At 72.6% G+C, this 47,535-nt stretch carries 49 protein-coding genes and 1 pseudogene (1 of these 50 only partly in view); 21 read left to right on the top strand and 29 right to left on the bottom strand.

The window, feature by feature from the left end; translation table 11 throughout:
* Together ACTIF1_RS10425 and ACTIF1_RS10420 are read right to left on the bottom strand one after the other, a co-directional pair.
* Positions 1 to 578: hypothetical protein (locus tag ACTIF1_RS10425; RefSeq protein WP_439596340.1), on the bottom strand; the 578-nt coding region annotated here is incomplete at its 3' end.
* A 4-nt stretch (positions 579 to 582) separates the two neighbouring features.
* Complete coding sequence (locus ACTIF1_RS10420) at positions 583 to 2,166, bottom strand: hypothetical protein (protein ID WP_439596339.1); 1,584 nt, start codon at positions 2,164 to 2,166, stop codon at positions 583 to 585.
* Between the two features lie 294 nt (positions 2,167 to 2,460).
* Here ACTIF1_RS10420 and ACTIF1_RS10415 point away from each other — a divergent pair, with 294 nt between their 5' ends.
* From ACTIF1_RS10415 to ACTIF1_RS10400, 4 genes are all read left to right on the top strand, one after another.
* Positions 2,461 to 4,689, top strand: coding sequence for a hypothetical protein (locus ACTIF1_RS10415; protein WP_439596338.1), 2,229 nt, complete (start codon positions 2,461 to 2,463; stop codon positions 4,687 to 4,689).
* Complete coding sequence (locus ACTIF1_RS10410) at positions 4,686 to 5,378, top strand: glutathione S-transferase family protein (protein ID WP_439596337.1); 693 nt, start codon at positions 4,686 to 4,688, stop codon at positions 5,376 to 5,378. The genes ACTIF1_RS10415 and ACTIF1_RS10410 overlap by 4 nt, the downstream gene beginning before the upstream one ends.
* Before the next feature lie 12 nt (positions 5,379 to 5,390).
* The gene (locus ACTIF1_RS10405; RefSeq protein WP_439596336.1) at positions 5,391 to 6,047 is read left to right on the top strand and encodes a DUF1028 domain-containing protein; all 657 of its coding nucleotides are present in this window, start codon (positions 5,391 to 5,393) and stop codon (positions 6,045 to 6,047) included.
* Positions 6,048 to 6,112: 65 nt separating this feature from the next.
* The gene (locus ACTIF1_RS10400) at positions 6,113 to 7,288 is read left to right on the top strand and encodes a M20 aminoacylase family protein (protein WP_439596335.1); all 1,176 of its coding nucleotides are present in this window, start codon (positions 6,113 to 6,115) and stop codon (positions 7,286 to 7,288) included.
* Positions 7,289 to 7,332: 44 nt separating this feature from the next.
* On the opposite strand, the gene ACTIF1_RS10395 is transcribed toward ACTIF1_RS10400, so the two are convergent.
* Genes ACTIF1_RS10395 through ACTIF1_RS10375 form a run of 5 tightly spaced genes read right to left on the bottom strand, consistent with a single transcriptional unit; the run spans position 7,333 to position 14,828 of the window.
* Entirely contained in the window at positions 7,333 to 9,246 is a 1,914-nt protein-coding gene (locus tag ACTIF1_RS10395; protein WP_439596334.1) for a DUF6212 domain-containing protein, read from the bottom strand.
* The gene (locus tag ACTIF1_RS10390; protein ID WP_439596333.1) at positions 9,243 to 11,852 is read right to left on the bottom strand and encodes a glycosyltransferase; all 2,610 of its coding nucleotides are present in this window, start codon (positions 11,850 to 11,852) and stop codon (positions 9,243 to 9,245) included. The genes ACTIF1_RS10395 and ACTIF1_RS10390 overlap by 4 nt, the downstream gene beginning before the upstream one ends.
* Before the next feature lie 55 nt (positions 11,853 to 11,907).
* The gene (locus ACTIF1_RS10385) at positions 11,908 to 12,618 is read right to left on the bottom strand and encodes an acylneuraminate cytidylyltransferase family protein (protein WP_439596332.1); all 711 of its coding nucleotides are present in this window, start codon (positions 12,616 to 12,618) and stop codon (positions 11,908 to 11,910) included.
* A gap of 40 nt (positions 12,619 to 12,658) precedes the next feature.
* Positions 12,659 to 14,188 (bottom strand): N-acetylneuraminate synthase family protein, encoded by a 1,530-nt coding sequence (locus tag ACTIF1_RS10380; protein WP_439596331.1) that lies wholly within the window; start codon positions 14,186 to 14,188, stop codon positions 12,659 to 12,661.
* A complete protein-coding gene (locus tag ACTIF1_RS10375; RefSeq protein ID WP_439596330.1) occupies positions 14,097 to 14,828 on the bottom strand; it encodes an inositol monophosphatase family protein in 732 nt (243 codons plus the stop codon). Before ACTIF1_RS10375 ends, ACTIF1_RS10380 begins: the two co-directional genes overlap by 92 nt.
* Positions 14,829 to 15,020: 192 nt before the next feature.
* Between ACTIF1_RS10375 and ACTIF1_RS10370 the strand changes: the two genes are divergently transcribed.
* Positions 15,021 to 15,920, top strand: a complete 900-nt coding sequence (locus ACTIF1_RS10370; protein WP_439596329.1) for a hypothetical protein — start codon at positions 15,021 to 15,023, stop codon at positions 15,918 to 15,920.
* A 4-nt stretch (positions 15,921 to 15,924) separates the two neighbouring features.
* Here ACTIF1_RS10370 and moaB read toward each other — a convergent pair whose 3' ends face one another.
* From moaB to ACTIF1_RS10355, 3 genes are all read right to left on the bottom strand, one after another.
* On the bottom strand, positions 15,925 to 16,464 hold the full coding sequence (gene moaB / locus ACTIF1_RS10365; protein WP_439596328.1) for a molybdenum cofactor biosynthesis protein B: 540 nt from the start codon (positions 16,462 to 16,464) through the stop codon (positions 15,925 to 15,927).
* A gap of 44 nt (positions 16,465 to 16,508) precedes the next feature.
* Positions 16,509 to 18,191: a transglycosylase SLT domain-containing protein gene (locus ACTIF1_RS10360; RefSeq protein WP_439596327.1), complete on the bottom strand. Its 1,683-nt coding sequence runs from the start codon at positions 18,189 to 18,191 to the stop codon at positions 16,509 to 16,511.
* A gap of 264 nt (positions 18,192 to 18,455) precedes the next feature.
* The gene (locus ACTIF1_RS10355; RefSeq protein WP_439596326.1) at positions 18,456 to 19,241 is read right to left on the bottom strand and encodes a uracil-DNA glycosylase; all 786 of its coding nucleotides are present in this window, start codon (positions 19,239 to 19,241) and stop codon (positions 18,456 to 18,458) included.
* Positions 19,242 to 19,408: 167 nt separating this feature from the next.
* Here ACTIF1_RS10355 and ACTIF1_RS10350 point away from each other — a divergent pair, with 167 nt between their 5' ends.
* From ACTIF1_RS10350 to ACTIF1_RS10335, 4 genes are all read left to right on the top strand, one after another.
* A complete protein-coding gene (locus tag ACTIF1_RS10350; protein WP_439596325.1) occupies positions 19,409 to 21,058 on the top strand; it encodes a 4Fe-4S dicluster domain-containing protein in 1,650 nt (549 codons plus the stop codon).
* A 9-nt stretch (positions 21,059 to 21,067) separates the two neighbouring features.
* The gene (locus ACTIF1_RS10345; RefSeq protein WP_439596324.1) at positions 21,068 to 22,588 is read left to right on the top strand and encodes a hypothetical protein; all 1,521 of its coding nucleotides are present in this window, start codon (positions 21,068 to 21,070) and stop codon (positions 22,586 to 22,588) included.
* 67 nt (positions 22,589 to 22,655) lie between these two features.
* A complete protein-coding gene (locus ACTIF1_RS10340) occupies positions 22,656 to 23,138 on the top strand; it encodes a GlcG/HbpS family heme-binding protein (protein WP_439596323.1) in 483 nt (160 codons plus the stop codon).
* Positions 23,139 to 23,198: 60 nt separating this feature from the next.
* Positions 23,199 to 23,807, top strand: coding sequence for a glutathione S-transferase family protein (locus tag ACTIF1_RS10335; RefSeq protein WP_439596322.1), 609 nt, complete (start codon positions 23,199 to 23,201; stop codon positions 23,805 to 23,807).
* A 3-nt stretch (positions 23,808 to 23,810) separates the two neighbouring features.
* On the opposite strand, the gene ACTIF1_RS10330 is transcribed toward ACTIF1_RS10335, so the two are convergent.
* On the bottom strand, positions 23,811 to 24,380 hold the full coding sequence (locus ACTIF1_RS10330) for a hypothetical protein (protein WP_439596321.1): 570 nt from the start codon (positions 24,378 to 24,380) through the stop codon (positions 23,811 to 23,813).
* Positions 24,381 to 24,601: 221 nt separating this feature from the next.
* Between ACTIF1_RS10330 and ispH the strand changes: the two genes are divergently transcribed.
* From ispH to ACTIF1_RS10310, 4 genes are all read left to right on the top strand, one after another.
* Positions 24,602 to 25,600 (top strand): 4-hydroxy-3-methylbut-2-enyl diphosphate reductase, encoded by a 999-nt coding sequence (gene ispH, locus ACTIF1_RS10325; protein WP_439596320.1) that lies wholly within the window; start codon positions 24,602 to 24,604, stop codon positions 25,598 to 25,600.
* 9 nt (positions 25,601 to 25,609) lie between these two features.
* A complete protein-coding gene (locus ACTIF1_RS10320) occupies positions 25,610 to 26,590 on the top strand; it encodes a homoserine kinase (RefSeq protein ID WP_439596319.1) in 981 nt (326 codons plus the stop codon).
* On the top strand, positions 26,574 to 27,044 hold the full coding sequence (gene rnhA / locus ACTIF1_RS10315) for a ribonuclease HI (RefSeq protein WP_439596318.1): 471 nt from the start codon (positions 26,574 to 26,576) through the stop codon (positions 27,042 to 27,044). The genes ACTIF1_RS10320 and rnhA overlap by 17 nt, the downstream gene beginning before the upstream one ends.
* Before the next feature lie 201 nt (positions 27,045 to 27,245).
* Positions 27,246 to 27,812: a DedA family protein gene (locus ACTIF1_RS10310; RefSeq protein ID WP_439596317.1), complete on the top strand. Its 567-nt coding sequence runs from the start codon at positions 27,246 to 27,248 to the stop codon at positions 27,810 to 27,812.
* A gap of 4 nt (positions 27,813 to 27,816) precedes the next feature.
* On the opposite strand, the gene ACTIF1_RS10305 is transcribed toward ACTIF1_RS10310, so the two are convergent.
* From ACTIF1_RS10305 to ftrA, 5 genes are all read right to left on the bottom strand, one after another.
* The gene (locus ACTIF1_RS10305) at positions 27,817 to 28,221 is read right to left on the bottom strand and encodes a DUF427 domain-containing protein (RefSeq protein ID WP_439596316.1); all 405 of its coding nucleotides are present in this window, start codon (positions 28,219 to 28,221) and stop codon (positions 27,817 to 27,819) included.
* A gap of 67 nt (positions 28,222 to 28,288) precedes the next feature.
* Positions 28,289 to 29,302 carry a cytochrome d ubiquinol oxidase subunit II gene (locus ACTIF1_RS10300; RefSeq protein ID WP_439596315.1) on the bottom strand — a complete coding sequence of 338 codons (1,014 nt, stop codon included), beginning with the start codon at positions 29,300 to 29,302 and terminating at the stop codon, positions 28,289 to 28,291.
* On the bottom strand, positions 29,299 to 30,681 hold the full coding sequence (locus ACTIF1_RS10295) for a cytochrome ubiquinol oxidase subunit I (protein ID WP_439596343.1): 1,383 nt from the start codon (positions 30,679 to 30,681) through the stop codon (positions 29,299 to 29,301). The genes ACTIF1_RS10300 and ACTIF1_RS10295 overlap by 4 nt, the downstream gene beginning before the upstream one ends.
* A 3-nt stretch (positions 30,682 to 30,684) precedes the next feature.
* The gene (locus tag ACTIF1_RS10290; protein ID WP_439596314.1) at positions 30,685 to 31,263 is read right to left on the bottom strand and encodes a GbsR/MarR family transcriptional regulator; all 579 of its coding nucleotides are present in this window, start codon (positions 31,261 to 31,263) and stop codon (positions 30,685 to 30,687) included.
* 82 nt (positions 31,264 to 31,345) lie between these two features.
* Complete coding sequence (gene ftrA, locus ACTIF1_RS10285; RefSeq protein WP_439596313.1) at positions 31,346 to 32,332, bottom strand: transcriptional regulator FtrA; 987 nt, start codon at positions 32,330 to 32,332, stop codon at positions 31,346 to 31,348.
* 85 nt (positions 32,333 to 32,417) lie between these two features.
* Here ftrA and ACTIF1_RS10280 point away from each other — a divergent pair, with 85 nt between their 5' ends.
* Together ACTIF1_RS10280 and ACTIF1_RS10275 are read left to right on the top strand one after the other, a co-directional pair.
* The gene (locus tag ACTIF1_RS10280) at positions 32,418 to 32,822 is read left to right on the top strand and encodes a rhodanese-like domain-containing protein (RefSeq protein WP_439596312.1); all 405 of its coding nucleotides are present in this window, start codon (positions 32,418 to 32,420) and stop codon (positions 32,820 to 32,822) included.
* The gene (locus tag ACTIF1_RS10275; RefSeq protein ID WP_439596311.1) at positions 32,819 to 33,274 is read left to right on the top strand and encodes a GNAT family N-acetyltransferase; all 456 of its coding nucleotides are present in this window, start codon (positions 32,819 to 32,821) and stop codon (positions 33,272 to 33,274) included. Before ACTIF1_RS10280 ends, ACTIF1_RS10275 begins: the two co-directional genes overlap by 4 nt.
* A gap of 42 nt (positions 33,275 to 33,316) precedes the next feature.
* Here ACTIF1_RS10275 and ACTIF1_RS10270 read toward each other — a convergent pair whose 3' ends face one another.
* The 3 genes from ACTIF1_RS10270 to ACTIF1_RS10260 all read right to left on the bottom strand — a co-directional run bounded on the left by ACTIF1_RS10270 (position 33,317) and on the right by ACTIF1_RS10260 (position 34,564).
* Positions 33,317 to 33,718: a hypothetical protein gene (locus ACTIF1_RS10270; protein ID WP_439596310.1), complete on the bottom strand. Its 402-nt coding sequence runs from the start codon at positions 33,716 to 33,718 to the stop codon at positions 33,317 to 33,319.
* Positions 33,719 to 33,815: 97 nt separating this feature from the next.
* Entirely contained in the window at positions 33,816 to 34,085 is a 270-nt protein-coding gene (locus ACTIF1_RS10265) for a hypothetical protein (protein WP_439596309.1), read from the bottom strand.
* Positions 34,082 to 34,564 carry a peroxiredoxin gene (locus tag ACTIF1_RS10260; RefSeq protein WP_439596308.1) on the bottom strand — a complete coding sequence of 161 codons (483 nt, stop codon included), beginning with the start codon at positions 34,562 to 34,564 and terminating at the stop codon, positions 34,082 to 34,084. Before ACTIF1_RS10260 ends, ACTIF1_RS10265 begins: the two co-directional genes overlap by 4 nt.
* Positions 34,565 to 34,667: 103 nt before the next feature.
* On the opposite strand from ACTIF1_RS10260, the gene ACTIF1_RS10255 reads away from it, so the two are divergent.
* The 5 genes from ACTIF1_RS10255 to ACTIF1_RS10235 all read left to right on the top strand — a co-directional run bounded on the left by ACTIF1_RS10255 (position 34,668) and on the right by ACTIF1_RS10235 (position 39,679).
* A complete protein-coding gene (locus tag ACTIF1_RS10255; protein WP_439596307.1) occupies positions 34,668 to 35,279 on the top strand; it encodes a YqgE/AlgH family protein in 612 nt (203 codons plus the stop codon).
* Positions 35,280 to 35,322: 43 nt separating this feature from the next.
* Positions 35,323 to 37,119: a DNA mismatch repair endonuclease MutL gene (mutL, locus tag ACTIF1_RS10250; RefSeq protein WP_439596306.1), complete on the top strand. Its 1,797-nt coding sequence runs from the start codon at positions 35,323 to 35,325 to the stop codon at positions 37,117 to 37,119.
* Between the two features lie 41 nt (positions 37,120 to 37,160).
* Positions 37,161 to 37,592: a BLUF domain-containing protein gene (locus ACTIF1_RS10245; protein WP_439596305.1), complete on the top strand. Its 432-nt coding sequence runs from the start codon at positions 37,161 to 37,163 to the stop codon at positions 37,590 to 37,592.
* A gap of 87 nt (positions 37,593 to 37,679) precedes the next feature.
* Positions 37,680 to 38,645 (top strand): Bug family tripartite tricarboxylate transporter substrate binding protein, encoded by a 966-nt coding sequence (locus ACTIF1_RS10240; protein ID WP_439596304.1) that lies wholly within the window; start codon positions 37,680 to 37,682, stop codon positions 38,643 to 38,645.
* Between the two features lie 17 nt (positions 38,646 to 38,662).
* Entirely contained in the window at positions 38,663 to 39,679 is a 1,017-nt protein-coding gene (locus ACTIF1_RS10235; RefSeq protein ID WP_439596303.1) for an NAD-dependent epimerase/dehydratase family protein, read from the top strand.
* A gap of 269 nt (positions 39,680 to 39,948) precedes the next feature.
* Here the strand turns inward: ACTIF1_RS10235 and ACTIF1_RS10230 are convergent.
* Positions 39,949 to 40,425 (bottom strand): annotated as a pseudogene (locus ACTIF1_RS10230) (SDR family NAD(P)-dependent oxidoreductase); the annotation flags it as partial.
* A gap of 90 nt (positions 40,426 to 40,515) precedes the next feature.
* Positions 40,516 to 41,283, bottom strand: coding sequence for an enoyl-CoA hydratase/isomerase family protein (locus ACTIF1_RS10225; RefSeq protein WP_439596302.1), 768 nt, complete (start codon positions 41,281 to 41,283; stop codon positions 40,516 to 40,518).
* Positions 41,284 to 41,405: 122 nt separating this feature from the next.
* Between ACTIF1_RS10225 and ACTIF1_RS10220 the strand changes: the two genes are divergently transcribed.
* Positions 41,406 to 42,320, top strand: coding sequence for a LysR family transcriptional regulator (locus tag ACTIF1_RS10220; protein WP_439596301.1), 915 nt, complete (start codon positions 41,406 to 41,408; stop codon positions 42,318 to 42,320).
* A gap of 24 nt (positions 42,321 to 42,344) precedes the next feature.
* Here the strand turns inward: ACTIF1_RS10220 and ACTIF1_RS10215 are convergent, their stop codons facing one another.
* The 8 genes from ACTIF1_RS10215 to ACTIF1_RS10180 form a co-directional block, all read right to left on the bottom strand.
* On the bottom strand, positions 42,345 to 43,055 hold the full coding sequence (locus ACTIF1_RS10215; protein WP_439596300.1) for an SDR family NAD(P)-dependent oxidoreductase: 711 nt from the start codon (positions 43,053 to 43,055) through the stop codon (positions 42,345 to 42,347).
* On the bottom strand, positions 43,048 to 43,251 hold the full coding sequence (locus ACTIF1_RS10210; RefSeq protein ID WP_439596299.1) for a hypothetical protein: 204 nt from the start codon (positions 43,249 to 43,251) through the stop codon (positions 43,048 to 43,050). Before ACTIF1_RS10210 ends, ACTIF1_RS10215 begins: the two co-directional genes overlap by 8 nt.
* Positions 43,248 to 45,059 (bottom strand): Rieske 2Fe-2S domain-containing protein, encoded by a 1,812-nt coding sequence (locus tag ACTIF1_RS10205; protein ID WP_439596298.1) that lies wholly within the window; start codon positions 45,057 to 45,059, stop codon positions 43,248 to 43,250. The genes ACTIF1_RS10210 and ACTIF1_RS10205 overlap by 4 nt, the downstream gene beginning before the upstream one ends.
* Positions 45,056 to 45,208 carry a hypothetical protein gene (locus tag ACTIF1_RS10200; protein ID WP_439596297.1) on the bottom strand — a complete coding sequence of 51 codons (153 nt, stop codon included), beginning with the start codon at positions 45,206 to 45,208 and terminating at the stop codon, positions 45,056 to 45,058. Before ACTIF1_RS10200 ends, ACTIF1_RS10205 begins: the two co-directional genes overlap by 4 nt.
* A gap of 4 nt (positions 45,209 to 45,212) precedes the next feature.
* Complete coding sequence (locus ACTIF1_RS10195; RefSeq protein WP_439596296.1) at positions 45,213 to 45,437, bottom strand: hypothetical protein; 225 nt, start codon at positions 45,435 to 45,437, stop codon at positions 45,213 to 45,215.
* Between the two features lie 66 nt (positions 45,438 to 45,503).
* Complete coding sequence (locus ACTIF1_RS10190; protein WP_439596295.1) at positions 45,504 to 45,944, bottom strand: type II 3-dehydroquinate dehydratase; 441 nt, start codon at positions 45,942 to 45,944, stop codon at positions 45,504 to 45,506.
* 26 nt (positions 45,945 to 45,970) lie between these two features.
* Positions 45,971 to 47,263, bottom strand: a complete 1,293-nt coding sequence (locus tag ACTIF1_RS10185; protein ID WP_439596294.1) for a TRAP transporter large permease — start codon at positions 47,261 to 47,263, stop codon at positions 45,971 to 45,973.
* Positions 47,260 to 47,535 carry the 3' portion of a TRAP transporter small permease gene (locus ACTIF1_RS10180; protein ID WP_439596293.1) on the bottom strand. 204 nt of this gene lie beyond the right edge of the window, so 276 of the gene's 480 nt are visible here — the last part of the coding sequence; its start codon lies beyond the right edge, outside the window; the stop codon is at positions 47,260 to 47,262. The genes ACTIF1_RS10185 and ACTIF1_RS10180 overlap by 4 nt, the downstream gene beginning before the upstream one ends.

Here is a 47,535-nt window from a genome sequence, read left to right as displayed (position 1 = left end):
CGCTGCTCCACCACCGGGCGCAGCGCCTCCGCCCGCGCCCGCACGGCCGGGTCGGGGTCGCTCTGCGCCAGCCGCAGCAGGGCGGCGCCGCCGGGGCGGGCGGGTTCGGCCGCCAGGTCCAGCGCCCGCGCCTTCTGCCGCGCATGGCCCCAGCGCAGCACATCCCCGAGCGATTCCAGCAGCAGCCCATCCGGCAGGCCGGCGCCCGGCGCGGCGCCGGCGATGGCATCCAGCCGGGCATCCAGCGGATCCTCCGGCAGCGGCGGCGCCACCTGGCGCAGCGGCCGCGGCAGGCCCAGCGCCAGCGCGGCCAGCGCACCCAACATCGCCAGCGGGCCGAGCGCGGGCAGCGTCACCACCAGCAGCCGCAGCACCGCGCCGGGCCAGCCGGGCGGCCGCTGCCGCAGCAGGCTCGGCAGGCCCAGGCAGCACAGCAGATGCAGGACCAGCGCCAGCGCCCACCAGCCGCCCGCCATGGCGACTGCCACCAGGGCCTGGGCCAGGCCGAGGCCGGCGAAGGCGACCCGGCCGTCGCCCTCGCTGCCCGGCAAAAGCCCGCGCGACGGGCCCTCGCTCACCGCGCTAGCCGCCATGCGCCTCGGCCACCTGCCAGCCGCCGCCGGCCATGCCATGCAGCAGCGCGACACTCACCACCACCTGCGCCGTGGCCGCCGGGGCACGCTGGGCCAGCAGGGCGCGCAGCCGGGCGGCGGCGATCTCCGCCCCCGCCACCGCGGCGCCGGGCAGCAGGATGGACAGGCGCCGCTCCTCCAGCCGCGCCTCCAGCAACAGGTCGGAGCCCCGGAAGGCCTCGGCCATCGCCGCCCGCGTCGCCTCCAGCGCCGCCGCGCCGCGCGGCCCGGCCGGGATCTCGGCCGAGAGCAGCGCCAGTTCGAAGCCGAGCCGGCGCGCCAGCCCAGTCATCACGGATATGGCGCGGGAGGCCTCCTCCCCCGGCACCATCAGCCCGCCGAGGCCGGCAATGCCGCCCAGCGCGCCGCCGCCGGCCGCCGATTCCGCGGCCTCCCGCGCCCGGGCCTCGGCCAGGGCGGCGCCGATCCAGCCGGCCGCGGCCTCCAGCGCCGCGATGGTCTCGAGCCCCAGCTCGTCGAAGCCGATATCCTCGATCTTCACCATGCCGAGCAGGAAGCCGTCCCAGGGCGAGAGCACCGGGGCGGCCAGCAGCCCCTCCCCGCCCAGGGCCAGGCGATCCGCCTGCCGCGTCGCCACCAGGGCGCCACGGCCGCGGCTGATCGCCTCCGTCAGCGGCCCCGGCAGCAGGATCTGGGAGAGGCTGCCGCCGCCCTCGGCCGGCCAGCCCTCGGCCGCCACCAGGTGCAGCGTGCGGTCCTCGGCCAGCCAGAAGGAACAGGCGGTGCAGCCGGTGGCGGCGCGCAGCAGGCCAGTGGCGCCGCGGATCACGCCTTCCGTCCCATGGCCCAGGATGCGCGCGGCCTCGAAGACCGCGGTGGTCGCCTGCAGCCGGGCGCCGAGGCGGGCATCCAGCTCCAGCGCCCGCTCGGCCAGGCGCTGGTTGGCCTCCGCCAGGGCGTCGCGATCCGCGAGCGCCGCCGCCGCGGCGGCCTGGGCCTGGCGCATGCGATGGCGCGCCAGGTCGCTGAAGGCGCCCACCATCAGCGCCACCGGCGGCCAGGCCAGCGGCAGCGCCCAGGCGCCGCTGCTCCAGACATCGGTGGAGACGGCGAGGCCGAGGCGCAGCACGCCCGCCACCACGGCCAGGGCGCAGCCCGCCACCATGCCGTAGCGGGCGGCGACATAGAGCACCGGCAGCACCAGGGGGGAGGCCGGCCAATGCGCGAAGCCATTGCCGCCGGTCACCACGGCGTCCAGCAGCACCAGCAGCAGCAGCCCGGCCAGGCCCTCCGCCATCGGGCGCATCGGCAGGCTGAAGGGGGAGAGATTCGGAAAGGGCAGCGCCTCCGGCAGCGGTGGCGGCGCGGCGGGGGGCGCCTCGACAGGCGCCGCGGCCGGCGGCGGGGGTTCGGGCTCGGCCAGGTCGCGCAACCGCGCGGCGGCGGCCTCCGCGGGGCGGGGGCGGCGCAGCCAGGACCAGGCGCGGCGCGGCCGGGCGGGCCTGGGCGCCGGCGCGGCCGCCCAGGGCTCGACCCAGGGATCGGGCGCGGGGGCGGGGTCCGGGGGCGCCACCTCGGGCCCCGGGCGATTCGTTGCGGGGTCCGCTTCGCCGGCCAGCGGGGCGCCAGGCGCCAAAGGCGCGGCTGCGCGCCGCCGCGCCGCGGCCGACGGCATCTTCAAGCGAGCATCCCCGAACCTGCCATTGTCCCCACCCGCGCCCCGCATCAGCAATATCGGTGAAGCCGGCGCCGCGCCAGGGCCGCGCGGGAGTTCCGCTCGCCCGATGCGCGAGGCCGCGGAAGCACCAGCGCGCGAAGTCGCAAAAGCCCTGGCGGCCCGTGGCGGGCCCCGCTACCTGTTGCGCAGATGTCCTCCAGCGTCCTGCCCGGCCTGCTGCCTCCGCCCCTGGGTCCGCTCCGCCCCCTGGCGGGGCTTTCCGCGGCGCGGCGCTTCGGCCTGGCGCTGAGCGCGGCGGCGCTGGCCGCCCTGGCCACGGCCAGCCTGCTGCCGCCGCCCGCCGCGCCGCCGCCGATCCGGCTCGTCGCGCCCCGCCACCCGGCGGAGGATCGCGCCATCGCCAGCCTGGAACGGGCCGTCGCCGCGCAGCCGGATGCCCCCTTCCCGCTGCGCCGCCTGGCCGCCCAGCTGCGTGCCAGCCATCGCCCGGTGCCGCTGGCCGAGGTGCTGGAACGGCTGCATGCCCTGACCGGCGAGCCCGCCCCCTTGCGGGAGGCGATGCAGCTGCGCCGGGACCTGGGCGATGCGGAGGCCGCGCGCGCCGCGCTGGAGCGCCTCTCGGCCATCGGCGCGACGACGGAGGCGGAGGCCCGGCAGCTCGCCGCGCTGCGCATCGAGGCCGGCGACGCCGCCGGCGCCTTCGCCGGGCTGCATGCCGCGATCGCCCGCAACCCGACGCCGGAGCTCGCGCTGCGGGCGATGCAGGCGGCGGCCAAGCTGCCCGACCCGGCGATGGCGATGCGGCCGCTCGGCGCGCTGCTGGCGGAGGTGGCGCCGGACCTGATGGAGGCGCTGCGCCGCGTGCTGATGAAGGACGGCCGCCCCGACCTGGCGCTCTATCTGCTGGAGGGCCTGCCGGCCGAGCTGCTGGCCCAGCCCGCCATGGCGCTGACGGTGGCGCAGGCCGAGGCCCGCGCCGGCTGGGGCGGCGCCGCGCTGGCCCGGCTGATGGCGCTGCGGGCGACCGAGGGCCTGCCGCCCGGCGGCGGCGCCCTGCTGATCGACCTCGCCCTGGCCGAGGGCCAGCTGGAGGAGGCCTTCGCGGTCGCCGCGCTGCTGCCGGCGGAGGCCTGGCCCGCCGCCCTGCCGCTGCGGCTGCAGGAGGCCGCCCGCGCGGCGCGCGACCCGTCGCTGTTCCGCCGGCTGGACCCGGCCCGGCTGGCGGCGCGCCCGGAGGCCGCCGCGGCCGTGGCGCTGGGCCGTGGCGACCGGACCGAGGCGCGGCGCCTGGCCCTGCTGGCCCTGGAACACCCCCCCGCCAGCACCGAAGGCGCGCGCGGCCTGGCCGCCCTGCTGCGCGAGCTCGGCCTGGACCAGGCGGCGCATGAGCGGCTGCGGCGCGAGGTGCAGGCGACGCCGGAGCCGCAGGCGATCCGCCTTTTCGCCGAGCTCGCCGCCCTGCCCGGCCGCCGCGCCGCCGCGCTGGTGCTGCTGGAACGGCTGCGCGGGGAAGGACCGGTGGCTGGCGAGGCCTGGCTGCGCCTGGCCCTGGCCGAGGGGCGGCTGGAGGATGCGGCGCGCTTCCTGCGCGGCGGCGGCACCGCCCCCGCGCCAGTCCTGGCGGAGACGCTGACCCTGGCCGCGACACGCCGCGCGCCCGCCCTGGCGGAGGCCGCCGCCGCGGCGCTGCGGGCGCTGCCGGACCTGCCGGAGGGCTGGACGGCGGAGGAGGTGGCGGTGACCGCCGCGCTGGCACGACCGCTGAACCCGCAGAACCTGGCCGGCGCGCTGAACCTGCTCGACTGGGCCGCGGATGTCGCCGCGCGGGACCGGGTGGTGGCGCTGCTGGCCGCGGCGCCGGAGGTGGCGGGCGCCGGCCTGCTCGGCGCCGCGCAGCACCCGGCGCTGCCCCGCCTGCTGCGTGGCGCGCAGGCGCGCGACGCAGGCGGCCTGGCCCGGCTGGCACTGGTGGCCGTTCTGGCCCCGGCCGAGGCCGTGCCGCTGCTGGCGCAGCGCGCGGCGGAGGACCCGGCCCGTTTCGGCCCCACCCTGGTGCTGGCGCAGCTGCGCGGCCAGGGCGCCGGGCCGGGGCTGGAGACGCTGCGCGCGCTGCTGCCGCAACTGGACCCGGCGCAGCGGGAGGCGGCGCTGTTCCTGGTGCTGGCCGCCGCGCCGCAGGATTCGCAGGCGGCGCTGCGCCAGCTGGCGGAGGCGGCGCTCGGCGCCGGCTGGCCCGCGCGCTACGAGGCCGCGCTGGATCGCCAGGGCCGCCGCGCCGAGCTGCTGGCCGCGCTGCGCATGCGCGCCACCCTGGCCAGCCCGGCGGAAAGGCAGGAGATCGCGGCCCGGCTCGCCGCGCTCGGCGATGCCGAGGGCGCGCGGGCCGTGGCGCAGGGGACCATCGAGGAGCTGCCATGACGCTGCGGATGTACGACCTGGCCGGCGCCGATCCGGCCCGGCGCTTCAGCCCCTATTGCTGGCGCGTGAAGCTGGCGCTCGCCGCCAAGGGGCTGGCGGTGGAAACCATTCCCTGGCGCTTCGTGCAGAAGGACCTGCTGGCGCCGCATGGCGGCGACAAGGTGCCCCTGCTGCTCGATGGCGACCGCGCGGTCTCCGACAGCTGGGCGATCGCCGAATACCTGGAGCAGGCCTATCCGGACCGGCCCAGCCTGTTCGGCGGCGCGGCGGGCCAGGCCAGCGCACGCTTCGTCAATGCCTGGGCAGATGCGGTGGTGATTGCCGGCCTGGTGCGGCTGGTGGTGGCGGATATCGCGAAGGTGCTCGATGCCGGCGACCTCGACTATTTCCGCAGCAGCCGCGAGGCGCGCTTCGGCATGAGCCTGGAGGCGGTGCAGGCGGATCGCGACCGCCAGGTGGAGGTCTTCCGCAAGGATCTGCATCCGTTGCGCATGACGCTGCGGGCGCAGCCCTTCCTGGGCGGCGCGGCGCCGATGCATGTCGATTCCATCGTCTTCGGCGGCTTCCAATGGGCGCGCTGCGTCAGCCCCTTCCGGCTGCTGGCGGCGGATGATCCGGTGGAGGCCTGGCGGCAGCGGATGCTGGACCTGCATGGCGGGCTGGCGCGCCACGTACCGGCCTTCGACTGAACGGCGCAGCGCATGACCTTTTCCCTGATCGCCCGCTGCGCCCGCACCGGGCAATTCGGCGCGGCCGCCACCACCTCCTCCCTCGCCGTGGGTGCGCGGGTGCATGCGGTGGCGCCGGGCATCGGCGCGGTGCTGACGCAGCACCGCACGGATCCGCGCCTCGGCCCGCGCGGCATCGGCCTGCTGCGCTCCAGCTGCTCCGCCAGCGAGACCATCGCGGCCCTCGTCGCCTCCACGCCCGATCACGGCTGGCGGCAGCTCGCGGCGATCGATGCCGCGGGACGCACGGCGCATTTCCACGGCGCGCGGGTGAAGCCGGAGCATGGCGCCGCGCATGGAACGGACGTCGTCGCCATCGGCAATATTCTCTCCAATGCCCAGGTGCCGGATGCGATGGTCGCCGGCTTCCTGGCCGATCCCGATCTGCCGCTGGCGGAGCGGCTGGTGCGGGGGCTGGAAGCGGGCGAGGCGGCGGGAGGCGAGCATGGCGAGGTGCGCTCCGCCAGCCTGCTGGTCTACGGCGGGCATGATTTCGCGCTGGTCGATCTGCGCGCCGATGGCCATGCGCGACCCATCCCCGCGCTGCGCGCGCTGTGGGAGGAATATGCGCCGCTGGTGGATGCCTATGTGGTGCGCGTGCTGAACCCTGACGAGGCCATCGCCCTGTGATCTGGCAAGGGCCCCGCCAAGCCGGGAGTCCCGCCTTGCCACCCTCTCTGAAAGGTCCCGAAAAGATGCCCATCAACAACCGGATCGCCGCGATGCAGCCCGAGATGGAGGTGTGGCGGCGCGATCTGCATACCCATCCGGAGCTGCGCTACGAGGAACACCGCACCGCGGCGCAGGTGGCGAAGCTGCTGACCTCCTGGGGCATCGAGGTGCATACGGGCATCGCCACCACCGGCGTGGTCGGCGTGCTGCGCGGCACCGGCGATTCCCCGCGCAGCATCGGCCTGCGCGCCGATATGGATGCGCTGCCGATGACGGAGGCGACGGGCCTGCCCTATGCCTCGCAGACGCCCGGCGTGATGCATGCCTGCGGCCATGACGGCCACACCACCATGCTGCTGGGCGCCGCCAAATACCTGGCGGAGACGCGCAACTTCGACGGCACCGTGCACTTCATCTTCCAGCCCGCGGAAGAAGGCGGCGCGGGTGCCAAGGTGATGATGGAGCAGGGCCTGTTCACGCGCTTTCCCTGCGACAGCGTCTACGGCATGCACAACGACCCCTCCCTGCCGATCGGCGAGGCGGATATCCGCGACGACGTGATGATGGCGGCCTCCGACGTCTTCAGCATCACCGTGCGCGGCAAGGGCGGGCATGCAGCGCGGCCGCATGGCGGCATCGACCCGATCGTGGTCGGCGCGCAGATCGTCGGCGCGCTGCAGACCATCGTGGCGCGGCGCGTCGATCCGCTGGAATCGGCGGTGATCTCCACCACGCAGTTCCATGCCGGCACGGCGAGCAACATCATCCCGGACGAGGCGGTGCTGAACGGCACGGTGCGCACGCTGAACCCGGCGGTGCAGGACCTGGTCGAGGCTTCGATGCGCCGGGTGGTGGAGGCGACGGCCGCCGCGCACGACGCGGTGGCGGAATTCACCTATACGCGCGGCTATCCCGCCACGGTGAACCATGCGGAGCAGGCCCGCCTGGCCGCGCGCATCTGCGCGGGCATCCTTGGCGAGGGCAAGGTGCGGCGCGACATGCCGCCGGTGATGGGCGGCGAGGACTTTTCCTTCATGCTGCTGGAGAAGCCGGGCGCCTATATCAAGCTGGGCCAGGCCGCCGGCGCCAAGGGCAGCGCGCCGGTGCATACCGTGCAATACGACTTCAACGACGACCTGCTGCCGATCGGCGCCAGCTTCTTCGCCGCCATGGTGGAGCAGGAGCTGAAGCGCGGCTGATCCTTTTCGAAGCACCCCCGGCCCGCGCCGGGGGACGCTTCGGTTCAGGCCTCGCGCAGCGCGACCGCGGCGTCGCGCCATTGCGTCGCGGCTTCCTCATCGAGGCTGGCCAGGCGCACGGCCTCCGCCGCCACGGGCTCCAGCAGCGCCAGCAGCGTGGCAGCCAGCGCCGCGTCGCGCGGATGGGCCAACTCGGCGACGAAATCCCTGAGCTGCGGGTGGCGCAGGCGCAGCACCGGGCCGAACTGGTCCGTCTCCGTGCCCGGCCAGCGGGCGAAGGCCTCCGGCCAGCCCCGGGCGCGGCGGAATTCCAGCAGCGGGCCGCTGGCGGCGATGGCCAGCTTGAAGCGCAGCTGCGGCCAGTGCTGCCCGCCGCCCTCCATCTCATGCAGCAGCAGGTCGAGATGCTGGTAGCGGCCGCTGACCAGGTGCTGCAGCAGCTCCACCCGGCCCAGGCTCGGCCCGCGCGGGACGGGGGGTACCAGCTCCGCCGCCGCCTCCCGCTGCAGGCTGCGCAGCGCGGCGGGGTCGCGGGTGGCGAGCAGGCTGGCCTCGGTGAAGGTCAGGCTGCCCTCGGCCTCGGCATCCGCACTCTCGATGGCCAGCACGATCTGCGCCTGGGGGCCGAGCGAGACCGGCAGCAGCAGGGTCAGCGCGCCCTGCTGCCCCGGCGCGATCTCCCGCCAGCCGGAGAAGCCGGCCTCCGCGGAGAGGCTGTCCACCCGCGTTACCGGCTGGCCGGGTGGCATGGCAAAGGCGGCCAGGCGCAGGGGCTGGCGCGCGGTGCCGGCCAGGCTCCAGCCCAGCCGCAGCACATCGGCCCCGGCCAGGCTGACGCGCGGCAGCAGCAGCGCGGTGGTGCCGGTGCCGGAGAGCCCGGCCCGCAGCCCGTCCCAGGCGCCCGACAGCCCCCGCGCCGCCGCCAGCTCCGCCGGGGCGATGGCCTGCGGCACGCCGGTGAGCGGCAGGCTGGCACCGACCTCGTCCCAGTTCCAATGCGCCGGCACCACGAAGCGCCCACCGAGCCCCGCGGTCCAGATCCGCAGCGCCAGGGCGCGGCCCTGGCCGCTGCCATCCTCCGGCGTCACCGCCACCTCCGCCGGCACCCAGCCGCGGTCGAGCGAGAAGCCGAGCGAATGCGGGCCGGCGACATCGGCCGAGATCTCCAGCACCGCCGTCTCCCGCACCGGGGCGAGGGGCGTGGGCAGGTCGAGGGTCAGCCAGCCCTCCGTCACCTCGGCCATCTCCACGGTCCAGGAGGCGGCGATACGGCCGCTTTCCTCGCCCCGGATGCGCAGCCGCAGCGGACCGGTGGTGGCCGCGCTGATGGCGCCGATATGCAGCGCCAGCGCCGCCAGCCCGTCCAGGCTGCGGGCCAGAGGCTGGCGCAGGAACAGGCGCGCACCCTCCGTCGCCGCGCCGAGGCGCTCTTCCGCCGGCTCCAGCGCCAGCGCCAGGGTCAGCGGCGCCGGCGGGCGATGGCCCAGGCTGCGCGCCGCGGCTGCGATGGCGATGCGGGTTTCCTCATAGTCCAGCCGGGTCTCGACCAGGCTGCGCTCCAGCTGCACCGCGCGGGCCTGGCTGTCCTGCAGCTCCGCCAGCAGGCGCGCCAGCAGCGCCGGCAGGGCGGCGGCGGCATCGGCGGCCAGCAGCAGCGGCGCCGGCTGGCCGGAGGCCGCCTGCCACCATGCGAGGATCGGCGCCACCTCCGCCTCCGTCGTGGCCAGCAGGGCGAGCGCGCCGGCGGGCGGCAGCGCCAGCGGCATCGGTGGCCCCGCGGCCTCCGCCGCGCCAGGCGGCAGCAGCAGCAGCCGATCCTCCCGCCGCGCCAGAAGCCACAGGGCGAGGCCCGGCAGGGCGAGCTTCTCCACCCCCGGCAGGCTGGCGGGCGCCAGCACAGCGGGCTGGCCGGACATCAGCGCCGGCAGGTCGGCCGCGCGGATCTGAAGGATGCTCATGCCGTCCGCCTCAACCCCTGCTCGATGCGCCGGACCCAGTCCTGCATATTGCGGCTCCAGCTCCCCTCCGCCCCGCGCGCCGCCGCGGCCGCGGCCATCTGCCGCAGCTTCGCGCGATCCGCCGCCAGCTGCTGCAGGATCGTGGCAAACTGCGCCACCACGGCGGGGTCCGGCTGGGCATTGGAAACCAGGAAGCCATCCACCCGGTCCCGCACCACCTCGGCCACCGCGCCCACATCGGTGGCCAGCATGACGCAGCCGAAGCGCTGGGCTTCCAGGATGGTCAGCGGCACGCCTTCGAAATGCGAAGGCAGCACCACGACATCCGCCCAGGCATAGAGCGCATCCAGCGCCTCCGCCGTCATCGCCGGCGGCTCCACGGCCAGGCCCGCGGCGGAGAGGTCGAAGACCGTGTCGTTCAGCACGGCCTTGCCCACCACGCGCCAGGCGATGGCGCCGCCCTGGGTTTCCAGGATCATGTCGCGCAGCCGCTCCAGCCCCTTCTGGGCATCCAGCCGGCCAAGATACAGCGCGCGCAGCGGCCGGTCCTGCGGGAGCTGGCGCGCCGCCAGGGCCTCCGCGAGCTTGTCCGGATCGGCGGCGTAGGAGGGTGCGTTCAGAACCCGGACAATCTTCTCCTCCGGCACCGCCTGGCCGATGCACCAGTCGCGCAGCCTGTCGGAGATCACGACGAAGCCGTCATAGGCGCCCTCGTAGGCCAGCGCGATATGCGGATTGCCGAGCGGATTGCCGAGCGGCCCCTTCTCCACCAGATGCAGGCCGAGCCAGGTCTGCACCCCCTGCTGGCGCAGCGCCTGCATGATGCCGTGGCCACCCAGCGCATGGGTGTTCAGCACCACATCCATGCTGGCCAGCAGCCCCACCGCGTCCCGCGTATCATGCCAGGTGGCGAAGCCCGAGACCGGCGCGCCGAGATGCAGCTTGTCGTAGTCGCCGCCCTCGATGCCCTGGCCGGCGAAGAAGTTCACGCTTTCGAAGACCGCGAAATGGCCCGGCTGCGGCTGCACGCGGCGGGCGCCGGTGACGAAGAGATGCGGCCGCCAGCCGGCCTCGCGCAGCGCGGCGGCATAGTTGAACACCACCTTCTCCACCCCGCCGAAGGCAAACAGCGGCAGGATGAAGCCGATGTCGCGCCGGTCGCCTGGCGGCACATAGGGCAGGATGGCGCCGCAGCGGGTGAGCTCCGGGTAGAGGTCCTGCGCCGAGAAGCGCGGCCGCCGCTCATCCGCCCGCCATTCGGTGGCCAGCGCGCTGCGCGACAGCATGCGGTCGCGCAGCGCATCCATCTCGGCCAGCAGGCCCTCCACCACCGGCGGGGCTTCGGCGGCCTGCGCTTCCGGCAGCGCGGGCAGCGTGACGGCGAGATGCGCGACCTGCGGCCGCGGCGCCTCCTCCCGCAGCGAGTCGATCCAGCCGCGATAGGGGTCGCGCGCCACTTCCTGCAGCAGCTGGCTGCGGGCGAGGATCAGCGCGGCGCGGGCGGCGAGGCCCCCCGCCACCGGGGCGGGGGTGAAGGCGAGGCCGAGCGCGCCATCCGCCGCCGTCTCGATCGTCACCGCCAGCACATGCGCATCCCGCAGCGCCAGGTTCGCCTGGTAGAAGATGTTGCGCAGCAGGCCGGACCGGCGCAGCAGCGCCAGCGTCCCGGGCGTGGTGAAGGCGCAATGGGGCGGGAAATGCAGCGCGGCCGGCGCGCGGCTGGCCTGCACGAAGCGGTTGCGCGCCGCGGCGCGCGTTTGGCTGGCCGGCGGCGGCGCGGCCGGGTCCAGCAGGAAGCCCACCTGGTCTTCGCCTTCCAGGAACAGGGCGAAGCGCGGCACTTCCGCCGCCTCCAGCGGCGCCAGGTGGCGCACCTGCAGCTGGCGGGACTGGCGGTTGCGCATCTGGCCCAGAATGGTGCCGCGCTGGCGTTCCGAGGTGGCCAGCATGCTCTCCGCCCGCTTGCGGTACTGGAAGCCGGAGGCCGGCATGTGGCGGCCGCGCCAGCCGGCGGCGGCGGCGCGCAGCCAGAAATCCCAGTCCTCGAAGCCCAGCCGCATGCGTTCGTCATAGCGCAGGCCGCCGGCGAAGACGGCGCGCCGCACCAGGCTGCCGGCCTCGCAGACATTTTCCGCCAGGTGCATGAAGCGGGAATATTCGCCGGCGGTGGAGAAATTGCCCTCGAAGCCGAAGAAGTCGAAATCCGGATAGACCCAGCCGCAGTCATCCGGCGCCGCATCCAGCAGCGCCTGGGCGCGGGCCAGCATGGGCGGCTTCAGGCGGTTGTCGGCATCCAGAGGGAAGATGCCGCGGCAGTCCGGCCAGGCGGCGAGAATGAAGTCCACCCCGGTATTGCGCGCCGCCGAGAGCCCGCCATTGGCGCGGCGCAGATAGACGATGCGATCCGGATGGCGGCGGGCATAGGCGAGGCCGGTGGCGTGGGTCTGCGCAAAGGGGCAGCCATCATTCACCACCACGGCGCCGATGCGCAGCGGGCCCTGCTGGGTGAGGACGGAATCCAGCGCCTCCGCCAGGAAGCCCGGCTGCTTATAGGCGGGGATGACCACGCCGATGTCGATCGGGCCAGACGGCGGTTCAGCCGACATCAATTCGGTCCCCTGCGGCAGCGGCAAAAGGTCATGGAGGGGCGCGGCATCCGGTTCAGATCAGCTGTTCGCCGGCGTCCAGGCGCAGCCACGCCAGGCGCTCCAGCAGGATGAACTGGTCCAGCCAATCGATGTCCATCGCCACATCCTCGGCGATCGGCATGAAATAGGGTTTCGCGCCGATGCGGTCGCGGGCTTCGCGCATCACCGCGAAGGGCATGATATAGGCCGCGTGGTTGATCTCCATGATCGGCTTGATGTCCTGGCTGCGCGGCCACTTGATGGGATGCGGGTTGTAGTTGATCGGCCCCTTCTCGTCCCAGAGGAACTTGTGCAGCGTGGTGACGGTGATCAGCGAATCATGGCCCTTCGCGACGCAGGCCTCGTATTCGCGGATGAAGTGCCGGTAGTCCTCGCCCCGCACGAAGGGGGAGGTGACGTGGCTCCAGACGATCACGCCGTCCTGCACCAGGTCCGCGATATAGAGGATGAAGTCGTCCATCGCCGTGCTGCTGCGGCCGAGCTCGTCCGGGCGCGGCAGGGGCTTGATGCGGGCATCGAGGTTCGCCGCGAAATCCGCGGCATAGTCCAGCACCTGCTGGTCGTTGGAGGAGACGATGATCTCCGCCAGTTCCGGCACCGCCGCCATCTGGCGCAGCTTCAGCTCGACGAGGCCCTTCTGGAATCCGGCGAAGGGGCGGGTGTTCTTGTTGGGAACCCGCTCGCTGCCGGCCCGGCAGGGCAGAAAACCGATATAGGGCGGCATGCACGTCTCCAGCGGAAGGGGCGGGGGATGGCTGGGTGGTTCAGCCGGCCGCCTGGACGAAGTACTTGTGGTGCTCGGTGGGATTCACCCGCTTTTCCTCGCTGCCAGTGATCAGCTCCGCCTCGCGGATCGCCTCGACATATTCGCGGAATTTCGGCGTGGTGAGGTCGACCGCCACCGCGTCGAAATGCGCCCAGTCCGTATTGCCCAGCTTCACGTGCTTTTCCACCATCCGCGCCCCCGCGGCAACCGCGAGCGCCGAGCCCTTCCAGCCAAGGTCGTGGCTGGAATAGGCCGGCACGATCTGCCGGTGCTGCTTCGACAGCCGGTCGTAGTGGCGCACCACGCCGATATTGCATTCGTGCAGCGGCGTCGGATAGGCGCTGTTCGCCTGCATCAGGAACAGCCGCTCGCAATTGGTGAACGTCTCCAGCACCCATCGCTCATAGGCCTGGTCGGTCATGCCGGTCGACAGCACTACGCCGTGGCGGTAGGTGCGCGCGACGTGAGCAAGGTAGCCCCTGTGTTCCGAGATGGTGGAGGGCAGCTTCACCAGGGTTGGCGCGAACTGCTGCATGAATTCGAAGGAGGGCTGGTCCAGCAGCGAGGCGAACCAGCCGATGCCAAGCTCCCGGCACAGCCCGTCGACGAAGGCGAAATCCTCCGCCGAGAGTTCCAGCTGGCGCCGGTAGTCGCCAAAAGTGCGGCCGAAGGGGGACCGATAGGCGGAGTCGAGCTGTTCCTTGCGGTAGAAGCTGTCCACGTCGCGCTTCTGCAGCTTCACGTAATCCGCGCCGGCGGCGCGCACCGCGCGGATCATCCGTTCCAGCCGCGCGCGGTCGCCGAAGTGATTCGTCGTCAGCTCCGCCACGACGGAGACCGCATGCCGCGGCGCATCCGGCACGGCGGCGCTGCCGAGGAAGAGGCGGTTCAGGTCATCGGGCGCGATGGCGCTGAAGGCACGCGCGCCGACATGCTTCACCACCAGACTCGACTGCTGCAGGAAGTAGAGCGTGTTGAGGAAGTAGAATTCCTGCTGCGAGATCCGTGCCTGCCGCTCATCCGCCGATTGCGGCGCATAGTCGGTGGTGATGTCGTGGCTGTAGCCGGTCTCCGGCTGGAAATCGAAGCCCACCATGTAGACGGTCTGCGGCCGGCCGCGCGCCTCCGCCACGATGCGCGCGATCTTCAGCGCGGTGAGGAACAGGATATCCTCCAGCGCCAGTTCATCCGTCAGGAAGCGCTGCATGACGAGGTCGGAGGATTCCTGCGTCATGACATGGTGCGGCACGCGCAGCACCTTGCGGCCCGGCACCGCGAAGTCGGTCGAGGTGACATAGAGCTGGGACCGGTGGCCGGAGGCGCGCAGCCCCTGCTTCACCCATTCCGCGTGGAAGACCGTGATGTCCGTCGGCGCGATGCGCTCCGCATCGTTCAGCCCGATGACGAGCGAGCCGCCGAAGACATCCTTGCGGACCTCATCCGCCGAGCGGCCCTTGCCCAGGATGAAGATGGTGTCGGTGCTGTATATCGACGCGATATCGGCGATGAGGCTCGAGAAATCGTCCATCAAACTGGCTCCCATCGACTGTCACATCGCAGCCCTGCTCGCGCGCCAGCATCAGCCCCGGCAGCAGGTCCCAGGCATAGGCGCCCTTGGGATTGCAGAAGCGCGCGAAGGCGCCCCGCGCCACATTGTACAGGTTATAGACCGCGCAGCCCGTGATCCTCGACTCCCGGACCTCACCCATCTGCCGCGCGATCTCCTCGTGGAAGGAGGAGGAAAATCCCACGATGCGCGAGGTCTCCGGCACGATCCGGTCGCCGGTCATCAGCGAGGCCGAGAGCTCCGGCAGCAGCAGCAGGCTGCCGAGATGTTCGCCGCCCCGCCAGAGGCCGAGCGAAACCCCCCATTCCTTGAGACCGGAGCAGAAATTCTCCGTGCCGTCGATCGGGTCCAGCAGCACCAGCGTACCGGCCTCCAGCGCATCCGAATCCCGGTAACTTTCCTCGCCGACGAAGTCGGCACCCGGCAGGTGGCGTGCCACATAGGCCCGGACCAGGGCCTCGACATGCAGATCGGCGGCCGTCACCGGGCTGCCATCCGGCTTCCAGGTGATGTCCCGCCGCCTGGCCATCACCTCCGGCAGGCTCGCCATCACCAGATCCGCGGCCCCCTGAAGAAAGGACCGTACTTCCTGCAGCTGCATGCGCGACACGCCTCGACCTGTGATGTTGCCTTCGGCCTGCTGCTTACATAGACACTGCGCAACGGCCCCCGCCTGCCCACGGAGGTCGGCGGGCCGAGACTCTTCCCTCTGCCGCAAAAAATCAACGCCCCTGCGACAGGGCAGCACGACCCGCGGCCGGCCGGCGTCCTGCCGGCGGAAGGATCATGTGGAATGACGACGATTCTCTGCAGCGTATGTGCCCACGCCCGGCCGGTCGAGCTTTTCGAGCAGTTCCTGAACTACAACGCCGCGATCGAGGCACCGCTGCTCCACATGGCGCACATCTCGCGCGACACCCAGGCTGAATTCGCCGCCGAGGCCAGCCGGTCCGGTGTCGACTTCGGCTGCCTGCCGAATGTCCATTTCAACAGCAGCGCCTTTTCCAGCGGCACCGGAGTGATCTCCTCCCTGCTCGGCTTCCACTACGCCAATGTGATCGAGGCGATCCGCCTGGGCCTCGCCTTCGACTATGTGCTGATCCACACCAGCTCCGACCTGTTCTTCCGCCGTCTGCCGGCCAGCTACATTGAAAGCCGCGACATTGGCTGCCCCTGGCGGGAGCATCTCTACAAGGAGGATCCCTATTACGAGCGGGCCACCCAGGACACGCATTTCGTCGAGCTGTGCCAGCTGATCGTGCCCGACAGGCGCCTGCGCAAGGGCCGGGTGGAGGGCGCCTTCTTCCGCCGGGACATCTTCCTTGAGCTGATGGCGCTGATGCTGAAGTGCGAATCCTTCGACGCCACCCGCCCCTGGTTCAAGAGCTACCCCTTCGAGGAGATCGCGGTGCCGACGCTGGTCGCCGGCTATATGGCGCGGCGCCAGTTGCGCCTGGCGCGCAACCTGGTGGTGACCACCGACGGCAACTTCTTCGAGAGCGTCACCGGCCGCAAGAAGGCCTGGCGGGAGGCCATGACGGCGGAGGAATTCGCCGCCCTCCCCGCCCTGCTCAAGACCCGCGGCCCGGCGGAGGAGGTGTTCGGCGTGAAGTTCGTCGACCGGGCCCAGCACGACCCGGTCCGCCAGCAGATCCGCCAGGCGCTGGGCTATGAGGTGCGGCTGGGCGCCTGAGCGCTCACGCCGCCCGCAGGTGTTCCTGCAGCCGCGGCATCAGCTCCACCAGGTTGCAGGGCCGGAAACGGCTGTCGAGCTGATGCACCAGGATGTCGTCCCAGGCATCCTTGCAGGCGCCGGTGCTGCCCGGCAGCGCAAACAGGTAGGTGCCGCCCGCCACCCCGCCGATGGCGCGGGACTGGATGGTGGATGTGCCGATCTTGGCATAGCTCAGCATGCGGAACAGCTCGCCGAAGCCGGTGATCTCCTTCTCCAGCACCCGGGCGAAGGCCTCGGGCGTCACGTCGCGGCCGGTGATGCCGGTGCCGCCGGTGGTGATGACGCAATCCACCTGGCTGTCGGCGATCCAGGCGCGCAGCTGCGCCTCGATCAGCCCGGCCTCGTCGCGCAGGATTTTCCGGTCGGCCAGCTCATGGCCGGCCTCCGCGATGCGCGCCACCAGCGTGTCGCCCGACCGGTCGCTCGCCAGGTCGCGCGTATCGGAGACGGTGAGCACCGCGATACGTACCGGCAGGAATTTTTTCGTCTCGTCGATCGGCATCGGCTCGCCTCCGCATTCGGTGCGAGATTAGCCCCCCGCCTGCCTCAGCGCGAGATGAGCATCGCGGCGACCGCGGGCGCACCCTGGAACTGCGGGAAGCGTCCCGTGGCCAGCGCATCCAGCGAGGGCGAGGGCAGGCCGAGGCGGGCCGCGTAGATCCAGGAATAGGCCAGCACCCGCTGCACATAGAGCCGCGTCTCCCCCACGGGGATGCTCTCGATGAACAGGAAGGGATCGGCCCGGTGCCGCACCGCCGGCAGCCAGCGGGACATATTGCCCGGCCCGTTGTTATAGGCGGCCAGCAGGCGGATCAGGTCGCCATTCACCTGCCCATTGCCCGCCAGGTAATGGACGTAGCGCTGCCCCACCTCCAGCGAGAAGCCGGCATCGTGCAGCCGCGCCACATTGGCCCCGCGCAGGCTGGCATCGCCGGTGATGTAGCTGGCGGTGGCGGGCATGATCTGCAGGATGCCGCGGGCGCCGGCGGAGGAGACGGCCGCCGGGTTGAAGTTCGATTCCTGCCGCGCCAGCGCATAGAGCAGCGAGGGATCCATGCGGAAGCCGTGCAGCGGCTCCAGCCGCGGCAGCGGGAAGCGGGCGAAGTCGCGCGGCCGGCCATCGGCGGATTGCGACAAGGCGGCGAGCTGGGAGGCGAGCTCCGCCATATTGGCCTGGGTCGCGACCAGCAGCATGGCGCGCACCACCCCGGCATTGCCCTGCACCCTCGGCCAAAGCACGCGCAGCTCGGCCTCGGCGCGGGCGGCCTGGCCGATCTGCAGCAGGGCCAAGGCACGCCAGCCGCCGGCGGTCTCGGCCATGGCGGCGGCCTCGCTCTCCCCGGCCAGCTCGCTCTGCCAGGCGAAGCCCATGGGCAGGCCCAGCGCGCGGCGGGCCACCAGGCCGTAGAAGGTCCGCGGCTCCTGCGCCGCCTGCATCATCCAGGGCACATAGGCCTGCGGGCGGCGGGCGCGGACGGCGGCGCGGGCGGTCCAGAAGGCGGCGGCGGCGCGGGTGGCGGGGGATGCGATCTCCGACCGCGCGGCATGTTCGAAATAGGCCAGCGCCGCTTCCGGCCGGTTCAGCGCCCAGGCGGCCAGGCCGGCGATATAGCCCGGCAGGGCGCTGCCGCCGGACTGGCGGGCGGCCTCGGCGGCGATGCGGAAAGCCTCCTCGTCGCGGCCCTGCTGCAGCAGGGCCTGCGCCACCTCCGCCTTCAGCAGCGCGGCATAGGCGCCCTCGGCGCGGCTGCGCTCGATGGCGGCCAGCGCCGCGGCCACCTCCCCATCCCGCGCACGTTCCCGCACCGTGCGGTCCAGCGCGGGGTTGCGGGCGATGCGGCGGGCCTGGGGCTCGCGCTCCTCCGGCACCACCTCGGTGCTGTCGGAGAGCACCTCCTGCGCCGGGGCGGCGGGCAGCATCATGCCGCGGGGGGCGCGGCGGGCCAGGATGGCATGCAGCGCCGGGGCATCCGGATGGTCGCTGAAATCCGCCAGCCAGGCGACGATCTCATGCAGCGGCGGCTCGGCGCCCGGGCGCAGCCAGCGGTCGGCCAGCACATGGCCCAGCAGCCGCCGGTCCTCCAGCCGTTCCAGCTCACGCCCCGCCGGCCCGAGCTCACCCCGGTCCTGCAGCTCGAAGATGCGCCGAAGGCGCGCCGCGTCCGATGGCGCGAGCGGTTGCGGGAACCCGGCGACCCGGCCCTGCATGGCAGGGCGCGGGACGCTCATGGCGGTCTGGTCGACCCGTTGCGCGACGGCAGGGACCTGAGCCCCCAGCGTCAACGTCGTCCCCAACAGCAGCGCCCGCGCCAGGTGGCGGGGGCGGAATGCCGGCGGGGAACGCCGGGCCATGGGGCAGAACGCTTGCATGGCGGGCCACCCCTAAGGCCCCTCTCCGGCCCTGGCAACTCCGCAATTCGACGCATAATTGTCCTTTTCTGGACGAGCGCCTTCGAATCAGTCCGTTAACGGATTTTTCTCATGGATAAAATTTCAGGGAGGCGTGATCTCACCATCCAGTGTGCGGCGCAGCAAAACCAGGTCGGACCAGGCCTCCCGCTTCGCCGCCGGGCTGCGCAGCAGATAGGCCGGGTGCAGGGTGGGCAAGGCCGGAAGGCTGCCCTCCTCGGTCGGCAGGCGGTGCCAGCGGCCACGCAGGCGGGTGATGCCCTCCTTCGCCCGCAGCAGCGCCTTGGCCGGGGTGCCGCCCAGCAGAACCACATGGCGCGGCCGCACCAGGGCGATGTGGCGCAGCAGGAAGGGCAGGAACAGCGCGATCTCGCCATCCGTCGGCGTGCGGTTGCCGGGCGGGCGCCAGGGCAGGATGTTCGTCAGGTAGAAATTCCTCGACCGCTCCAGCCCGATGCTGGCCATCATCCGGTCCAGCAACTGGCCGGAGACTCCGACGAAGGGCCGGCCGAGCCGGTCCTCATCGGCGCCCGGCGCCTCCCCGATCATCATCAGGCCGCTCTCGGCCACGCCATCGGCGAAGACCAGGTTGGTGGCGGTATCGCGCAGCGGGCTGTCGGTCTCGGCGATCGCGGCGCGCAGCGCGGCCAGGTCCTGCGCGGCCGCCGCCAGGGCGCTGGCCGCGGCGGCGGGCGGCGCCACCAGCGGCAGGGCCGGCGCCAGGCGCGGGGCGGGGCGGGGCAGTTCGGCCGGGGGCGGCGGAGGCGCGGCGAAACGGTCGAGCGGCGCCGCCTCCAGCGCCTCGTCCACCCCCCAGTCCAGCTGCAGCCGCAGGGCGGCCAGCAGCTCCTCGCGCATTCCTGCCTGCATGGGGGCGATATCGGGCGGCTTCGGGGTTCCGCGCAATGGGGTGCAGGGCTACATGCGGGATACCGCAGGCGATTCCCCCGCGCAGGGGCTTGCGGACGGCGAGAGGCGGAGATCCCGGCACCGGCGGCGGCCAGGTGCCGGAACAGGAACGGCGGAGGAAGAGCCACATGTCGGATGGGGCCGAGCAGCGGGAATCGATGGAGTTCGACGTGCTGGTGGTGGGCGGCGGCCCCGCCGGCCTCGCCACCGCCATCCGGCTGAAGCAGGCCCGCCCGGACACCAATGTCTGCCTGGTGGAGAAGGGCGGCGAGATCGGCGCTCATATCCTCTCCGGCGCGGTGCTGGAGCCGCGCGCGCTGGACGAGCTGTTTCCGGACTGGCGCGAGGATCCGCCGGCACTCGCCACGCCGGTCACCGACGACCGCTTCATGCTGCTGACCGAGGGCCGCAGCCTGAAGCTGCCGACCCCGCCGCAGATGCACAATGAGGGCAACTACGTCGTCTCCCTCGGCAATGTCTGCCGCTGGCTCGGCGCCAAGGCGGAGGCCCTGGGCGTCGAGCTCTATCCGGGTTTTGCCGCGTCCGACTTCATCCTCGAGGATGGGCAGGTCCGTGGCGTGGTGGCCGGTGTGGCCGGCATCCTCAAGGATGGCAGCAAGGGCCCCTCCTACGAGCCGGGCATGGAGCTGCGCGCCACCTATACGGTCTTCGCCGAGGGCTGCCGCGGCAGCCTCTCCAAGCGCCTGTTCGAGACTTTTCGCCTGCGCGACGGTGTTGCCCCCCAGACCTATGCCTTGGGCATGAAGGAGCTGTGGGAGATCCCGAAGGACAAGCACACCCCCGGCCTGGTGTGGCATTCCACCGGCTGGCCGCTGTCCTCCGACACCTATGGCGGGTCCTGGCTCTACATGCTGGGGGACAACCTGGTCTCGGTGGGCTTCGTGGTGGGGCTGGACTATCCGAACCCCTGGCTCTCGCCCTTCGACGAGTTCCAGCGCTTCAAGACCCATCCGGCCGTGCGCGGCTTCCTGGAGGGCGGCAAGCGGATCGCCTATGGCGCCCGCGCGCTGAACGAGGGCGGCATCCAGGCGGTGCCGAAGCTGGTCTTCCCGGGCGGCATGCTGGTGGGCGATGCCGCCGGCTTCCTGAACGTGCCGAAGATCAAGGGCACGCATACCTCGATGAAGTCCGGCATGGTCGCCGCCGAGGCCATCGCCGCGGCGCTGGACGGCGAGGCGCCCGCCCCGGTGCTGGAAAGCTACCCCACGGCGCTGAAGGCGAGCTGGGTCTGGTCGGAGCTCGAGGGCGTGCGCAACATCCGCCCCGGCTTCGCGAAATACGGCTTCTGGGGCGGCATGGCCGCCGCGGCGCTGGATACCTATGTCTTCCGCGGCAAGGCACCCTGGACCTGGGGCCATCATGCCGACCACGAGACGCTGAAGCCCGCCGCCGAGTCCAAGAAGATCGCCTATCCGAAGCCCGATGGCGTGCTGACCTTCGACCGCCTCTCCTCGGTCTTCCTCTCCAACACCAACCACGAGGAACACCAGCCGAGCCACCTGGTGCTGCGCGACCCCGCGGCCTGGAAGGGCACGAACTGGCAAAAATTCGCCTCGCCGGAGAGCCGCTATTGCCCCGCCGCGGTCTATGAGGCGGTGGGCGAGGAGGCCGGCAATGGGCCGGGCGAGATGCACCTCGTGATCAACGCGCAGAACTGCGTCCACTGCAAGACCTGCGACATCAAGGACCCGCTGCAGAACATCGACTGGAAGACGCCCGAAGGTGGCGGTGGGCCGAACTACATCGGCGGCATGTAGCTCGGCCGCATGACGGCCGGCGCTGCCCAGGCGGATCGCCCGGCCTTGCGGGGACGGCTTCCGGGCTGGGGCTGGGCCCTGGTGCTCCTGGCACTGGCCGGGCTCGGCGTCGCGGCCGACCTGGCGCAGCCGGTGCTGCCGGCCGCCGGGCTGCTCGCGCTGGGCAGCGCCCTGGCGCTGGGCCTGTCGCTGCTGGCCGGCGCTGCGGGTCTCTGGCCGCGGCTGGTCGCGGCGGCGCTGCTCGGCTTTGCCGGGCTGGCCCTCGCGCAGCAGCTGGCGGGCGGGCCGCGCGGGCTGCTCGGCCGCCACATGCCGGCCCTGGCGGCCTGGCAGGACGAGCTGCTGCAGACCGAGCCCCCGCCGCCCTGGGAGGCCGATCGCCTGCGCGCCGCCCTTGCCGCGCCGGGCGCGCAGCCCCGCCCCGCTCCGGCCTCGGCGGATGAATTCCTGTTCAATGCCCTGCTGCTGGATGCGCGGGGGGACCGTGCCGGCGCCGCCGCGGCCCTGGCGGAGTCGCTGCGCCGCGCGCCGCGGCCCCGCCCGGATGCGCTGCTGCTGCTGGAGGCGCTGCGCGGCTGGCCGCAGTCGCGCGGGCTGCTGGCCGAGGTGCCGCTGCCGCCCGAGGCCGCCGCCCTGCTGGAAGCCCGGGCCATGGCCGATCCCCAGGCACGGGTGGCGGCGCTGGAGGCGCTGCCGGATGAGCAGGCCGGGCCCGAGGGGCTGCTCGGCCTGGCCGCCTTGGCCCAGGCGCGCATCGCCGCGGCCCTGCTGGAAGGCCCGACCATCGCCACCGCCGCCCGCATCGCCGCCGCGGTGGAGGCTTTTGCGGATGAGGCCCGCTTCGCCGCCTTCGCGGCCGGCTTCCTCGACCCCAGCCGGGCGCTCCGGCTGCGCGAGGGGATCGAGGCGCTGGGCTGGACGCGGGAGGTGGCGGCGCGGCGGCTGGCGGTGACGCCGCTGGTGCCGCCCGCCGGCCAGCCCGGCCTGCCCATGCTGCTGCGACTCGACCTGCCGGAAGCCGCCCAGGCGGTGCAGATCCGCCAGGGCGAAGCCTGGCTGCCGCTGCCGCAGGAGCCTTTGGATGCGCAGCCGATGCTGCGCATGCCGCGCCCCTTCCAGCCGCAGGGGCTGGAACTGCGCTACCTGGACCGCGAGGGACGGCCCTCCGAACCGCTGGCCTATGCCTTCGATCCGGTCGCCATCCTGCGCCGCCAGGCGCAGCGCGCCCTGCAGCGCCAGGGGCCCTTCGCCCTCTACCAGCCAGGCTGGACCGCCCCCGGCCAGCTCAACCCCCTGCCCATCGCCGGCGCCTTCCGCGCCGGGCTGGAGGCGGTGGAATGGCGGACGGATGAGGAGGCAACGCCCCGCCTCGTGCCCGTGGGCGTGCCCGATGCCGCGCTGCTGGAGGGCGATCCGCCGCGCATCCTGGTGGAATTCGCGACGCCGCCCGAGACGGCGCGGCTGCTGGTGCTGACGCCGATCTATGCCGATGGCGAGGTGGGCGAGCCGGTGCCCCTGCCGATCCGCTGATCCCCCCTTCCCGCGCGGGCGGCTTGCGGGCAGAGGGAGCGGGCACAACCCATCGGAGAGACGCAGCATGACCCAGCAGGCCCCGAATGCCGCTCCTGGCGGCTTCCAGCACGGCATCACCGCAGCCGCCGCCCGCACCATCCTGGATGCGACCCTCGCCAAGGGGCGCGAACTGGGCCTCGCGCCGCTGACCGTGGTGGTGCTGGATGCCGGCGGCCAGCTGAAGGCGGCGCTGAAGGAGGATGGCAGCAGCCTGCTCCGCCCCGATATCGCCTGGGGCAAGGCTTTCGGCGCCATGGCGCTGGGCTTCGGATCCCGCGAGCTGGCGCGGCGCAGCCAGTCCATGCCGGGCTTCATGAACGCGCTCTCGGACCTCGCCGGCGGCCGCGCCGTGCCGGTGCCGGGCGGCGTGCTGGTGCGGGCGGCGGATGGCGCGGTGCTGGGCGCGGTCGGCGTCTCCGGCGACCTGTCGGACAAGGACGAGGTCTGTGCGGTGGCCGGCATCCAGGCCGCGGGGCTGCTGGCTGATACGGGCGACGCGCCCGCCTGATTGCAGGCATGGCGGTTGCGGGCCAAACTTCGTCCCGCAACCGCAAGAGATTGGCAAAAAATGCTCCGAATTCATGGCATCGCGCGTTCCCGCGCCTTCCGCTGCATCTGGGCGGCGGAGGAGGCGGGCCAGGCCTATGAGGTGGTGCCGGTGGGCTTCGGCCCCGGCCTGAAGGAGGCCGTGGCGGCAGTGAATCCGAACGGCAAGATCCCGGCGCTGCAGGATGGCGCGCTGCTGCTGTTCGAGAGCCTGGCCATCAACCTGCATATCGGCGCCAAGGCCGGCGCGCCGCTGATGCCCGCGGGCGATGATGGCTCCCGCGTGCTGCAATGGACGCTCTGGGCGGCGACGGAGGCCGAGCCGCAGGCCATGCAATGGGCCTACAACACCTTCATCCTCCCCGCCGAGCAGCGTGACCCCGCCAAGGCCGCCGCCGGTGCCGCGGCGCTGGCGCAGCGGCTGGCGGTGCTGGAGGCGCATCTGGCCGCCGGCGGCCCCTGGCTGCTGGGGGCCGCCTTCACCATGGCGGATTGCAACCTGGCCGGCGTGCTCTATGGCGCCTGGGCCAATGGCTTCGACCTGGCGCCCTTCCCCAAGGTGAAGGCCTGGCTGGACGCCGCGCTCAACCGCCCGGCGGCGCGGGCCGCGCGGAAGCAGCGCGAGGGGTGACCTTCAGCGCGGCCCGCGGGCCCGGTTCAGCGCCAGCTCCTCCGGCGTCAGCTGCAGGCTGATGCGCAGCGTATAGTCGGCGGCGCGGCGGCCCTCCCCCAACGGCATGGAGAGCCGCGCCGTCTGGCCCTGCAGCCCGGTGCGCACGACGTTGGGCGCGAAGGCGACGCGGCTGGCAAAACCCTGGCGGTCCAGCACGGCGCTGTCCCCGGCATCGGTCAGGGCGACGAACCAGGGCAGTTCCACGATCCGGCCCTCGGCCGCCGGGCCGCGCTCCACCTCGAATCGCGGGGTCACCCGCACATCCAGCCGGCTGCGGTCGCGGCCGCCATAGTCGCAGGTGGCCTCGAAGCCGGCGATGCGGGCATCGGCGGTCATCGCCGTCAGGTCGCCGCTGGCATTGCCGCGGAAGCGGGTGAGGTCCGCGCCCTCGGCCAGGATGACGATTCGCGGACAGGGCGCCTGCCCCGCCGCGGAGGCACCGCCATCGCCGCCGCAGGCCGCCAGCAGGGCCAGGCCCGCGAGCAGCAGACCGGACCGGGCCGCCAGGCGCCCCCTTTTTCCCGAAGCCATGCCGAATCCTGCCATCCCGGCGCCCTTCCTGATCTCGCCGCCCACCCGTGCCGCCGCCCCCCCTTTGAAGCAGGGCAGGCGGCCGGTAAGGTGGTGCGGCGTCGCCACGCTGCGTCTATCGCATCGCCGGCGCCGTCCGACCATCCCCGACCCCCCCACCCCCAGGCGGCGCAGCCCCCCGGCTGCATTTTCCGGGGGGCAGCGAGGCGCCGAGCACCCATATGCCCGAGACCATGATGCCCTCCTCCTCCGCCAACGGGACTTCCGGCACCAAGCCTCGGCTGAAGGTGCTGCTCGCCGGCCCGCGCGGCTTCTGCGCCGGGGTCGATCGCGCCATCAAGATCGTCGAGGAGGCGCTGAAGCGCCACGGCGCGCCGGTCTATGTGCGGCACGAGATCGTCCACAACCGCTTCGTCGTGGAAAGCCTGGAACGCCAGGGCGCGGTCTTCGTCGAGGAGCTTTCCGAGATTCCCGACGATGGCCGGCCCGTCGTCTTCTCCGCCCACGGGGTGCCGAAATCCGTGCCGGAAGCGGCGGCCCAGAGAAAGATGTTCGCGCTCGATGCCACCTGCCCCCTGGTCTCCAAGGTGCACCGGGAGGCGGAGCGCCACTTCGGCCGCGGCCGCCACATCCTGCTGATCGGCCATGAGGGCCACCCCGAGGTGATCGGCACCATGGGCCAGCTGCCGCCCGGCGCCGTGACCCTGGTGGAGGATGCCGCCCAGGCCGAGACGGTCATCCCGCCCGGCGACCTGCCGCTGGCCTATACCACCCAGACCACGCTGTCCGTCGACGATACCGCCGGCATCGTGGCCATCCTGCAGCGCCGCTTCCCGGACATCGCCGGCCCGGCCAAGGAGGATATCTGCTACGCCACCACCAACCGCCAGGCGGCGGTGAAGGCCATCGCGGCGCGGGGGGCGGAGCTGGTGATCGTGGTCGGCGCGCCGAATTCCTCCAATTCCGTCCGGCTGGCGGAGGTCGCGCGCCGCGCCGGCGCGGCGCGGTCGCTGCTGGTGCAGCGCGGCGCCGGGCTCGATCCCTCCGTCGCCGATGGCTGCGCCACGATCGGCCTGACCGCCGGCGCCAGCGCGCCGGAGGTGCTGGTGGATGAGGTGCTGGCGCGGCTGGCCACCCGCTTCGACCTGGAGGTGGAGGAGGTGGTCGTGGCCGAGGAGAAGGTGGTCTTCCGCCTGCCGCCCGCCCTGGCTGCCGAATAGTCCAGGGCCGTGGCTGTCTATACCGAAGTGACCGACGAGGCGCTGCGCGCCTTCCTGGCGGATTTCGAGATCGGCGATCTGGTCGCCTTCCGTGGCATCGCGGAGGGGGTGGAGAATTCCAACTACGCCCTGCGCACCACGCGCGGCGACTTCGTGCTGACGCTGTATGAGAAGCGCGTCGACCCGGCCGAACTGCCCTATTTCCTCGGGCTGATGGAGCATCTGGCCCGCGCCGGCCTCGCCTGCCCGACGCCGGTGCGTGGGCGGGACGGCTCGGCGCTGCGCGAGCTGGCCGGGCGGCCGGCGGCGATCTGCACCTTTTTGGAAGGCGTCTGGCCACGGCGGGTGCGGCCGGAGCATCTGGCGCCGCTGGGCGACGCCCTCGCCCGGCTGCATGCGGCGAGCGCCGACTTCCCCGGCAACCGCCCGAATGCGCTGGGCCCCGCCGGCTGGGCGCCGCTGCTCGAGGCCTGCCGCGGCCGCGGGGATGAGGTGCAGAACGGGCTGATGGCGGAGCTCGACCGGCACCTGGCGGAGATCCTGGCCGCCTGGCCGGCGGCGGGCGCGCTGCCGGTCGGGCAGATCCATGCCGACATGTTCCCGGACAATGTCTTCTTCCTGGCCGATGCGGCGGGGAAGCCGCGTGTCTCCGGCGTCATCGACTTCTACTTCGCCTGCACCGACCTGCTGGCCTATGACATCGCCGTCTGCCTGAACGCCTGGTGCTTCGAGCCGGATGGCGCCTTCAACCTGACCAAGGCGCGCGCCATGCTGCACGCCTATCAGGCGCTGCGGCCGCTGAGCGAGGCTGAGCGCGCGGCGCTGCCGGCGCTGTGCCGGGGGGCCGCCATCCGCTTCCTGCTGACGCGGCTCTATGACTGGACCCATACGCCGGCGGATGCGCTGGTGACCCGGAAGGACCCCTTGGAATATCTGCGAAAGCTGCGCTTCTTCGCGCAGGTGGAGAGCCCCGGTGCCATCGGCGCCTGACGTGCCGGCCGCCGAGGAGCGGCCCTTCGTCGAGATCTGGACCGATGGCGGCTGCAAGCCCAATCCCGGCCCCGGCGGCTGGGCCGCCATCCTGCGCGCCGGCACGGTGGAGAAGGAACTGACCGGCGCCGAGGCCGCCACCACCAACAACCGCATGGAACTGACCGCCGCCTGCGCCGCGCTGGAGGCCTTGAAAAAGCCCTGCCGCGTGGTGCTGCACACGGACAGCGAATACGTCCGCAACGGCATGGAGCGCTGGATCAAGGGCTGGGTGCGCAACAACTGGCGCAATGCGGCGAAGCAGCCGGTGGCCAATTACCCGCTGTGGCAGCGCCTGCTGGCCGCCGCCAAGCCGCATGAGGTGGAGTGGCGCTGGGTGCGCGGGCACAATGGCGACGTGATGAACGAGCGCGCCGATGTGCTGGCGACGCAGGCACGCGAAGGGTTGGGGTAGGACTCAACCCGGTCGTCTCGGAAGTGTTCCCAAGACGGTTTTTTTGGCACCACCCTAAATCAAGGGCTGTTTCTTTAGGGACTCTGCGGCATCCTCCGATGACGCCGCTGGGAAACGTCCAAATGCCCCCCTGTGCCCTGGCCCTGCCTGCTCCTCCCTGCCCCCGCCCGGCCGTCTCGGCCGCGATGGGTCGCCTCGCCCATGTCTGAGCTCTGGGCGGAATGGGGCGGCCTCGCCTATGCCATCGCGGCGCTCTGGGCCTTCTTCGAGGGCGAGACCTTCGTCCTCGCCGCCGCCGCGGTGGGCGCCGCGGCGGGGGGCATCGATCCCTGGATCCTGATGGTCGTGGTCTGGTTCGGGTCCTTTGCCGGCGACCAGACCTGGTTCTTCATCGGCCGCCGCTTCGGCCCTTCCGCCCTGGCGCGGTTTCCCCGCTGCCAGCGCAATGCGGAGCGGGCGACGGCGCTGCTGCACCGGCATGGCACGCTTTTCGTGCTGTCCTTCCGCTTCCTCTACGGCATCCGCAATGTCGCCGCCGCCGCCTGCGGCCTGGCCGGCATGCCCTATCGCCGCTTCGCCGTGCTGAACTTCATCGGGGCCGGGATCTGGGCCAGCAGCTTCGTCGCGGCCGGCTGGTTCCTCGGCAGCCTGCTGGGGGTGGAGCGGCTGTTCCAGCTGATCTGCGGCGCGGTCTTCCTGGCGCTCGCCGTGCTGATCGGGCGCAGCCTGCTGCGGCGGCGGGCGGCGCGGCGCTTGCTGGCGGCCTGAGCCCCTACCAGCCGAGCGTGCCGGGCCCGCCCTTGAAGGGCCCGACCAGCTCCGAGGTGATCCAGCCACCATAGAAGCCCCCCGGCTGCGGCTGCACCACCTCCTCATCCACCCGGCATTCCTGCATCAGCCCGGCATAGACGGCGAGATGGTCGCGCAGCGGGGCGAAGCCGGGGGTGGGGTCGGGGTAGCTCCAGCCCGCACGGCGCGCGGTCACGCCGCCGGCCGCGACGTCCCAGTAGCGCGCCACGCCCTTCCATTCGCAGAAACTGCTGCCGCCGGCCGGGCGCAGCACGCCGGGCAGGAAGGCCTCCGGCGGCAGGTACCAGCTGGGCGGGTGGAAGGTCTCCAGCACCCGGAAGGCCGCCACGGTCTCCGCGATCCAGATCCCGCCCAGGCGGATCCGCACCCGCCGGGGGCTGGCTTCCAGCCGCGGCGGGCGCGGATAATCCGCGACCCGCTCCAGGGGGCACCCCTCAGTAATAGGTCAGGTCCCGCGCCTTGCCGCCAAAGACCCGCCAGGCGAAGACGGTGTAGAGCACGATCACCGGCAGCACGAACAAGGCCCCGGCCAGGATGATGGACAGGCTCTCCGGCGCGCTGGCGCTTTCCCAGATGGTCAGGCGTTCCGGCACCACATAGGGGAAGAAGGACCAGGCGAGGCCGGCGAAGAACAGCACGAAGAGGCCCGTCGCACCCCAGAAGGGGATGTGGTGCCAGGCATCCTCGGCCAGCGGCATGCGCGCCAGCAGCCGCGCCAGGCCCCATAGCAGCAGTGCCGTCAGGATCGGCAGCGGGGCGAGCATCAGGATGCCCGGCCAGTCGAACCAGCGCGCCGCGATGCGGGCCGAGACCAGCGGCGTGACGGCGGAGACCAGCAGGATGCCGAGCGCCACCGGCACCAAGGCGCGCCGCGCCCAGGCGATGGCATGCGCCTGCAGCGCGCCCTCCGTCCGCCAGATCAGCCAGCAGGCGCCGATGAAGGCATAGGCGATGGCCAGGCCGATGGCCGCCATCAGCGCGAAGCCGGTGGCCGCCCAACCCTCGGCGAAGCCCAGCACATAGCGCCCCAGCATCCAGCCCTGCGCCAGGGCGGAGGCGAGCGAGCCCACGAAGAACCAGCGGTCCCAGCGCCGCTTGGCCGCCACATCCTTCGCCTTGGCGCGGAATTCGAAGGCCACGCCGCGCAGCGTCAGCGCCACCAGCATGATGGCGACCGGCATGTAGAGCGCGGTCAGGATGATGCCATGGGCGATCGGGAAGGCCACCAGCAGCAGGCCGACGCCGAGCACCAGCCAGGTCTCGTTGGCGTCCCAGAAGGGGCCGATGGCGGCGATCATGCGGTCGCGCTCATGCTCCTCCGCCGCCGTCTCCAGCAGGATGCCGACGCCGAGGTCGAAGCCGTCCAGCACCACATAGGCCAGGATCGCCACCGCCATCAGGCCGGCGAAGACCAGCGGCAGCCATTCGCCGGGCAGGAAGGGGGTCATGCCGGGCGCTCCTGCACCATCTTGTCCTGGGCCGCGTCGCCGGGCGCGCTGCCCGGCTTCATCATGGCGCCCTCCACCTTCTCCGCCACGCGGCCGGCGGCGGCCAGGCGGAAGACGGTGGCGATATAGGCCACCAGCAGCAGGCCATAGAGCACCAGGTACATGGCCAGGGTGGTGCCGATGGAGGAGGCCGGCAGCGGCCCCGCGGCCTGGGCGGTGTTCAGCACGCCGGTGACCAGCCAGGGCTGGCGGCCGATCTCGGTCACGTACCAGCCGGCCAGGGTGGCCACCCAGCCGCCGAAGCTCAGCAGCACGAAGCCGCGCAGCAGCAGGGGCGGCAGGCTGCCGCGCCGCCACAGATACCAGGCACCCATCCAGCCCATCACCAGCATCAGCACGCCGATGCCGACCATGATGCGGAAGGCGAAGAAGACCGGCGCCACCGGCGGGTGCTTGCCCTCGAACTGGTTCAGCCCGGGCACCACGCCGGCGGCCTCATGCCGCAGGATCCAGCTGGCACCATCGGGGATGGCGATCTCGAAGCGGTTCTCCCGCGCCGCCTCGTCCGGCAGGGCGAAGAGCACCAGGGGGACGTTGCCGCGGGTTTCCCAGTTCGCCTCCATGGCGGCGACCTTGGCCGGCTGGTGCTCCAGCGTATTCAGCCCATGCAGGTCGCCGAGGACGATCTGCAGCGGTGCCAGCACCGCGGCCATGGCGATGCCGGTGCGCAGGCCGAGCCGCACGCCCTCCGCCCGGTCGCCGCGCAGCCAGCGCCAGGCGGAGAGGCCGGCCAGCAGGAAGGCGACGGTCAGCGCGCTGGCGGTCAGCATATGCGCCAGGCGATAGGGCATGGAGGGGTTGAAGACGATGGCGAACCAGTCCGTCGCATGCGCCACGCCGTCGCGCATCTCGAAGCCCACCGGGGTGTGCATCCAGGAATTCAGCGCGATGATCCAGAAGGCGGACATGGTGGTGCCGAAGGCCACCAGGAAGGTGGCGCCGGTATGCACCCAGCCCGGCACGCGCTTGAAGCCGAAGAGCATGATGCCGAGGAAGGTCGCCTCCAGGAAGAAGGCGGTCAGCACCTCATAGGCCAGCAGGGGACCGGCGATATTGCCCACCTTCTCCATGAAGCCCGGCCAGTTGGTGCCGAACTGGAAGGACATCGTGATGCCGGAGACGACGCCCAGCGCGAAGGACAGGGCGAAGACCTTCACCCAGAAGCGATAGGCATCCATCCAGGCTTCGTTGCCGGTCCGGACGAAGCGCAGCTTGAAGAAGAGCAGCACCCAGCCGAGCGCGATGGTGATGGTGGGAAACAGGATGTGGAAGGAGATATTCGCGGCGAACTGGATGCGCGCCAGCACGATGGGGTCCATCACTCAGCCCTCCCTTGCGCCTGATGCGGTGCGGCCGCGGACCAGCCCCACCACCTTGTCCTTCGCCTCGAGCAGCCGTGTGACGCGGGCGCCCAGCGCCAACAGGGATGCCAGCCTTTCGGTTTCCAGCTTCTTCACGTCGTCGTACCAGGTGGTCAGCTGCTCGATCAGCCCGTGCATCTCACCCATGCGCTGCTGCGCGTGGCGCTCCTCGGGGCTGCCGGGGGTCTGCATCAGGAGTTCGCGCAGCACGGAGAGGGTCGGATCCACCTCCCGCTTCTTCCGCTCCTCCGCCAGCGTCCGCAGGATCTGCCAGACATCGTCGGGCGTGGTGAAATGGTCCCGCCGGTCGTCCGGGATGTGCTTCGGGATCGCCAGGTTCCAGGCCTGCAGCTCCTTCAGCCCCATCGAGACATTGGAGCGGGAGACACCGAGTGCCTCCACGATCTGCTCCGCATTCAGCGGCTCGGGCGAGACGTAGAGCAGGGCATAGATCTGGCCGACGGTGCGGTTGATGCCCCAGCGGCTGCCCATCTCACCGAAGTGCAGCACGAAGGCCTGGACGAGGGGGGGAAGTTTCATGGCGGCCCGTTATTTCAGGAATTTCTGAAATATCGGTCAGCACAGGCTTCCGTCAATGGGATTCCATCGCCGCGCCCGCGCGTCACCCCCCGCCGAAGCGCAGCCGGTATTCGCGCGGGCTGATGCCGACCAGCCGCCGGAAATGGTGCCGCAGCGTATCCGGGGTGCCGAGGCCGACGAGGCCGGCGATCTCGTCCACCCCGTGCTGGCCGCTGCTCAGCAGGCGCTTCGCCGCCTCCACCCGCTCCGCCACCAGCCAGGCGCCGGGGGGCGCGCCGGTCGCCTCGGTAAAGCGGCGGATGAAGGTGCGCAGGCTCATCCGGCAGGCCGCGGCCATCTCCGGCAGGGTCCAGGGCGCGGCGAGGTCGGCGCGGATGCGGTCCAGCAGCGGTGCCAGGGCCGATTGCCGCCGCACCGGCACCGGCCGCTCCAGGAACTGCGCCTGGCCGCCCGTGCGATGCGCCGGCATCACCAGGCGCCGCGCCACGGAATTCGCGGCCTCCGGCCCGAAATCCTGGCGGACGATCTCGATCAGCAGGTCGATCCCGGCGGCGCTGCCGGCCGAGGTCAGGATCCGCCCCTGCATGCGGTAGAGCGAGGCATGATCGACCGCGACGGCCGGGTGCCGCGCCCGCAGCGCCGCCGCATAGCGCCAATGGGTGGTGGCGGTGCCGCCATCGAGCAGCCCGGTCGCGGCCAGCACGAAGGCGCCGGAGCAGATCGAGACCAGCCGCGCGCCCCGCCCATGCGCCGCGCGCAGCCGCTGGCACAGCGCCTCCGGCACCGGCACCGTGGCGCCCTTCCAGCCCGGCACCACGATGAGATCGGCCTGGTCGATCAGCTCCGGCCCCTCGTCCGGCACCAGGCGGAAGCCACCCTGGGCGCGCAGCGGGCCCGGCTCGATCGCGCAGCTGGCGAAGCGGTACCAGCCCGCCCCCATCTCCGGCCGGGCCAGGCCGAAGACCTCCGCCACGATGCCGAATTCGAAGGTGCAGAGGCCGTCATAGAGCAGGGCCACGACCAGCGGGCCCGTCGGGGTCCCGGCGAAGGAGGCGGTGGTGTTTGGCATGATCTACATGGTGAATGGCGTTCATGCCGATTGCAAGGCCGCGACCGCCTTGGTTGCATGGCCGGGCCACGAAAGGACCCCGCCCATGCCCAGCGCCGTCACCGCCATCCCCGCCGCGCCCAGCGAGCTCGCCTGCGCCCATTTCGCCGCCGAATTCACCTTCGAGACGGATTGCTGGGACGTGCACGACGCGCTGTCCCGCAGCCCGGACTTCGTGCTGCTGGATGTCCGCAGCCCGGCGCTCTTCGCCCAGGGCCATGTGCCGGGCGCGATCAACCTGCCGCATGGCAAGATCATCGCCTCCAAGCTGGCGCAATGGCCGGAGGGGACGCTCTTCGTCACCTATTGCGCCGGGCCGCATTGCAATGGCGCGGCCCGGGGCGCGCTGCGCCTGGCCCAGCTCGGCCGGCCGGTGAAGATCATGGCCGGCGGCATCACCGGCTGGATCGACGAGGGATTCCCCCTGGCCCGCGCCGAGGCGGCCGCGTGACGCCAGCCATCCGGCCCGCCTGGCCCGGCGATGCGGCGCCGCTGCATCGCCTGGTCCAGGACCACGCCCGCTTCGAACAGGCCCGCGCGCCGCTGACCCTGGCGGAGCTGGCGGCCCTGCTCGCCGCCGATCCCCCGCCGATCCGCCTGCTGGTGGCGGAGGGCGCGGGCCGCATCCTCGGCTATGCCGCGATCACCTTCGACTGGTCGCTCTGGCGTGCGCGGCCCTATGGGCATCTCGAAGGGCTTTTCGTCGCGGCCGAGAGTCGCGGCGCCGGGCTCGGCGCGCGGCTGCTGCATGCGGCGCGGGATGCCGTCGCGGCGGCGGGCGCGGACCGCCTCGAATGGCAGACCCCCGCCTGGAATGCCGATGCGATCCGCTTCTACCGCCGCGCCGGCGCCGTGCCGGCGGAGAAGACGCGCTTCACCTGGATGGCCCCCGGCCCCGCCTGAGGAAAACTTGACTCAGGAAAACCCGCCTCAGGAAAACCCGACTCAGGAGAAGCTGCAGCTGAAGCGGAGGCCGGCCGCGAGCTGGGCCGGGGTCGGCGCGCCTGCCCCCGCTGAGTGGTTGACGTTCAGCCGGATCAGGATGACGTCCCGCCGCTCCATCGGCTTCAGCAGGATCGGCGCGGCCTGGAAGGCCACGCTGAACGGCCCGATCCGCGTCACGGGCAGCAGCGCCGCAACCAGACTCCGCCCCTGCGGGTCCTGGTTCTGCAGCGCGGCGCGATACTCGACCTGGCTGGTGCCGCCGCTCGGCAGCACGAGGCTGTAGAGGGACTGGCTCACCAGCGCCCCGCCGCAGAAACTCACCGGCTGCGCCACCGCGCTGCCGCCGATCGTCGTGCCGGCCAGCGCCGCCGCCAGCAGAAGCCGCCGCTTCGTCCCCGTCATCGCCACCTCCCACCCGTGAAGGCAGGCTGCGCCTGCGACGGGCGCCCGCCCAGGGCGCCCCGGCCTATGCCGCCCAGAGGCATCCCCGATGGCCGGCTCAGCCCTTCCGCAGCGCCCGCATATTGGCGGCGACGCGGCGCCGGGACGGGCGCAGCGCGGCTTCCGCCACCAGATCCGGCCGTGCGCCGGCCAGCACCGCCCGGCCAGCCGCGAAGGCGCCCTCCGCGAAGGCCTTCTGCTTTTCCGCCACCATCGCCGCCAGCGCCGCGCTGGCGCCGGCGGGGTCGGTCGTCAGCTGCAGGCTGCGCAGCGTGAAGACCCAGCCCGCCTGCCAGGCGAACAGCGCATAGGCGGCCGGATTGGTCACAGGATGGCCAGCACGGCCTCGGCCTTCGAGACCTCGAAGGCGCCCGGCGCCTCGACGGCCACATGCGTCACGCGGCCGTCCTTCGCCACCAGCACGAAGCGCTGGCTGCGGATGCCGAGGCCGCGTGCCGTCAGGTCCAGCTCCAGCCCCAGCGCCTTGGTGAAGGCGGCGGAGCCATCGGCCAGCATCACCACCTGGTCGGTGATGCCCTGGTCCTTGGCCCAGGCGCCCATCACGAAGGCATCGTTCACCGACATGCAGGCGATGGTGTCGACGCCCTTGCCCTTCAGCGCCTCGGCCTGGGTCACGAAGCCCGGCAGGTGCTTGGCGGAGCAGGTGGGCGTGAAGGCGCCCGGCACGCCGAAGAGCACCACGGTCTTGCCGCCGAACAGCTCCTCGGTCGAGACCTCCTTCGGCCCCTCGGCCGTGGCCTGCATGAGCTTCGCCGCCGGGATCGCATCGCCTTGCTTGATCGTCATCCGAACTGTCTCCTGAACCTGCGCGCTGCATAAAGCAGATCAGCCCGCCCCGTCCATGCGGCTTGCCGGGGCCGGCTGCTTGCGATGCCGCGGGGCCGCCGCCATGTTCAACGTCATCATGGCACGCAGCGATCCCTCCCCTTCGAAAGATCCTCCGGACGACGGCTACCTGGCCGGCCAGCTCCTGGTCGCCATGCCCAGCATGTCCGACCCGCGCTTCGCCCGCAGCGTGATCTGCCTCTGTGCCCATTCGCCGGACGGCGCCATGGGCATCGTGCTGAACCAGCCGCTGGAGAGCCTGACCTTCGACGAGCTGCTGGGCCAGTTGAAGCTGGACCCGGTGCCGCCGGCGCGTCGCATCCGCCTGACCCAGGGCGGCCCGGTGGAGGGCGGCCGCGGCTTCGTGCTGCATACGGCGGATTGGGAAACGGAAGGCAGCCTGAAGGTGATGGACGGGCTCGCGCTCACCGCCAGCGTCGAGATCCTGAAGGCGATCGCCGAGGGCGGCGGGCCGCGCCAGGGCGTGCTGGCGCTGGGCTATGCCGGCTGGGGCCCCGGCCAGCTGGATGACGAGATCCAGCGCAATGCCTGGCTCAGCGTGCCGGCGGACGAGGCGCTGCTGTTTGCCGAACAGCCCGACCAGCTCTGGCGCCTGGCGCTGGCCAAGCTGCGCGTCGACCCCTCGCTCCTCTCGGGCAGCGCCGGGCACGCCTGACGCCGGGCTTGCATCGCGCCCCATCCGGAAGCACACCCCGCTGATGGCCCCCGCGCCCCGGATTCGCCTGCTGCCCGAGACCACCGCCAACCGCATCGCGGCCGGCGAGGTGGTGGAGCGCCCGGCGGCGGCGGTGAAGGAGCTGGTCGAGAATGCGCTGGATGCCGGCGCCCGCCGCATCCTGGTCTCCCTCGAAGACGGCGGCATCGGCCGCATCCTGGTGGAGGATGACGGCCATGGCATGGGCGAGGCCGACCTCGCCATGGCGCTGGAGCGCCACGCCACCTCCAAGCTGGCGGAGGAGGCGATGCTGTTCCGCATCGCCACCCTGGGCTTCCGGGGCGAGGCGCTGCCCTCGATCGGCGCCGTCTCCCGCCTGACGCTCACCTCCCGCCTCGCCGAGGGCGCCGCGCATGCCATCAGCGTGGAGGGCGGCCGCAAATCCGCGGTGGGCCCGGCCGCCGGCCCGCCGGGCACGCGCGTCGAGGTGCGCGACCTGTTCTTCGCCACCCCCGCCCGCCGCGCCTTCCTGCGGAGTGCGCGCCACGAGGCCGAGCAGGCGGTGGAGGCGGTGCGCCGCCTGGCCATGGCCTGGCCCGAAGTCGCCTTCCGGGTGGAGGTGGAGGGCCGCCTCGCGCTCAACCTGCCCCAAGCGGACCGGGACGGCCGCATCGCCGCGCTGCTCGGCGCCGACTTCGCCGCCGCCGCGGTGCCGGTGGAGGCGGCGCGCCAGGGGCTCGCCCTCTCCGGCCTCGCCGGCCTGCCCACGCATCACACGGCCACCGGCGCGGCGCAGCACCTGGTGGTGAACCGCCGCCCGGTGCGGGACCCGCTGCTGCGCACCGCGCTGCGCGTCGCCTATCGGGACATGGTGCCGGCCAAGCGCTTCCCGGTCGCCGCCCTGTTCCTGGAGGTGCCGCCCGAGGCGGTGGATGTGAATGTCCATCCGATGAAGACGGAGCTGCGCTTCCGCGACCCTTCCGCGGTGCGCGGGCTGCTGATCTCGGCGCTGGGCCGGGCGCTGGCGGTGGGCGCGGCCGGCGCCGCGCCGGCGGAGGTGGCGGTGCCGGAGTGGCAGCCCGCCGGCTTCGCCGAGTCGGTGGCCCCCAGCTATGACGCGCGCCCGCCCGCCGGCAGCTTCCCCGGCTGGCAGCCGCCCTCGGGACCCCTGCCCCAGCGCCCGCGCACCGCCTCCCTGCCGCTCGGTTTCGCCCCGTCCGCCGCGCCGGCGCCGCTGCCCGCCTTCGAAGGCGAGGGCCCGCTCGGCCGGCCGCTCGGCCAGATCCTGGAGACCTATGTGCTGGCCGAGGCGCCGGACGGATCGCTGGTGCTGGTCGACCAGCATGCGGCGCATGAGCGCCTGACGCATGAGGCGCTGCGCGCCCAGCTGGTGGAGGGCGGCGTGCGCGCCCAGCCGCTGCTGCTGCCGGCCGTGGTGGAACTGCCCGCCGCCGACGCCGCCCGCCTGCTGGACCGCAGCGCGGAGCTGGCGCGCCTCGGCCTCGAGATCGAGGGGTTTGGCGGCCCCGGCGCGCTGCTGGTGCGCGCCATGCCGGCGCTGCTCGGCGCGCCCGACCCGGCGCCGCTGCTGCGCGACCTGGCCGAGGAACTGGCCGAGATGGACGAGGCCCTGGCGCTGGAGGCGCGGCTGGATGCGGCCGTGGCACGGCTGGCCTGCCACGGCTCCATCCGCGCCGGGCGGCGGCTGGCCGGGGCCGAGATGGCGGCGCTGCTGCGGCAGATGGAGGCGACGCCGCGCGCCGCCACCTGCTCCCACGGCCGCCCCACCGTGCTGCGCTTCGGCAGGGCGGAGCTGGAAAAGCTGTTCGGCCGGCGCTGAAGAGGCGCATGATCGGCGCGCCTTTTCCGGAAGCCGTGCCGATGCCCCCGCATTCGACCTCCACCGCCCCGCTGATGCAGCTGATCTATGCCTCCCGCCCCTTCGGCTTCTCGGGCGATATGCTGGAGGACATCCTGATGGCGGCGCGGCGCAACAACCGGCGGGACGGCGTCACCGGCGCCCTGGTCTGCCGCGCCGATCTCTTCCTGCAGATGCTGGAAGGCCCGCGCGACAAGGTGACGGCCACCTTCGGCCGCATCCTGCGCGACGACCGGCATCTGGAAGTCTCCCTGGTCTGGTCCGGCGATACGCCGGCCCGGCTCTTCCCCGCCTGGGACATGCTGGAGGACCCGGCGCGCAGCTGGATGTGGAGCCGGGACGAGGTGCGGGCGGGGGCCATGCTGCGCGCCTCGGCGGCGGAGGCGCGGGCGGTTTTCGACCGGGTGGCGAGCGAAGCGGCGGCCGCCGGCTGACGCGCCCGGCCCGGCCGGACGGCTGGCGCGGCACGGCCAAAGCCGGCAGGATCGGCGCAAAGCTCCGGGGGGAAGGAAACCATGGTCATGCAGCGTCGTGCTCTGCTGGGCGGCCTTGCCCTGCCCTTTCTGGCCAAGGCCGCCCTGGCGCAAAGCTGGCCGGACCGGCCGGTGCGGCTGATCGTGCCCTATGCCGCCGGTGGCCCGACCGATGCCGTGGCCCGGCTGCTGGCGGAGCGGCTCTCGGCCGACCTGTCGCAGCGCGTGGTGGTGGAGAACCGCGCCGGCGGCGGTGCGCTGATCGGCACGGAGGCGGTGGCGCGGGCGCCGAAGGATGGCGCAACCCTGCTCTTCACCACCGTGGTGCATGCGGTGCATCGCGCGCTGCACGGCACGCGGCTCAGCTTCGACCCGGCGGGCGATTTCGCGCCGGTGGCGCTGGTGGGCGTGGTGCCGCAGGTCATCATGGTGCCGCCCACGAGCCCGGTGCGCGACATGCCGGGGCTGCTGGAATTCCTGCGCGCCGCGCCGCGGGCCTATGGCAGCAGCGGCGCCGGCGGATCCTCGCATCTCGGGGTGGAACTGCTGAAGAGCATGACCGGGGTGCAGGCCGAGCATATTCCCTATCGTGGCACCGCGCCGGCGGTGGTGGACCTGATGGCCGGGCGCATCGCCCTTGTCATGGACAGCGTGGCCACCGGCGCGGCCCAGGTGCGCGGCGGGGCGCTGCGCGGCATCGCCACCACCGGCCCCCGCCGCTCCTCCGCTTTGCCGGACCTGCCGACGGTGGCGGAGACGGTGCCCGGCTTCGCCGCCACCACCTGGAATGCGGTGCTGGCGCCCGCCGGCACGCCGGAGGCGGTGCTGGCCGCGATCTCCGCCGCCATCTCCGCCGCCCTCGGCGATGCCGCGCTGCAGGCGCGGCTGGTGGAACTCGGCGTCGAGGTGCCGCCGGCGCCGGAACGCAACCGGGCCTCGGCGGCGCGCTTCGTGGCGGAGGAGACCGCGAAATGGGAGAAGCTGGTGGCCGAGGCCGGGATCCGCGCCGAATGATGGCCCGGTAGCGCGCCATGTCCCGCAAGGAGTCCGCTGCCGTCCCGCTGCAGGGCGGCCGTTTCATGGTGATCGGCGGCGCCAGCCTGGTCGGCTCCGCCACGGTCGAGGAGATGCTCGCGCGCGGCGCCGCGCAGGTCGTGATCTACGACAACCTCTCCTTCGACGGGGAGGCCAATATCACCCATCTGAAGGGCGACCCGCGCCTGCGCATCGTGCAGGGCGATATCCTGAAGCTGCACCAGCTTCTGGCGGCGACCGAGGGGCTGGACGGCATCGTCCACCTCGCCGCCTTCATGACGCTGAACTTCGACCGCGACCCCTGGGGTGGCATCGACGTGAATATCCGCGGCCTGCAGAACGTGCTGGAGGCCTGCCGCGTGCATCGCGTGCGGAAGCTGGTCTTCGCCTCCTCCAATGCCGTCTATGGCTATGGCCCCGGCGTGAAGGGCGACCTGGTGGAGGACACGCCCTTCCACGCCGCCGGCGCGCCGCCCGCCGCCATCCTCTACGGCGCCAGCAAGATCATGGGCGAGCAGCTGTGCCGCGATGCGCATCGCAAGCAGGGCCAGGACTATGTCGTGCTGCGCTATTCCACCGTCTATGGCGAGCGCCAGCACTATCGCGCCGCCAATGCGCTGTTTATCGTCGAGACGCATGATGCGATCCGGCGCGGCGAGCGGCCGAAGGTGATCGGCGACGGCAGCGAGACGAAGCATTTCGTCTATGTCGGCGACCTGGCGCGCGCCAATTGCATGGCGCTGGAGGCGCCGGCCACCGATGTCGCCGTCAATGCCTCCGGCCCCGCCCCGGTGACGACGCTGGAGCTGGTGACGCTGGTGGCGGAACTGGCGGGCCGCCCGGACCTGGCGCCCGAGCTGGTGCCGCCCGATCCGGCCAAGGTGCGCCTGACCTCCGGCGGCGCCTTCACCATCCGGCACGAGGCGGCGCAGGAGGCCATCGGCTGGGCGCCGCAGGTGGATATGCGGGAAGGCCTGCGCCGCCTGCTGGCCTGGCGCGACGGCGCCGGCTGAAGGCGCGACCTACAGCGCCGAATGGTCGCGCACCGCCTCCTCCAGCTGCGGCTTGAGCGCGAGGAAGTGGGCATCGACGGCGGCGGGGTCGTCGCGGTTCTGCGCCAGCATCGCGCGCCGCGCACCACCTCGAAGGCCTCGGCCTCCATGCCCTCGATGATGGCGCCGACGACCTCCGCGACCGGCTGCAGGGCGAAGCCCATGCTGGCATCGGCGCGTGAGCTCGACATCATCCGCGTATCGGTGGCGCCGGGATAGACGGTCATGACATGCACGCCCTCCCCCTTCAGCTCGCGCCGCATGGCTTCGCCGAAGCGGGCGAGCCCCGCCTTGGCCGCGGCATAGCCGGCGTAGAAGGGCACGCCCATCTGCGCGATGCCGGAGGCGATGTTCACCACCATTGCGTCCCCGCTGCGCCGCAGCTCCGGCAGCGCGGCGCGCGTCAGCAGGATCGGCGCGATCAGGTCCACCTCGATCATTGCGCGCAGCTCGGCTTCCAAAGTGTCCTCCAGCCGCCCGGCGCGCACGCCGCCGGCATTGTTGACCAGCACGTCGATCCCGCCGAGCAGGGCCGCCGCCTGGGCCGGCAGCGCATCGCGCACCGCGGCATCGGCGATGTCGCCCGGGATGCCGTGGATCACGGCGCCCGTCGTCGCGCGCAACTCGGCGACGGCGGCCGCGAGCGCGTCCGGGCGCCGCCCGGTCAGCACCAGAAGCGCCCCCTTCAGCGCCAGCTGCCGCGCCATCTCCCGGCCGATGCCGCTGGATCCGCCAGTGATCACGATACGCCTGCCCTGGATGTTCATGACGATGGTTCCTCGATCGATGGCACTGGCTCAGGCCGCGCGGAAGCTCTTCACCAGGGCGGCGGCGGAGGCGCCTTCCAGCGCCAGGCCGTAGCCGACCTCGCGGACGATCCGCTCCTTGATCGGCTGGATGAAATGGATGCGGGTATTGCGCCGGGTCACCGCCGGCCGGGTCAGCCAGCCGCGCGCGATCTCCCTGGCGCGGGACAGCGCGGCGCCATCCGCCACCACCTCCGCCACCACGCCCAGCGCCTGCGCGGCCTGCGCCGAAAGCGGCTTGGGGTCGAGCATCATCGCCTGCGCCCGCGCCGGGCCGAGCAGATGCGCCCAGAGGGTATAGACGCCATCACCCGGCACGATGCCGCCGGCGAAATGCGGCAGGTCGTCGAAGCTGGCGCTGGAGCCGGCCACCACCAGGTTCGCCAGCAGCCCGTATTCGGCATGCACATGCGCCCGACCCTCGAGCGCGAAGATCATCGGCACGCGGATATTGGCGATGTTCTCCAGCACCTGCGTGCCCTCGTCATGCACCTTCGACCAGACATCGGGGTCGGAGACATCGCCGAAGGAGGCGAAGTCGATCGCCGGGATGAAGTCGCCGCCCGAGCCGGTTAGGATCACCACGCTGTTCGCGCGGTCCCGCGCCACATCGTAGAAGGCATCGACGAAGGTCTCGTGGTCGACGGCGCCGAAGGTCAGCGGGCCGCCATCCTTGTGCAGCGCCATGGTCAGGATGCCATCCGCGTCGCGGTCGAAGCGGATGGTGGGGTAGCGGGTGAAATAGGCGGGGACGGTCATCGGGGTCTCTCCTCCGCAGGTCGCGGCGACGGCGCCGGCTTCTGCATGGGCGGACCTTCAGCCATTCGCACCCTCCGCAGAACATGGCTTGCCTGCACCTCATCAATACCTAGACTGTATGAATGAGCGACCCGCTCCCCCTGTTCCGCAGCTTCGTCCGCGTGGTGGAAGCCGGGTCCTTCAGCGCCGTGGCGCGGCAGGCCGGGACCACCCAGCCCACCATCTCCCGCCAGGTGGCGGCGCTGGAGGCGCATCTCGGCTGCCTGCTGATCCAGCGCACCACGCGGCGCCTGACGCTGACCGAGGATGGCCGCGCCTTCTACGAGACCGCGCGCCGGGCGCTGGAGGCGGTGGCGGAGGCCGAGACCTCCGTCGGCCGGCGCAAGGGCCGCCCGACCGGCACGCTGCGGCTCGCGGCCTCCACCGTCATGGGCCGGCTGCATATCCTGCCGCGCCTGCCGCGATTCCTGGAGCGCCATCCCGACCTCAACCTGGACCTGGTGCTGGGCGACGGCTTCATCGACCTGGTGGAGCAGGGCATCGACCTGGCGCTGCGCGTCGGCGTGCTGGAGGATCCGGGGCTGGTCGCCCGGCGCATCGGCCTGTCGCGCCGCGTCGTCGCCGCGACGCCCGGCTATCTGGCGCGGCATGGCACGCCGGCGGTGCCGGAGGATCTGCGCCGGCACGCCTGCATCGTCTATGCCGGCCTCGCCACCGGGGCATCCTGGCCCTTCCAAGGGCCGGAGGGGCACATCTCGGTGCCGGTCGGCGGCCGGCTGCGCGTCGACAGCACGGAGGCGGTGCGCACGGCGACGCTGCAGGGCCTCGGCATCGGCATGGTGCCGGTCTGGCATTTCGTGGATGGCGAGTTCGAGACCGGCCGGCTCGCCCTGCTGCTGCGGGACTGGGAGGCGCCGCCGCTGCCGATCCACGCGGTCTTCCCCACCCGCCGCTTCCTGGCGCCGAAGGTGCGCGCGATGATCGACTTCCTGGCGGAGGAATTCGAGGCGGATGCCCGGCTCAGCGGGCGCGGCTGAGCCGCGCGGCACGCATCCGCCGGTTCAGCCGCGCCCCGTCACCGGCAACAGCGCGCCCGTGATGCCGGAGGCCGCCCGGGACAGCAGGAAGCAGGCCGCCTCCGCCACCTGCGCCGGCGCGACCCAGCCGGCGGGATCGGCCTCCGGCATGGCGGCGCGATTCTGTGGCGTGTCCAGCGTGCCCGGCAGCAGCGCATTGACGCGCAGCCCGGCGGGCTTCAGCTCCTCCGCATAGGCCTCGACCAGCCGCAGCACCCCGGCCTTGGAGGCCGCATAGGCCGCCATTCCGGCCGGCGCGCGCAGCGCGGCGAAGGCGCCGATCGCCACCAGGCTGCCGCGCCCGGCCGGGCGCATCGCCGCGACGGCGGCGCCGAAGAGATTGGCGGTGGTCAGCAGGTTCAGGCGGAACATCGCCTCGAACAGCGGCGGCGCATCCTCCGCGATCGGCGCCATGGCGAAGCCGCCCACGGTCTGCACCACGCCTTCCAGCCGGCCGAAGCGCGCCAGCACCGCCGCCACGGCGCGGGCGCAGGCCGCCGGATCCGCCAGGTCCAGGTCGGACAGGGCCATGTGCCGGCCGGCACCGGGCAGCGCGGCCAGCATCGCCTCCAGCGGTGCCGAAACGCGGTCCAGCCCCACCACCGTGGCCCCGCGCGCGGCCAGCGCCGCCGCCACGGCGCGGCCCAGATTGCCGGCCGCCCCCGTCACCAGGACGGGTCCCTCCATCTCAGCCATGCCCTTCGCCTCCCTGCCGGCGGTCCTCCAGGCGCTCGACCAGGCCGCCGACCCGGTCGAGCAGAAGCAGCATCGGCGCCGCCCGCAGCAGCAGGGCCGTGCCCTCCGGCGCCAGGCGATCGGCCAGCCAGCCGGTTGCCAGCCAGGCGGGCCAGCAGAGCGCGAGCAGGGCCAGGGTGATGGAAGCGGCCCTCATGGCCGCTCCGCCCGGAAGACCAGCAGCTCGCCCAGCCGGGTCACCTCCCCTTCCAGCGTCACGCGGTGGCCGATCAGGTCGCGGAAGGCCGGCAGGGCCGGGCCGCCCGCCGCATCGCCCAGCAGCAGGAAGGCATGGCCCGCCACCGGCCGCGTCGCCACGAAGACCGCCGGCAGGGCGCCGTCCAGGCAGAGCGTGGCGCAGGCGCGATGCCCGATGCCGGTGCCGGGGCGCATGCCGCCGGCGGCGCATTTGCCGTCGCAGATCTCGCCCTGGATGCGCCAGCGGCCGAGCGGCTCGGCCGCTGGCAGCGGCGCGCTCTCCGCCAACGGGACCGGCGGCGCGGCCAGCACCAGCATCTCGATATCGCCGCGGCGCAGGATGGCCCCCTCCGCCGCCACCAGCCGGCCATGCAGGGCGCGGATCTCCTCCGGCGCGCCGAGCTTGCCCTCCCCCGCCAGCAGCAGCGTCCGGCCGCGGCCGTCCGGCCCGCTGGCGGGCAGGTGCAGCAGCGGATAGGGGCCGTCGATCACCAGGCCCCGCAGCGTGGCGGGTTCCGGCAGGTCCGGCCGGGGCGGGCTGCCCGGCACGGTGGCGAAGGCCGCGCCCGCCGGATCGCCCGCCGCCAGCCCCAGCAGCAGGCCGAGTCCGGGCAGGCCGAGCAGGGTCGCGGCCAGCGCGCGGCCCACCAGGCGGCGCAGCGCGGGCGGCAGGGTAGCTGACCAGCCGATGAAGAAGCCGCCGGCCTCGGCCGCGGGCGCCACCGGCCCCGGCAGGGCCAGCGGCTCCACCCGCGTCCCCGGCGGGTTCGGCCGCGGGTCGAGCAGCAGCGTCGGGCCATCCAGCGCCAGGCGGTAGGTGGCCAGCTTCTCGGTATAGGGCGGCGGCGCGCAGCCATCCTCCGGCCGGTACTGGAAGCCGTGCCAGGGGCAGGTGATGCAGCCATCGACGATCCGCCCCTCGCCCAGCGGTCCGTTCTGATGCGCGCAGAGATTGGTCACGGCGGACAGCCGGCCCTGGTGGCGGAAGATCGCCACCGCCTCCCCTTCCGGCGGATGCACCACCAGCGCAGCCCCCTCCGGCACCGCATCGGCGCGGCCGAGGCGCAGCCAGGGCGCCGCGCCGCGGGCGCGCCGCGCCCGGTCGGCCGCCCGCTGCTGCAGCGCCGCCGCCAGGTGCAGGCCGGCCACCAGCGCCGTGCAGGCCAGCAGCAGGGCGGCCAGTGCCGGGTTTGCGGCATCCTGCAGCGCACCGAAGGCGATATGCGCCGTGGCCAGCGCATAGGCGGGGTAGATCGCCATGTGCAGCGCCTTCCAGGCGGCGGGCGTCAGGTAGGACAGGAAGAAGTCGTGGCTGGTGGCGGCCAGGGCGAAGAGGATCAGCAGCGCCAGGATGCCGGGCGGCAGGAAGGGCAGGCCCCATGCCAGCCCGGGCGCCGGCTCGCTGGACAGCAGGGCCACCAGCGGCGGCAGGGGGCTATAGGCGAAGTACCAGCCCAGCACCTCCAGCGCATGCGCCAGCGCCACCAGGAAGGTCAGCACGCCGAGGTGGCGGCGGTTGTAGAGCAGCGGCAGCGCGGCCGGCGCCAGCCGCGCCAGCGGCCCGATCGCCAGCGCCGCCGAGAGCAGCAGGAAGGCGCAGCTGCCATAGGCGCGCATCGCCAGGCTCTGCCCATCCATCTCCTGGCCGGAAAGCCGCGGCGCGAGATGCAGGAAGGCGATCAGATAGCCGAGCACGCCGAGCAGCAGCGCCGCGTCATAGAGCCGCTTGGCCGGCGTCCAGGAGACGGGGCGGTGGCGCGCGCTCATGCGGCCGCGCCCGGCGGGACCAGGCGAGTTGGCGCCTCCACCCCCGGCCCGTTGCGCAGCGCGAAGGCGGCCGCCAGCAGCAGCAGCGGCAGCAGCAGCGCGAGGAGGATCCAGGCCGCCAGATGGGCGCGCCGGTGCCGCAACCGCATCCGCTCAGCCCCCGCCGGGGCGGGCGGCCAGCGCCGCCCAGCGCCACAGCACCCAGGGCCACAGCAGGGCCAGGCCCGGCAGCAGCAGCGGGCGCATGCCATAGGCGCCGCGCGAAGCGGGATCCACCCGCTCGATGCCGAAGACGAGGAAGACGACGGCCACGGCCAGGCCGGCCAGCGCGTAACCCTGGGCGGCCGCGACCACGGCCTCCGCGATCCAGATCGGCATTGCTGCGCCTCCACGGCCCGGGCGGGGCGCCCGGCATGCGTGGCTTCGCCGCCTGCCGCGGCGGGGTTACGCCGCCTCCAGCAGCTCCCGCAGCGCCTGCACCGCCGTGGCATAGCCCGCGGCGCCCAGGCCCGCGATCACCGCCGTGGCCACGGTGGAGACCAGGCTGCGGTGATAGATCGCCTCCCGCCGATGGATGTTCGAGATATGCAGCTCGATGATCGGGCCCTTGAACATCTTCAGCGCATCGAGCACGGGGATGGAGGTGAAGGTCAGGCCCGCCGGGTTGATGACGATGCCGGCGGCCTCCGCATCCGTCGCCTCATGGATCCAGTCCACCAGCTGGCCTTCGTAATTGGTCTGGCGGAAGACCAGGCTGTCCGACCCGGCCGCGGCGCGGCACAGCGCCTCCACCTCGGCCAGGGTGGTGCGGCCATAGATCTCCGGCTCCCGCTTGCCCAGGCGGTTGAGATTGGGGCCGTTCAGCACATGGATGGTCCGGGGCAAGGCTTTCGTTCCTCCTGGCAGGGCGGTCAGCCCTGGTAGCCGAAGCGGCGGGGCAGCCAGAGCACGATCTCCGGCACGAAGGTCAGCAGCATCAGCGCGCCGATCATGGCGAGCAGGAAGGGCAGCGTATGGCGCACGACGGCGGAAATCGGCGCGCCCGACAGCTTGGCCACGATGAACAGCAGCAGGCCGTAGGGCGGCGTGACCAGGCCGATCATGATGTTCACCACGACGACGATGCCGAAATGCACCATGTCCACGCCCAGCGCCTGCGCCGTCGGCACCAGCACCGGCACCACCACCAGCAGGATGGTGCTGCCTTCCATCAGGCAGCCCAGCACCAGCAGGACCAGGTTCACCACCAGCAGGAATTCGAGGCGCGAGAGATTCCACCCCGCCAGCAGGTCGCGCACCATGTTCGGCACGTTCTCGCTGGTGATGACGTAGTTGAAGGCGAGCGCGCCGGCGATCAGCATGCCGATGGCGGCGGTGGCGCGCGCGCTGTCCACCACGGCGGCATAGGTCTGGCGCAGCGTCAGGCTGCGGTAGAACAGCGCGGCGATGAGATAGGCATAGGCGGCCGCGACGGCGGCGGCCTCGGTCGGCGTCATCACGCCGCCATAGATGCCGCCCAGCAGGATCACCGGCATCAGCAGCGCCGGGAAGGCCTCCAGCGTCAGGCGCGGCACCTCGCGCAGCGGCACGCGCTCCGCGATCGGGAAGTCGTGCCGATGCGCCATCCAGGTATTGATGCCCATCTGCGCCAGCGCCATCAGCAGGCCCGGGATCACGCCGGCCAGGAAAAGGTAGCCGATCGAGGCATCGGCCACGAGCGCATAGAGCACCATGGGGATGGAGGGCGGGATGATCGGCCCGATCACCGCCGTCACCGCCGTCAGCGCCGCGGCATAGCTGCGCGGATAGGCGCCGCCGCTGGCCATCATGTCGATCTGCACCTTGCCGCTGCCGGCGGCATCGGCGATGGCGGAGCCGGACATGCCGGCGAAGATCACGCTCTGCACGATGTTCACATGGCCGAGCCCGCCACGCAGCCGGCCGACCAGCAGGTTGCAGAAGCGCAGCAGCCGGTCCGTCAGGCTGCCCGCATTCATCAAGCCGGCGGAGAAGATGAACAGCGGCACGGCCAGCAGCACATAGCTGCCGTTCAGCCCGTTCAGCACCTGCTCCGCCGCGATCGACATGTCCTGCCCGGTGGCGCCGAGATAGATGATGCTGGCGACGATCATGGCGAGGCCGAGCGGCAGGCCCATCACGGACAGGCCGAGCAGCGCGAGGATCGACAGCGTGAAGGGACTCACGCCCGGCCTCCCGCGATGGCGCGCCAGGCGATGGCGGCGTGGCGCACCATCATCGCCACGGCGAAGATCAGCCAGACCGAATAGAGGATGTCGAAGCGGATGCCGAGATAGGCGCTGCGCTCCACCTTCATGAAGGTCACGTAGTCCACCATCGCCGGCAGCGACCAGCCGAAGACGGCCACCACGGCAAGGCCGGTGACCGCATCGCAGAAGCGCCGGGCACCGTCGCCCAGCGCGCCATAGAGCACGTCGAAGCGGATCTCCTCCTCGTC

The sequence above is a fragment of the Falsiroseomonas sp. genome, assembly GCF_051860665.1.
Taxonomy (GTDB): Bacteria; Pseudomonadota; Alphaproteobacteria; order Acetobacterales; family Acetobacteraceae; genus Falsiroseomonas.
Note: the sequence above shows the minus strand (reverse complement) of the source record. Positions and strands in the feature narration are given on the sequence as shown.

Excerpts from the sequence above, each read along its gene's own strand:
- ACTIF1_RS10415 (WP_439596338.1), top strand. The coding sequence starts at position 2,461 with ATGTCCTCCAGCGTCCTGCCCGGCCTGCTGCCTCCGCCCCTGGGTCCG.
- ACTIF1_RS10410 (WP_439596337.1), top strand. The coding sequence starts at position 4,686 with ATGACGCTGCGGATGTACGACCTGGCCGGCGCCGATCCGGCCCGGCGC.
- ACTIF1_RS10405 (WP_439596336.1), top strand. The coding sequence starts at position 5,391 with ATGACCTTTTCCCTGATCGCCCGCTGCGCCCGCACCGGGCAATTCGGC.
- ACTIF1_RS10400 (WP_439596335.1), top strand. The coding sequence starts at position 6,113 with ATGCCCATCAACAACCGGATCGCCGCGATGCAGCCCGAGATGGAGGTG.
- ACTIF1_RS10395 (WP_439596334.1), bottom strand. The coding sequence starts at position 9,246 with ATGAGCATCCTTCAGATCCGCGCGGCCGACCTGCCGGCGCTGATGTCC.
- ACTIF1_RS10390 (WP_439596333.1), bottom strand. The coding sequence starts at position 11,852 with ATGTCGGCTGAACCGCCGTCTGGCCCGATCGACATCGGCGTGGTCATC.
- ACTIF1_RS10385 (WP_439596332.1), bottom strand. The coding sequence starts at position 12,618 with ATGCCGCCCTATATCGGTTTTCTGCCCTGCCGGGCCGGCAGCGAGCGG.
- ACTIF1_RS10380 (WP_439596331.1), bottom strand. The coding sequence starts at position 14,188 with ATGGACGATTTCTCGAGCCTCATCGCCGATATCGCGTCGATATACAGC.
- ACTIF1_RS10375 (WP_439596330.1), bottom strand. The coding sequence starts at position 14,828 with ATGCAGCTGCAGGAAGTACGGTCCTTTCTTCAGGGGGCCGCGGATCTG.
- ACTIF1_RS10370 (WP_439596329.1), top strand. The coding sequence starts at position 15,021 with ATGACGACGATTCTCTGCAGCGTATGTGCCCACGCCCGGCCGGTCGAG.
- moaB (WP_439596328.1), bottom strand. The coding sequence starts at position 16,464 with ATGCCGATCGACGAGACGAAAAAATTCCTGCCGGTACGTATCGCGGTG.
- ACTIF1_RS10360 (WP_439596327.1), bottom strand. The coding sequence starts at position 18,191 with ATGAGCGTCCCGCGCCCTGCCATGCAGGGCCGGGTCGCCGGGTTCCCG.
- ACTIF1_RS10355 (WP_439596326.1), bottom strand. The coding sequence starts at position 19,241 with ATGCAGGCAGGAATGCGCGAGGAGCTGCTGGCCGCCCTGCGGCTGCAG.
- ACTIF1_RS10350 (WP_439596325.1), top strand. The coding sequence starts at position 19,409 with ATGTCGGATGGGGCCGAGCAGCGGGAATCGATGGAGTTCGACGTGCTG.
- ACTIF1_RS10345 (WP_439596324.1), top strand. The coding sequence starts at position 21,068 with ATGACGGCCGGCGCTGCCCAGGCGGATCGCCCGGCCTTGCGGGGACGG.
- ACTIF1_RS10340 (WP_439596323.1), top strand. The coding sequence starts at position 22,656 with ATGACCCAGCAGGCCCCGAATGCCGCTCCTGGCGGCTTCCAGCACGGC.
- ACTIF1_RS10335 (WP_439596322.1), top strand. The coding sequence starts at position 23,199 with ATGCTCCGAATTCATGGCATCGCGCGTTCCCGCGCCTTCCGCTGCATC.
- ACTIF1_RS10330 (WP_439596321.1), bottom strand. The coding sequence starts at position 24,380 with ATGGCTTCGGGAAAAAGGGGGCGCCTGGCGGCCCGGTCCGGTCTGCTG.
- ispH (WP_439596320.1), top strand. The coding sequence starts at position 24,602 with ATGCCCGAGACCATGATGCCCTCCTCCTCCGCCAACGGGACTTCCGGC.
- ACTIF1_RS10310 (WP_439596317.1), top strand. The coding sequence starts at position 27,246 with ATGTCTGAGCTCTGGGCGGAATGGGGCGGCCTCGCCTATGCCATCGCG.
- ACTIF1_RS10300 (WP_439596315.1), bottom strand. The coding sequence starts at position 29,302 with ATGACCCCCTTCCTGCCCGGCGAATGGCTGCCGCTGGTCTTCGCCGGC.
- ACTIF1_RS10295 (WP_439596343.1), bottom strand. The coding sequence starts at position 30,681 with ATGGACCCCATCGTGCTGGCGCGCATCCAGTTCGCCGCGAATATCTCC.
- ACTIF1_RS10290 (WP_439596314.1), bottom strand. The coding sequence starts at position 31,263 with ATGAAACTTCCCCCCCTCGTCCAGGCCTTCGTGCTGCACTTCGGTGAG.
- ftrA (WP_439596313.1), bottom strand. The coding sequence starts at position 32,332 with ATGCCAAACACCACCGCCTCCTTCGCCGGGACCCCGACGGGCCCGCTG.
- ACTIF1_RS10280 (WP_439596312.1), top strand. The coding sequence starts at position 32,418 with ATGCCCAGCGCCGTCACCGCCATCCCCGCCGCGCCCAGCGAGCTCGCC.
- ACTIF1_RS10270 (WP_439596310.1), bottom strand. The coding sequence starts at position 33,718 with ATGACGGGGACGAAGCGGCGGCTTCTGCTGGCGGCGGCGCTGGCCGGC.
- ACTIF1_RS10260 (WP_439596308.1), bottom strand. The coding sequence starts at position 34,564 with ATGACGATCAAGCAAGGCGATGCGATCCCGGCGGCGAAGCTCATGCAG.
- ACTIF1_RS10255 (WP_439596307.1), top strand. The coding sequence starts at position 34,668 with ATGTTCAACGTCATCATGGCACGCAGCGATCCCTCCCCTTCGAAAGAT.
- mutL (WP_439596306.1), top strand. The coding sequence starts at position 35,323 with ATGGCCCCCGCGCCCCGGATTCGCCTGCTGCCCGAGACCACCGCCAAC.
- ACTIF1_RS10245 (WP_439596305.1), top strand. The coding sequence starts at position 37,161 with ATGCCCCCGCATTCGACCTCCACCGCCCCGCTGATGCAGCTGATCTAT.
- ACTIF1_RS10240 (WP_439596304.1), top strand. The coding sequence starts at position 37,680 with ATGCAGCGTCGTGCTCTGCTGGGCGGCCTTGCCCTGCCCTTTCTGGCC.
- ACTIF1_RS10235 (WP_439596303.1), top strand. The coding sequence starts at position 38,663 with ATGTCCCGCAAGGAGTCCGCTGCCGTCCCGCTGCAGGGCGGCCGTTTC.
- ACTIF1_RS10225 (WP_439596302.1), bottom strand. The coding sequence starts at position 41,283 with ATGACCGTCCCCGCCTATTTCACCCGCTACCCCACCATCCGCTTCGAC.
- ACTIF1_RS10220 (WP_439596301.1), top strand. The coding sequence starts at position 41,406 with ATGAGCGACCCGCTCCCCCTGTTCCGCAGCTTCGTCCGCGTGGTGGAA.
- ACTIF1_RS10215 (WP_439596300.1), bottom strand. The coding sequence starts at position 43,055 with ATGGCTGAGATGGAGGGACCCGTCCTGGTGACGGGGGCGGCCGGCAAT.
- ACTIF1_RS10210 (WP_439596299.1), bottom strand. The coding sequence starts at position 43,251 with ATGAGGGCCGCTTCCATCACCCTGGCCCTGCTCGCGCTCTGCTGGCCC.
- ACTIF1_RS10205 (WP_439596298.1), bottom strand. The coding sequence starts at position 45,059 with ATGAGCGCGCGCCACCGCCCCGTCTCCTGGACGCCGGCCAAGCGGCTC.
- ACTIF1_RS10200 (WP_439596297.1), bottom strand. The coding sequence starts at position 45,208 with ATGCGGTTGCGGCACCGGCGCGCCCATCTGGCGGCCTGGATCCTCCTC.
- ACTIF1_RS10195 (WP_439596296.1), bottom strand. The coding sequence starts at position 45,437 with ATGCCGATCTGGATCGCGGAGGCCGTGGTCGCGGCCGCCCAGGGTTAC.